At 62.3% G+C, this 53,214-nt stretch carries 59 protein-coding genes and 3 pseudogenes; 35 read left to right on the top strand and 27 right to left on the bottom strand.

Annotated features, from left to right (window positions below):
* Window positions 1–158: 158 nt before the first annotated feature.
* The gene (locus tag ACR52_RS25845; RefSeq protein WP_048730781.1) at window positions 159–416 is read right to left on the bottom strand and encodes a hypothetical protein; all 258 of its coding nucleotides are present in this window, start codon (window positions 414–416) and stop codon (window positions 159–161) included.
* Between the two features lie 330 nt (window positions 417–746).
* Here ACR52_RS25845 and ACR52_RS29865 point away from each other — a divergent pair.
* The 3 genes and pseudogenes from ACR52_RS29865 to ACR52_RS25830 all read left to right on the top strand — a co-directional run.
* Window positions 747–860 (top strand): annotated as a pseudogene (locus tag ACR52_RS29865) (transposase); the annotation flags it as partial.
* A gap of 170 nt (window positions 861–1,030) precedes the next feature.
* A complete protein-coding gene (locus ACR52_RS25835; protein WP_053221260.1) occupies window positions 1,031–1,582 on the top strand; it encodes a hypothetical protein in 552 nt (183 codons plus the stop codon).
* An 81-nt stretch (window positions 1,583–1,663) separates the two neighbouring features.
* Window positions 1,664–2,137, top strand: coding sequence for a hypothetical protein (locus ACR52_RS25830; RefSeq protein WP_048730779.1), 474 nt, complete (start codon window positions 1,664–1,666; stop codon window positions 2,135–2,137).
* Window positions 2,138–2,178: 41 nt separating this feature from the next.
* Here ACR52_RS25830 and ACR52_RS25825 read toward each other — a convergent pair whose 3' ends face one another.
* The 3 genes and pseudogenes from ACR52_RS25825 to ACR52_RS25815 form a co-directional block, all read right to left on the bottom strand.
* Window positions 2,179–3,000: a helix-turn-helix transcriptional regulator gene (locus ACR52_RS25825; RefSeq protein WP_048730778.1), complete on the bottom strand. Its 822-nt coding sequence runs from the start codon at window positions 2,998–3,000 to the stop codon at window positions 2,179–2,181.
* A 5-nt stretch (window positions 3,001–3,005) separates the two neighbouring features.
* On the bottom strand, window positions 3,006–3,545 hold the full coding sequence (locus ACR52_RS25820; RefSeq protein WP_048730776.1) for a YbhB/YbcL family Raf kinase inhibitor-like protein: 540 nt from the start codon (window positions 3,543–3,545) through the stop codon (window positions 3,006–3,008).
* Between the two features lie 101 nt (window positions 3,546–3,646).
* Window positions 3,647–4,524, bottom strand: a pseudogene (locus tag ACR52_RS25815) (LysR family transcriptional regulator).
* Window positions 4,525–4,621: 97 nt separating this feature from the next.
* On the opposite strand from ACR52_RS25815, the gene ACR52_RS25810 reads away from it, so the two are divergent.
* The gene (locus tag ACR52_RS25810; protein WP_048730775.1) at window positions 4,622–5,230 is read left to right on the top strand and encodes a LysE family translocator; all 609 of its coding nucleotides are present in this window, start codon (window positions 4,622–4,624) and stop codon (window positions 5,228–5,230) included.
* Window positions 5,231–5,247: 17 nt separating this feature from the next.
* Here ACR52_RS25810 and ACR52_RS25805 read toward each other — a convergent pair whose 3' ends face one another.
* Window positions 5,248–5,829, bottom strand: coding sequence for a helix-turn-helix domain-containing protein (locus ACR52_RS25805; RefSeq protein ID WP_048730774.1), 582 nt, complete (start codon window positions 5,827–5,829; stop codon window positions 5,248–5,250).
* A 93-nt stretch (window positions 5,830–5,922) separates the two neighbouring features.
* Between ACR52_RS25805 and ACR52_RS30820 the strand changes: the two genes are divergently transcribed.
* The gene (locus tag ACR52_RS30820; protein WP_161799321.1) at window positions 5,923–6,072 is read left to right on the top strand and encodes a hypothetical protein; all 150 of its coding nucleotides are present in this window, start codon (window positions 5,923–5,925) and stop codon (window positions 6,070–6,072) included.
* A 66-nt stretch (window positions 6,073–6,138) separates the two neighbouring features.
* A complete protein-coding gene (locus tag ACR52_RS25800) occupies window positions 6,139–7,002 on the top strand; it encodes a sensor domain-containing diguanylate cyclase (RefSeq protein WP_048730772.1) in 864 nt (287 codons plus the stop codon).
* A gap of 36 nt (window positions 7,003–7,038) precedes the next feature.
* Here ACR52_RS25800 and ACR52_RS25795 read toward each other — a convergent pair whose 3' ends face one another.
* From ACR52_RS25795 to ACR52_RS31925, 3 genes are read right to left on the bottom strand one after another with little or no spacing between them, the layout of a single operon-like run.
* Window positions 7,039–7,473: a DUF6678 family protein gene (locus ACR52_RS25795; RefSeq protein WP_048730770.1), complete on the bottom strand. Its 435-nt coding sequence runs from the start codon at window positions 7,471–7,473 to the stop codon at window positions 7,039–7,041.
* Window positions 7,474–7,492: 19 nt separating this feature from the next.
* Window positions 7,493–8,083: a hypothetical protein gene (locus tag ACR52_RS25790; protein WP_048730768.1), complete on the bottom strand. Its 591-nt coding sequence runs from the start codon at window positions 8,081–8,083 to the stop codon at window positions 7,493–7,495.
* 13 nt (window positions 8,084–8,096) lie between these two features.
* Window positions 8,097–8,222: a helix-turn-helix domain-containing protein gene (locus ACR52_RS31925; protein ID WP_406955515.1), complete on the bottom strand. Its 126-nt coding sequence runs from the start codon at window positions 8,220–8,222 to the stop codon at window positions 8,097–8,099.
* Window positions 8,223–9,012: 790 nt separating this feature from the next.
* On the opposite strand from ACR52_RS31925, the gene ACR52_RS25785 reads away from it, so the two are divergent.
* Entirely contained in the window at window positions 9,013–9,447 is a 435-nt protein-coding gene (locus ACR52_RS25785) for a GNAT family N-acetyltransferase (RefSeq protein WP_048730767.1), read from the top strand.
* 12 nt (window positions 9,448–9,459) lie between these two features.
* Window positions 9,460–9,927, top strand: a complete 468-nt coding sequence (locus tag ACR52_RS25780; protein ID WP_048730765.1) for a GNAT family N-acetyltransferase — start codon at window positions 9,460–9,462, stop codon at window positions 9,925–9,927.
* 182 nt (window positions 9,928–10,109) lie between these two features.
* On the opposite strand, the gene ACR52_RS25775 is transcribed toward ACR52_RS25780, so the two are convergent.
* The gene (locus ACR52_RS25775; protein ID WP_048730762.1) at window positions 10,110–10,601 is read right to left on the bottom strand and encodes an HIT family protein; all 492 of its coding nucleotides are present in this window, start codon (window positions 10,599–10,601) and stop codon (window positions 10,110–10,112) included.
* Between the two features lie 140 nt (window positions 10,602–10,741).
* On the opposite strand from ACR52_RS25775, the gene ACR52_RS25770 reads away from it, so the two are divergent.
* The gene (locus ACR52_RS25770; protein WP_048730760.1) at window positions 10,742–11,071 is read left to right on the top strand and encodes a DHCW motif cupin fold protein; all 330 of its coding nucleotides are present in this window, start codon (window positions 10,742–10,744) and stop codon (window positions 11,069–11,071) included.
* Between the two features lie 16 nt (window positions 11,072–11,087).
* Here ACR52_RS25770 and ACR52_RS25765 read toward each other — a convergent pair whose 3' ends face one another.
* Window positions 11,088–11,555, bottom strand: coding sequence for a copper chaperone PCu(A)C (locus tag ACR52_RS25765; protein ID WP_048730758.1), 468 nt, complete (start codon window positions 11,553–11,555; stop codon window positions 11,088–11,090).
* A complete protein-coding gene (locus tag ACR52_RS25760) occupies window positions 11,555–12,160 on the bottom strand; it encodes an SCO family protein (RefSeq protein WP_048730756.1) in 606 nt (201 codons plus the stop codon). Before ACR52_RS25760 ends, ACR52_RS25765 begins: the two co-directional genes overlap by 1 nt.
* Before the next feature lie 194 nt (window positions 12,161–12,354).
* Here ACR52_RS25760 and ACR52_RS25755 point away from each other — a divergent pair, with 194 nt between their 5' ends.
* The 6 genes from ACR52_RS25755 to hemN all read left to right on the top strand — a co-directional run bounded on the left by ACR52_RS25755 (window position 12,355) and on the right by hemN (window position 18,174).
* Window positions 12,355–12,738, top strand: a complete 384-nt coding sequence (locus ACR52_RS25755) for a DUF2946 family protein (RefSeq protein ID WP_048730753.1) — start codon at window positions 12,355–12,357, stop codon at window positions 12,736–12,738.
* Window positions 12,739–12,800: 62 nt separating this feature from the next.
* Complete coding sequence (locus tag ACR52_RS25750) at window positions 12,801–13,346, top strand: putative natural product biosynthesis protein (protein WP_048730751.1); 546 nt, start codon at window positions 12,801–12,803, stop codon at window positions 13,344–13,346.
* A 181-nt stretch (window positions 13,347–13,527) separates the two neighbouring features.
* Entirely contained in the window at window positions 13,528–14,844 is a 1,317-nt protein-coding gene (locus ACR52_RS25745; protein ID WP_048730750.1) for an OprD family outer membrane porin, read from the top strand.
* Window positions 14,845–14,948: 104 nt separating this feature from the next.
* Window positions 14,949–15,392 carry a membrane protein gene (locus ACR52_RS25740; protein ID WP_048730749.1) on the top strand — a complete coding sequence of 148 codons (444 nt, stop codon included), beginning with the start codon at window positions 14,949–14,951 and terminating at the stop codon, window positions 15,390–15,392.
* A gap of 90 nt (window positions 15,393–15,482) precedes the next feature.
* On the top strand, window positions 15,483–16,802 hold the full coding sequence (locus tag ACR52_RS25735; protein WP_048730748.1) for an oxygen-independent coproporphyrinogen III oxidase: 1,320 nt from the start codon (window positions 15,483–15,485) through the stop codon (window positions 16,800–16,802).
* On the top strand, window positions 16,789–18,174 hold the full coding sequence (gene hemN, locus ACR52_RS25730) for an oxygen-independent coproporphyrinogen III oxidase (RefSeq protein WP_048730747.1): 1,386 nt from the start codon (window positions 16,789–16,791) through the stop codon (window positions 18,172–18,174). Before ACR52_RS25735 ends, hemN begins: the two co-directional genes overlap by 14 nt.
* A 915-nt stretch (window positions 18,175–19,089) precedes the next feature.
* Here the strand turns inward: hemN and ACR52_RS25725 are convergent.
* Genes ACR52_RS25725 through nirS form a run of 11 tightly spaced genes read right to left on the bottom strand, consistent with a single transcriptional unit; the run spans window position 19,090 to window position 27,998 of the window.
* The gene (locus ACR52_RS25725; RefSeq protein ID WP_048730745.1) at window positions 19,090–20,544 is read right to left on the bottom strand and encodes a cytochrome D1 domain-containing protein; all 1,455 of its coding nucleotides are present in this window, start codon (window positions 20,542–20,544) and stop codon (window positions 19,090–19,092) included.
* Entirely contained in the window at window positions 20,541–21,365 is an 825-nt protein-coding gene (gene cobA / locus ACR52_RS25720; protein WP_048730742.1) for a uroporphyrinogen-III C-methyltransferase, read from the bottom strand. The genes ACR52_RS25725 and cobA overlap by 4 nt, the downstream gene beginning before the upstream one ends.
* A gap of 44 nt (window positions 21,366–21,409) precedes the next feature.
* A complete protein-coding gene (nirJ, locus tag ACR52_RS25715) occupies window positions 21,410–22,591 on the bottom strand; it encodes a heme d1 biosynthesis radical SAM protein NirJ (RefSeq protein WP_048730740.1) in 1,182 nt (393 codons plus the stop codon).
* 11 nt (window positions 22,592–22,602) lie between these two features.
* On the bottom strand, window positions 22,603–23,103 hold the full coding sequence (gene ahbB, locus ACR52_RS25710) for a siroheme decarboxylase subunit beta (RefSeq protein WP_048730738.1): 501 nt from the start codon (window positions 23,101–23,103) through the stop codon (window positions 22,603–22,605).
* Entirely contained in the window at window positions 23,078–23,521 is a 444-nt protein-coding gene (locus ACR52_RS25705) for an Lrp/AsnC family transcriptional regulator (RefSeq protein ID WP_048730736.1), read from the bottom strand. Before ACR52_RS25705 ends, ahbB (ACR52_RS25710) begins: the two co-directional genes overlap by 26 nt.
* Complete coding sequence (ahbB, locus tag ACR52_RS25700; protein WP_408003355.1) at window positions 23,514–24,029, bottom strand: siroheme decarboxylase subunit beta; 516 nt, start codon at window positions 24,027–24,029, stop codon at window positions 23,514–23,516. The genes ACR52_RS25705 and ahbB (ACR52_RS25700) overlap by 8 nt, the downstream gene beginning before the upstream one ends.
* Window positions 24,026–24,484 carry an Lrp/AsnC family transcriptional regulator gene (locus tag ACR52_RS25695; RefSeq protein ID WP_048730735.1) on the bottom strand — a complete coding sequence of 153 codons (459 nt, stop codon included), beginning with the start codon at window positions 24,482–24,484 and terminating at the stop codon, window positions 24,026–24,028. The genes ahbB (ACR52_RS25700) and ACR52_RS25695 overlap by 4 nt, the downstream gene beginning before the upstream one ends.
* Window position 24,485: 1 nt before the next feature.
* Window positions 24,486–25,655, bottom strand: coding sequence for a cytochrome D1 domain-containing protein (locus tag ACR52_RS25690; RefSeq protein ID WP_048730733.1), 1,170 nt, complete (start codon window positions 25,653–25,655; stop codon window positions 24,486–24,488).
* On the bottom strand, window positions 25,652–25,969 hold the full coding sequence (locus tag ACR52_RS25685) for a c-type cytochrome (RefSeq protein ID WP_173439342.1): 318 nt from the start codon (window positions 25,967–25,969) through the stop codon (window positions 25,652–25,654). The genes ACR52_RS25690 and ACR52_RS25685 overlap by 4 nt, the downstream gene beginning before the upstream one ends.
* Before the next feature lie 16 nt (window positions 25,970–25,985).
* Window positions 25,986–26,300, bottom strand: a complete 315-nt coding sequence (locus ACR52_RS25680) for a c-type cytochrome (protein ID WP_048730731.1) — start codon at window positions 26,298–26,300, stop codon at window positions 25,986–25,988.
* A 24-nt stretch (window positions 26,301–26,324) separates the two neighbouring features.
* Complete coding sequence (nirS, locus tag ACR52_RS25675) at window positions 26,325–27,998, bottom strand: nitrite reductase (RefSeq protein ID WP_048730729.1); 1,674 nt, start codon at window positions 27,996–27,998, stop codon at window positions 26,325–26,327.
* A gap of 195 nt (window positions 27,999–28,193) precedes the next feature.
* On the opposite strand from nirS, the gene ACR52_RS25670 reads away from it, so the two are divergent.
* From ACR52_RS25670 to ACR52_RS25645, 6 genes are all read left to right on the top strand, one after another.
* Entirely contained in the window at window positions 28,194–28,970 is a 777-nt protein-coding gene (locus ACR52_RS25670; protein WP_048730727.1) for a CbbQ/NirQ/NorQ/GpvN family protein, read from the top strand.
* The gene (locus ACR52_RS25665; RefSeq protein WP_048730725.1) at window positions 28,954–29,526 is read left to right on the top strand and encodes a cytochrome c oxidase subunit 3; all 573 of its coding nucleotides are present in this window, start codon (window positions 28,954–28,956) and stop codon (window positions 29,524–29,526) included. The genes ACR52_RS25670 and ACR52_RS25665 overlap by 17 nt, the downstream gene beginning before the upstream one ends.
* 7 nt (window positions 29,527–29,533) lie before the next feature.
* Entirely contained in the window at window positions 29,534–29,779 is a 246-nt protein-coding gene (locus ACR52_RS25660; protein WP_048730724.1) for a cytochrome C oxidase subunit IV family protein, read from the top strand.
* Between the two features lie 776 nt (window positions 29,780–30,555).
* Window positions 30,556–30,996, top strand: a complete 441-nt coding sequence (locus tag ACR52_RS25655; RefSeq protein WP_048730723.1) for a c-type cytochrome — start codon at window positions 30,556–30,558, stop codon at window positions 30,994–30,996.
* A gap of 3 nt (window positions 30,997–30,999) precedes the next feature.
* Window positions 31,000–32,421: a cbb3-type cytochrome c oxidase subunit I gene (locus tag ACR52_RS25650; RefSeq protein WP_048730721.1), complete on the top strand. Its 1,422-nt coding sequence runs from the start codon at window positions 31,000–31,002 to the stop codon at window positions 32,419–32,421.
* A 159-nt stretch (window positions 32,422–32,580) separates the two neighbouring features.
* Window positions 32,581–34,422, top strand: coding sequence for a nitric oxide reductase activation protein NorD (locus tag ACR52_RS25645; RefSeq protein ID WP_048730719.1), 1,842 nt, complete (start codon window positions 32,581–32,583; stop codon window positions 34,420–34,422).
* Here the strand turns inward: ACR52_RS25645 and ACR52_RS25640 are convergent.
* Together ACR52_RS25640 and ACR52_RS25635 are read right to left on the bottom strand one after the other, a co-directional pair.
* Window positions 34,416–34,607: a hypothetical protein gene (locus ACR52_RS25640; protein ID WP_048730717.1), complete on the bottom strand. Its 192-nt coding sequence runs from the start codon at window positions 34,605–34,607 to the stop codon at window positions 34,416–34,418. The genes ACR52_RS25645 and ACR52_RS25640 overlap by 7 nt on opposite strands.
* Window positions 34,604–35,287 carry a Crp/Fnr family transcriptional regulator gene (locus ACR52_RS25635; RefSeq protein WP_048730715.1) on the bottom strand — a complete coding sequence of 228 codons (684 nt, stop codon included), beginning with the start codon at window positions 35,285–35,287 and terminating at the stop codon, window positions 34,604–34,606. Before ACR52_RS25635 ends, ACR52_RS25640 begins: the two co-directional genes overlap by 4 nt.
* A gap of 476 nt (window positions 35,288–35,763) precedes the next feature.
* Here ACR52_RS25635 and ACR52_RS25630 point away from each other — a divergent pair, with 476 nt between their 5' ends.
* The 9 genes from ACR52_RS25630 to ACR52_RS25590 all read left to right on the top strand — a co-directional run bounded on the left by ACR52_RS25630 (window position 35,764) and on the right by ACR52_RS25590 (window position 43,130).
* Window positions 35,764–36,954 (top strand): NnrS family protein, encoded by a 1,191-nt coding sequence (locus ACR52_RS25630; RefSeq protein WP_048730714.1) that lies wholly within the window; start codon window positions 35,764–35,766, stop codon window positions 36,952–36,954.
* Window positions 36,955–36,963: 9 nt separating this feature from the next.
* A complete protein-coding gene (locus tag ACR52_RS25625) occupies window positions 36,964–37,395 on the top strand; it encodes a membrane protein (RefSeq protein ID WP_048730713.1) in 432 nt (143 codons plus the stop codon).
* 97 nt (window positions 37,396–37,492) lie between these two features.
* A complete protein-coding gene (gene pdxH, locus ACR52_RS25620) occupies window positions 37,493–38,140 on the top strand; it encodes a pyridoxamine 5'-phosphate oxidase (protein ID WP_048730712.1) in 648 nt (215 codons plus the stop codon).
* A gap of 85 nt (window positions 38,141–38,225) precedes the next feature.
* A complete protein-coding gene (moaB, locus tag ACR52_RS25615; protein ID WP_048730711.1) occupies window positions 38,226–38,780 on the top strand; it encodes a molybdenum cofactor biosynthesis protein B in 555 nt (184 codons plus the stop codon).
* A complete protein-coding gene (locus ACR52_RS25610) occupies window positions 38,777–40,009 on the top strand; it encodes a molybdopterin molybdotransferase MoeA (RefSeq protein ID WP_048730709.1) in 1,233 nt (410 codons plus the stop codon). Before moaB ends, ACR52_RS25610 begins: the two co-directional genes overlap by 4 nt.
* A 9-nt stretch (window positions 40,010–40,018) precedes the next feature.
* On the top strand, window positions 40,019–41,014 hold the full coding sequence (gene ubiU / locus ACR52_RS25605) for a ubiquinone anaerobic biosynthesis protein UbiU (RefSeq protein ID WP_048730708.1): 996 nt from the start codon (window positions 40,019–40,021) through the stop codon (window positions 41,012–41,014).
* Between the two features lie 10 nt (window positions 41,015–41,024).
* Complete coding sequence (locus ACR52_RS25600; RefSeq protein ID WP_048730706.1) at window positions 41,025–41,915, top strand: U32 family peptidase; 891 nt, start codon at window positions 41,025–41,027, stop codon at window positions 41,913–41,915.
* On the top strand, window positions 41,909–42,379 hold the full coding sequence (gene ubiT, locus ACR52_RS25595; RefSeq protein WP_048730705.1) for a ubiquinone anaerobic biosynthesis accessory factor UbiT: 471 nt from the start codon (window positions 41,909–41,911) through the stop codon (window positions 42,377–42,379). Before ACR52_RS25600 ends, ubiT begins: the two co-directional genes overlap by 7 nt.
* Window positions 42,380–42,692: 313 nt before the next feature.
* The gene (locus ACR52_RS25590) at window positions 42,693–43,130 is read left to right on the top strand and encodes a carboxymuconolactone decarboxylase family protein (RefSeq protein WP_048730703.1); all 438 of its coding nucleotides are present in this window, start codon (window positions 42,693–42,695) and stop codon (window positions 43,128–43,130) included.
* A gap of 4 nt (window positions 43,131–43,134) precedes the next feature.
* Here the strand turns inward: ACR52_RS25590 and ACR52_RS25585 are convergent, their stop codons facing one another.
* Window positions 43,135–43,905, bottom strand: coding sequence for an AraC family transcriptional regulator (locus ACR52_RS25585; RefSeq protein WP_048730701.1), 771 nt, complete (start codon window positions 43,903–43,905; stop codon window positions 43,135–43,137).
* A gap of 99 nt (window positions 43,906–44,004) precedes the next feature.
* Here ACR52_RS25585 and ACR52_RS25580 point away from each other — a divergent pair, with 99 nt between their 5' ends.
* The gene (locus tag ACR52_RS25580) at window positions 44,005–45,120 is read left to right on the top strand and encodes an MFS transporter (RefSeq protein ID WP_048730700.1); all 1,116 of its coding nucleotides are present in this window, start codon (window positions 44,005–44,007) and stop codon (window positions 45,118–45,120) included.
* Here ACR52_RS25580 and ACR52_RS25575 read toward each other — a convergent pair.
* Window positions 45,110–47,269 (bottom strand): TonB-dependent siderophore receptor, encoded by a 2,160-nt coding sequence (locus tag ACR52_RS25575; protein WP_048730699.1) that lies wholly within the window; start codon window positions 47,267–47,269, stop codon window positions 45,110–45,112. The two genes, ACR52_RS25580 and ACR52_RS25575, sit on opposite strands and share 11 nt — an antisense overlap.
* Window positions 47,270–47,480: 211 nt before the next feature.
* Here ACR52_RS25575 and ACR52_RS25570 point away from each other — a divergent pair.
* Window positions 47,481–47,675 (top strand): annotated as a pseudogene (locus ACR52_RS25570) (SDR family oxidoreductase); the annotation flags it as partial.
* Window positions 47,676–47,695: 20 nt separating this feature from the next.
* Here the strand turns inward: ACR52_RS25570 and ACR52_RS25565 are convergent.
* Window positions 47,696–49,555: a sigma-54-dependent Fis family transcriptional regulator gene (locus ACR52_RS25565; RefSeq protein WP_048730697.1), complete on the bottom strand. Its 1,860-nt coding sequence runs from the start codon at window positions 49,553–49,555 to the stop codon at window positions 47,696–47,698.
* Window positions 49,556–49,864: 309 nt separating this feature from the next.
* On the opposite strand from ACR52_RS25565, the gene ACR52_RS25560 reads away from it, so the two are divergent.
* From ACR52_RS25560 to ACR52_RS25550, 3 genes are read left to right on the top strand one after another with little or no spacing between them, the layout of a single operon-like run.
* Entirely contained in the window at window positions 49,865–50,842 is a 978-nt protein-coding gene (locus tag ACR52_RS25560) for a thiamine pyrophosphate-dependent dehydrogenase E1 component subunit alpha (protein ID WP_048730696.1), read from the top strand.
* 39 nt (window positions 50,843–50,881) lie between these two features.
* Window positions 50,882–51,901, top strand: a complete 1,020-nt coding sequence (locus ACR52_RS25555) for an alpha-ketoacid dehydrogenase subunit beta (protein WP_048730695.1) — start codon at window positions 50,882–50,884, stop codon at window positions 51,899–51,901.
* Complete coding sequence (locus ACR52_RS25550) at window positions 51,898–52,992, top strand: acetoin dehydrogenase dihydrolipoyllysine-residue acetyltransferase subunit (protein WP_048730694.1); 1,095 nt, start codon at window positions 51,898–51,900, stop codon at window positions 52,990–52,992. Before ACR52_RS25555 ends, ACR52_RS25550 begins: the two co-directional genes overlap by 4 nt.
* Window positions 52,993–53,214: the final 222 nt, after the last annotated feature.

The raw sequence follows: 53,214 nt of genomic DNA, 5'->3' as shown, positions 1-53,214 counted from the left end.
CTGCAACTGCGGTGTGCCTGACACACTGCGGCGGTCATACGGGGGCGGCTTCCCCGCCCAACGCGGGCAAGCCCGCTCGCCACAAAAAGCGGGTCTCCCAACCCTTCACAAAAACTAGAAAACCCGCCAAAGCGGGTTTCCTCACAGCTCAAATCACATCACCCCACAGCAGGCGAATCAAACCCCCGCCGCTCCATCACCGTAAACACATCCGCCACATCCTGGACCATGATCCGGGCGGTATTGGCGACGGTATTGATATCGTGCTCGGCATAGTCGGACACATTGGAACAGGCCATCAGATGCAGGTAGGCGAGCGCGGCATTCAGGCGCTCGCTGGCGCAGGCGTGCAACTCGCCGAGCGGGGCGTCGCTGTCGATGAGCAGGACAGGGTAGTCGGTTGCGGTTTGGGGCATGGGGGTGAAGCGGCGGGGCGGGTGTTGAATTTTCAAGGTGGAAATCCCTAAGAAAGAAAAAGTATCGAACAGCCGTAAAACGAGACATCACCGAAAATCGGATCTGTCGGGCTCAACGGTTTTTGGTGGTAATTCTTTTTTAGGGCTGCGAATCCCATCGCCGATCAAGCTGGCGACGGAGCGGACTATAGATGGCTGACTTTCGCGGGGCAACGGGGGCCGTTGCGGTTACAGGGCTGGTTTGCGGAAATAGTGACTATTTTGGGAATGAATCGCCCCGGGTTTCGTAGACACCTCTTTGCCTTAAACTGAGGCCAATTAGGAGGTGCCATTAGCAACCCGCGTTACCCCGAAGAATTCAAAATCCAAGCGGTCAATCAAGTGACCGAAAAGAAGCTGCCTGTCGCTGATGTGGCGGCGCGTCTTGGCGTGTCGACGCATAGCCAGCAAGGTAAGTGGCTGGACCACGGGTGTGAAATTCGGATGAAAGCAAAAAGGGGCGAAGTTTAAAGTATCAGTATCATCGATGTGATCCACGTGATGCTGCAAATGGACAGTGATAACGCCCTTCAGTAGCATCACGCACTCGTTTTCGTGTTTCAAGGATGAACCCCATGCCGTTTTTCCCGCGTCGTTTGCCTCGCGCTATTGTCTTCGCTGCGTTGTTTTCCTCTTTGCTGGCAGGGTGTGCGGCCAAAAATAACTACGTCGACGCCACCGAGCCCGACGCTGCCAAGCTGCGATTCGTGTCCAACTCCTCAAACGCCAAGCTTTATTACCTCGACGACCAGCACTGCGCGGGGCGAGAGGCAGGGGCGCTCAACAACCTTTACGTGCCGGACACTCCTCGCCGTGCGGGCATGATTGTTCCGCCGCCGGCCAAGGCCCGGGGCTTTCTGGAAATCAAGGTCAAGCCGGGCACTGAGGGTTATGTCTTTGTCAGCACTGACGGCTATAACTGGATGTGCGGCTTCCAGGTGGGACTGACCCCGGAAGCCAACGCTGAATATGAAGTTACGTTGAACGTGCGAGGCAACAAGTGCGGCGTGGAGTTGAGTCGCTTGGGGCGGGTAGATGGGAAAGACGTACGGGTGCCGATGCCAGCCATCCAAAACGGCATCCCGGCATGTTTGGGTATGAAACCCGCGGGATCAGTTGCTAAATAGTCATCACCCGCAACAGCTCCAAAAGGGATAGATCGAAAATGGATTCGTCCCCGTCTTCACCACAGGTTCGGAGGGTTAGACATGCTTGATTGGCCAACGCTATGTAAGTTAAGGGTTGGGAGTTATGTCGATTTGCCGGAGGGCGGAATTGCTCTGGAAGACGGCGTATATAAAATCTCAGACTCGAAGTATTTTTTAGCGGATAGCGTTTTTGAGGAGGGTAAGGAAAGGATCAAGCTGGGTTCACTTTTTTGGGCATCCAGTGAGCCTGCCTTTCGTCGAGCCTATTTTCGAGAGATTGAAAGCGATGATATGGCCGAATGTTTTCCACCGGTGGAGTTGCTTCCATCTGAAGCGGGAATGAGCTACGGCAGTATACGCGGTGCTTTGAGGTCTCTGGACCCACAGCATTTTTTGGAGTACGCCTCTTATCGCGTCATATCTGACGGCGCGTTCGTTCATAAGAGCCTGGAAGGCCAGAGGGCAATTTATTACTTCCGCTCACCTGAAATTATTGAGAGTGAGTTGCCATACGCAATTTTGTTGCGCAGTTAAAGGGGGCTGATTTATTTAGGCCTCACTGCGTCATGACAACCTCACATCGACGCCCGCAACGACCGTGGTGAAAGCCCATAGTGCGACTTAAACCTCACTGCAAACCGTGAAGCCGAGGCATACCCGCACGCGATGGAAATCTCCCCGATGGAATCCCTGGAGGTTTGCAGCTGTTGCAAGGCCGCCCCCAGGCGAACATTTTCCAGAATGGACCTGAAGCTCGCGTCCTCGTTGGCCAGCTGTCGGCGCAGGGTGGATTCACCCAGGTTCAATTGCTGCGCGACGCTGGCAACGGTCCAGTCCCTGGACAGGTTGCTGCCGATCAGCCGCTGTACCCGCTCGCTCAATGGATCGTTGCGATCCATCAGCAACGGCCCCGCCTGGCCGGCTAGGCACAGGCAGAGCAGCACGGCTTCGCCATAGTGGGTGCACAAGGTCGCCGGGGCGCCGGTGCTCAGTGCGATCAGCAATTGGTCCCAGGCTTGTCGGGTCTGTTTATCCAGGCGTATGCACAGGTCTGTACTGACGCTGCCCGAGGTCGCGCGGGTGAACTGCGCGCCATAGCGGGCGACGAAATTACGCAACACCACCACCGGAAAAGCCACCACATCAGCGATGTAGTCACCCTGGGCACCGGGAAAGTTTGTCACGCCGACCTCGCGGCCCGCGGGCAGTAAAATCAAATGCTGTGGGCCTGCGCGCATTTCCCGCTCGTCCCACTGCATCAGCTTTTGCCCTTGGCGCACGCGGCACAGGGCCGTCATGAAGATCGGCACGCGTTGCAGGGTGTGATGTTGCCGGGCCCTGATCACGCAGCTTTCGATGATGCTTTCCCGGTGCCGCAAACCTTCATGAACATCCATCGTGACTAGCGTCCGTAAGAGGCCGTAATTGTGGCCTTGGCCAGGCTGTTGGCATTGAGCATGTAGCCGACCAGGGCGCCGCTGGACTGATTGTTGATCGGCAGCTTGTCGACTTTCAACGCCCACACGGTGAATTGATAGCGATGCGGTGCGTCACCAACTGGCGGGCATGCGCCGCCAAAGCCGGGCTGGCCGTAATCCGTGCGCCCTTGCACCGCTCCGGCAGGCAGGTTGGCTCCCACATTGGCAGGCACGCTGTTGACGGTGGTGGGCAGGTTGACCAGGGTCCAGTGCCACCAGCCGCTACCGGTCGGGGCGTCGGGGTCGTAAACGGTAATGGCATAGCTTTTGGTGCCCGCCGGGGCGTTGGTCCAGGCCAGGGCAGGGGAGGTGTTGCCGCCGTTGCAGCCGAAGCTGTTGAATTCTTGCAGGTGAGTCAGCGGCCTTTGGTCCGCAATGTCCGGGCTGCTGAGTGAGAGGCTGGCGGCGTGCCCGCTGGCGGCCATGATCAGGGTGATCGCAGGTGCAAGTGCTTTGAGTTTCATCGCGGTGGTGTCCAGGCGTGGGTTTAGCGTTAAGCCTAAACAGCGCCGGAACGCAGGACTGCGCCGAAGCGCTCGATGATTGTGCCGAAATGCTCTGTCCACTAAGCCTGAGTTCTCAGCGCCCTGATGATAAACGCATTCAGGCTATTGACCGCTTTAGAGCTGCGAGACGCCCGGGTACGCAGAATCGAAACTTCCATGGGTTCAATGTTTCCCAAGCCGTGCTCGTCACCCAATACCTGAAGCGAATCCTGTACGGTGCACTGAGTGATCGCGGCAATCGCGAGCCCGCCCTCAACGGCAGCCACCTGGCCGGTAAGGCTGGAGCTGTTGTAGACCACCTTGAATTCGCGGCCCTGTTGGGTCAGTGAATTCACCGCATAACGCCGAGCCAGGCTTGCGCTTTCGTAGACGGCGATAGGTATCGGGTCTCGCCGCCACAGTTCGAACTGCGGTGAGCCCACCCAACCATGGGCTCCTTGAACAGAAATGTACCGCTCTGAGGCGAGTCCCTGGACACCAGCGCCAGATCAAGGTCGCCGCTGCGCACACGCGGGATAAGCGCGGTCGACTGTTCACACGTCAGTTCTATTTCTACGCCTGCGTAGCGCGGCGAAAAACGCTTCAGAAGCGGCGTGAGATACCTGGCCGCATAGTCTTCCGCGACGCCCAGGCGGATGCGCCCGGTTAACTCTTCACCGTGAAACGCCGCTTGGGTCTCGGCGTGAAGCGCGAGCATGCGACGGGCATAGCTCAGCAGCGTCTGGCCGTCTGCGGTCAGTTGAAGGTGCCGGGGGCCACGGCTCAACAACTGCCGCCCAAGCGCGGCCTCCAGCTTTTTCATCTGCATACTGACGGCGGATTGCGACCGGTTGACCTCGTGGGCAGCGCCAGACAGCGAACCGGCATCCACTACCGCCACGAAGCATTTGAGCCAATCGAGTTGCAGATCACTGGCTGGCGTCGCGGTTACCTCTATTCGTTAATCGAATGGCTGTGACGTGAATTATGTGCTTTTCATGATCGTTTGGTCACCCGCAAGATCCTGGCTCAACCAACACCTACTGGATCGGATCATGCCATTTGAGACCTGGTTGCTTTACCTGGTTACCTGCTGCGGCATCGCGGTAGTACCAGGGCCCAATGCGTTATTGGTGCTTACCCATGGAGCCCTTCACGGGATTCGCAAAACGCTGTTTACGATTACCGGCGGCGTGCTCGGTTTTGCAATCGTGCTTTCATTTTGCGCCTTGGGGTTGGGTGCATTGATCCAGGCGTCGGCCAGTTGGTTCACGGCGTTGAAGGTGGTTGGCGGGCTGTATCTGATCTGGCTGGGCTTCGGGCTTTGGCGGGCAGCACCGGTCAGTCTTGAGGCGACCGGCGCTACCCGTTCGCGGCGTTGGTCGCTGTTCCGTCAGGGCCTGGTATCGGCTATTTCGAACCCCAAAGCCTTGCTGCTTTTTACCGCGTTTATTCCACCGTTCCTGGATCCGCACAGAAGCATCATCGCGCAGACGGTTACCATCGCGTTGACCTACGCCGTCGTGGAGTTCGTCGTGGAGTATTTGGTGGCCAGCGCAGCGCACCGGGTCAGGCCCTGGTTGGCCCGAACCGGGCGCCGGTTCAATAAAGTCTGTGGCGGTTTTTTTGTACTGTTTGGGTTGGCGCTGCCTATCCATGCCTGAGGGCACATAGCCACGCCTCAAGGGTGCTCGATCACCATCACCGCCGTGGTATCCGCCTCAAGTGCCTCGAACACATGCGGCGCATTCGCCAGATAGCTGATGTAGTCACCGGCCTGCAGCAGCACGGGCTCATTGGCCGGGCCGATATTCGCGCTGCCGCTGCACAGCACCACATGCTCTACGGTGCCGGGCGGGTGGGGCTGGGACAGGCGCACTTCGCCGGGCTGCACCTTGAGCCGATAGATATCGCGCCGCACGCCCGCCGGGCAATCCGCAAGCAGTGTCGCCGCGTAGTGGGCATTTTCGGAATAGGTCGTCAGCCCCTCATTGGCGCGAATCACTCTCAGGTTCTGCTGGGGTTGTTCGAAGAACCGGGTCACCTGTAAGCCCATCGCCGTGGCCAGCGACCACAGGGTTTCAATGCTCGGGTTGCCGATCCCTGACTCCAGCTGCGACAAGGTTGACTTCGCCACCCCGGCGCGCTTCGCTAGTTCGGTCAACGAAAGCCCGGCGGACTGGCGTTCGCGTTTGATCGACAGGGCCAGCAGGTCGATTCGGCTCGGTGTGTTGCTGATCGAATTGTTCGCTATATCGGTCATTTGTTTCTTAAATCATCCTGGATTGGATTGACGCACTGCTGCCTATTGTTCAGCATAGCAATCATTCGTTCATTATAAAATCCGAGTCGCCGAATGATCTGGTTCGTGTTCCACCTCTACTACCACTGGTTGTGGCTGCTCTGGCGGGCGCTGTTCTACGACCTCGAAGGGTGGCGCAGCCTGCTGGTGGCGGCTCAGTTGGGGCAGCAACATTGCTTGCGGCTATTTTGCGGGCCGTTATGATTCCTTTCCGCCTCTCTTCATGATCGGGCTATGATCGGTCCATATGAACCGGACGCCCGATGACCTATGCCCGTTGACCTGCAAGCTCTCTATCCCAAACTGATCCACCTGATGCTGGATACAGTGTTTGTTGTCGACAGTGGAAACCAGATTGTATTTGTGAGTGATGCCTGCGAAGCGTTGCTGGGTTACCGCGCCGACGAGCTGACCGGCACGCTGATCACCCACTACATGCACCCTGAGGACCTGGCGCGCACCCGGGCCTCGATTGTGCGGGTCATGAATGGCAAACCTCACGTCGACTTCCGCAACCGTTATATCCGCAAGGATGGCAGCGTCGTGCACATCCTGTGGGCGGCCTTCTGGTCTGAAGAGGTAGGCGCGCGGATCGGCGTTGCGCGGGACATCACGGCCCTTACGCAAGCTGAGGAGGAGTTACGTTTTCTTGCTCATCACGATCCGCTGACGGCCCTCACCAACCGGTCGCTGTTCAATGACCGACTGGACGCGGCCCTGCAAGCAGCAGAGCATCACAACACCACGCTGGCGTTGCTCTTTCTGGACGTCAATGACTTCAAGGGCATCAACGACGTGCATGGCCATGCCGTAGGCGATCGTGTGCTCTGCGTGATAGCACGACGGCTGGAAGGCTGCGTGCGTGAGAGCGACCTGGTGGCCCGGATGGGCGGTGATGAGTTCACGGTGCTGCTGACGGATATCCAGTCGCAGGGCGCCGTTTCCGGGAAGGTGGCGCAGATACTCGCGGTCATGGCCGAGCCGCTGGGCGCTGAGTTTGGCGGGCTGAAGATGCCATCCTGCAGTATCGGCGTGGCCTTTTATCCGGCGGATGGGGAGGATGCCGATACGCTGCTCAGCCATGCGGATGGTGATATGTACCGGATAAAAAGGCATCGGTTTGCAGCGGAGTGACGTGGGTAACTGAAGTCAGCAGTTGCTATCACCCTGTCATGCGGGTGGAAAGTCTTCATACGATTTTGGGAGGTATCCCCAAATTCTCAGAACGTCGGCGCGCACCTCAAACTCGAACCCGATGTGTGCGATGACCTTTGAAATTTCTTCTGTATGGTCAATGGTTGTACGTGCAAGTAGCGTTCCTTGCGAGGGCGCGGCTTCCCACAGACCAATGTCGAACCATTCGACGCCCGCAAATGGAAATGGCAGGTGGTAAAACCACTCGACGTCCCACTCTGATATGTACCCTGTGACCCACTTGGATCGGTAAGACGGACGCCAACCCTCAAGCTGGCGGAAATGGCTGATCAGCTCATCCCACTTGGTATTGTTCGCTACACTTGCGAGGTTTCTCGACGCGACGGCTGCATGGATTTTCTTGCGTGTTGCATCGTCGCGGCCGGCGCCGGAGCTCGGTAGTTCGCTCATATTCAGTCCTGTCGAGTGTTCACGGTAGCAACATTGTTTGGGCTGTACCGATCGGTGGCAACTTCAACAGCCGTTCGGCACGATTCAAACTGCGCGCCACACCAATGCAGGCAAGCAGGAGCAGGCCAGCTAATACTGATAGCCATATGGCGCTTGGGTAACCACTGACATTCACCAGATAGGAGGAAGTGAATAGCAAGGTGGCATATAAGGTCAGCCCTATTGCGTAAACACGAGTGGGCCAACCTTTATAGCTTCGTCTACTGCCGAATACTTTCGCCCCTTGGAAGCGAAGGCCATCGTCGGACACGCGTATGAACTCGCGGTTTTTCAAATAGCCTTGCAACGCTTCAAACGCTTGATCTTCGTACTCAAGCGCCAGGCGCAGGGCCCGGGCATCAAGGTTGACTCGTAAGCCGAACGCTTCACGCACGCTCATCACCAATACCAGCGGATGAGTCGTCCGCCAGGCGCCGGACTGCACCAGTTCCATCAAGCGCTGGGTGCGCTGATGGGAAATGCTCGCGGAGTTATGGAGCCAGGTGACGATCAAGGTAAAAAAGGTGATGACCAATGGAACGATCACTGCCGCCAAAAGCTGAGTGTCCAATTAAAGCTCCTTTTCAAACGAGACGATGTTGCTTGGGCGACCGCCCAAACGCTCTCTTACAGGCATTGCCGAACGCACTTTCAGAGGCATAACCAAGGTCTACCGCAATCCTGGCAACCGATCCCGATTTGCGCCGCAGCGCATCCGCCAGCGCCGAAGGTATTCCAGCGGCGCCACTCCCAGCATCGACTTGAAGCGCAGGGCGAACCCCGAGTGTGACATCGCCACCGCCGAGATGCAGCCGTACACGACTGACCGTTTTCGGCCGAGGCTGTGTAAAAACAGTTTTGAGCGCGACCGCTACTCAAAACCGGACTGAAAATCGCGTTTCTACGCGAAATCCACATCTGCTGACGTGCCGATAAATTTCAGATTTAACGTAGACGCGCACACTTCAATTTTGGCGAAGCGTTTTTACACACTCTGGGACCAAAACAGACCGACTCGGCCTCCGCTTCGCAACTGCTATCCACTAACCCAGACTAAACCTCCCTCGGATCGAGCCTGTGTAATCGCTGGCCATAACACCTCAATTGGCTAATCAGACACAAGGCAAACAATCGCTCGCACAGCATCCAATTACACCGCAGCAATCGCGCAGGCCGCGAGCACGATGGTTGAGATCACTGCGTGGCTTTTGGCTGTAGAAATCCTGCGGTACGCAAAGGTCTGCACCAGGGTGATGATCGACAGCTCCGCGCCTTACAGGTTGATGGCGCCGATCATGATGCCAACCGGCACAGGGCACGGCATCCACCATGCCATACAGTGCCTTCCTGTAGGACCCGACTTGCCAGTGAAAAACCTGAGAGCGCCGCGTACATCCAGCTTGCCAGCGTCATCGTTGACGATTTTTGCCGGCAAGCCAGCGCCTACAATAAATCAGCGTTAGTATGCTGAGCTTCGGCCCGGCACTCAGGTACAAAACAATGTATTCGATCCGCGAAATGACACCGTCCGACTACGACGCCATCCTCGCGCTCATGCAAAGCACTCCCGGCATCTCCCTGCGTGACGCCGACTCCCGCGAAGCCACCGAGCGCTACCTGGCGCGCAATCCCGGGCTGAGTTTCGTCGCTGAAACCGAAGGCCGGCTGATCGCCTGCGTCATGTGCGGCCACGATGGGCGACGCGGTTACCTGCAACACGCGCTGGTGCTGGCGGACTTTCGTCGCCAGGGTATCGCGCAAGCCTTGACCCAGCGCTGCCTCGACGCGCTGGCGCAATTGGGCATCCACAAATGCCACCTCGATGTCTTCAAGACCAACACCCGCGCCGCCGAGTACTGGCAAGGCCAGGGCTGGACATTGCGCACGGATATCGACCGCTATTCATTCACCCAACCGGGCAACGAAAACGCATGAAGGAAGGACCCCATGCTGGAAATAAAACGCGCCACCCCGAACGATGCCAACACCGCCTTTGACATCCGCCGTGAAGCCATTCGCAGCCAATGCATCGGCGCCTACACCGCTGAACAAATGGCGCTGTGGACCCGAGGCAAAGCCGAGGACGGCTACAGCGCGCTGATGGACAAGCCGTTTTACCTGGGCTGGGTGAACGGCGAGCCGGTCGCCACCGGAATGCTCGATCTGGCCAATAACGAAGTGGGCGCGTTGTTTGTGCTGCCCGCATTCACCGGGCGCGGGTATGGCAAGGCGATGCTTGATTTTCTTGAAGACCTTGCGCGGGAGTTGGAGATTCAGGAAGTGGTGCTGGATGCGACGTTGAACGCCGCAAGCTTTTACCAACAGCGCGGGTATGTGGGGAGCGAGCAGGCGATTTATCACTCCCCGTCGGGGTTGCAGTTGGCGTGTATTCCGATGACGAAGCGCATAGTCTGAGGGGCACAAGGAACAGCTTCGATTGTCAATTACGAACAAAACTGATCTCAAGACGAATCAGATCAAATGTGGGAGTTGTCGAGCTTTAGCGAGGCTGCGATGGGGCCGGCATTGCTGACATTTTCGTCGCCTGACCCACCGCTATCGCAGCCTCGCTAAAGCTCGACAACTCCCACATTTGTTCATCGCTCCGCCCCGAAAGCTGCGCGCAACCGGGTGATGACCAGATCGAATGAATCCTCTTGAACGGCCGGCGGCGTGAGGCTCTCGCCAAACTCGCGCCACACAAATAGCGTCAACTCCGCCCCATCCGTCAGCGTCTGCGCCAAATCCTGCGAGCCAAAATGTTGCAGCACTCGATAACGCTCATCCTGCCAGAACGCATCCTCCACCCAGTCGTACACCGGGATGAAATGAAAGTGCAGCGGGAAACCCGGCATATGTCCATAACGGCTGATGTACAGCCACTTGGGCTTGAGCTGTGTCTCCATCACGCGCTGGGTTTTTGCGAGCAATCCGCCCAGCTCCGCCAGTGCAGCATCTGGCATATCGGCCAGCGAATCGATCGGCGCCTTGGCACCCAGCATCAGGTAGCCCGGCAGTTTCGATGCCAGGTGATGGTTGAGCCGCCAGTGTTCGGTTTCGTGGAGGATGAAAGCGGGGTCGATCTGCATTGGCATGCATCCAGGAAAGCAGGCCAGGCAGGATACCAAGCGCGGGTGCCTGTATCCCAAAAAAGCCCGCGATCTGTGTCTATCGCACCCCGTGCCGGGCGGATAGGGTCGAGCCACGTTAACTGACGACCGAGCACACCATGGAACTCACCGCTGTCCCCTTCGGCACTACCGACTGGTCCACCGTCGAACCCGAGCATCACCCCGGCGTTACCGGCAGTGCTTCGTGGCGCACCTGCCATTTCGGCACCACCCGCGTGCGCAGGGTCGAATACACCCCCGGCTACCTGGCCGATCACTGGTGCTGGCGCGGGCATGTGCTGTTGTGTCTCGAAGGGGAGTTGCATACGGAGCTGGAAGACGGCCGCCAGTTCACGCTGACGGCCGGGATGAGTTACCAGGTGGGCAATGACATGGAAGGGCATCGTTCATCCACACGAGTGGGGGCAAAGCTGTTTATTGTGGATTGAGGCCTGCAAGCGCCTGTCAATGCATCTTGCTATGGTCCATCCCATCAATCCCGCGAGCCGGTGCCTTCACTTCAATCGCCTGCTTCTCGCCCTTGGCGTTTTGCACCGTCAGGGTCAGCGGCACCTGGTCGCCTTCCTTGATCTGGCCGGTCAGGCCCATCAGCATCACGTGATAACCGTTGGGGTCGAGCTTGACCGCCTTGCCCGCCGGCAGCGCCACCGAGTCCACCGGGCCCATGCGCATCACGTCGTCCTTCATGCTCATCTCATGGATCTGCACGTCCTTGGCGACCGGCGACGACACGCTCAGCAGTTTGCTGTCGCTGTCGGCGGTCACGGTCATGAATGCGCCGCTGGACGGCTGGCCTGCTACAGAGGCGCGCACCCAGGCGTCGGTTACCAGCACCTGGGCGCTGGCGTGGGCGGCGAGGCCCAGCAGGGACAGGCCGATGAGGGTGCGTTTGAGGTGTTGAACGGCAGTCATTAGCAGACCTCCATGACGGTGAGCAGGTCTTCTGCGCACTCTTTAGCGGTAAGGGATGCCGACAGGCCCAGGCGCAGGTTGCCGCGCGTGTCGAAGACAAAACTGGTGGCCGTGTGGGACAAGGTGTAGGTGTCGCCGGCGGGGATCTTTTCATAAAAGATCCCGAATTCCTTGGCGGCCACGGCGATTTCTTCCGGGGTGCCATACAGCGCTTCGAAACTCGGGTCGAAGGCCTTGACGTACTTGTCGAGAATCTCGGGCGTGTCGCGTTCGGGGTCGAGGGTGATAAAGATCACCTGCATGATCTCACCGTCGCGGCCCATCAGCTTCTTGGCCTGGGCGGCGCGGGCCAGGGTGGTCGGGCACACCGCCGGGCACTGGGTGAAACCGAAGAACACCACCGGCATCAGGCCACGGAACGAGCTGAGGGTGACGGTTTCGCCCTCAGTGTTCTTGAGCTTGAAGGTGCGGCCCATGATCTTGTCGCTCAGGTCCTTGCCGTACTTGAAGTTCAGTCTGGGGCTGTTGTCACAACCGGCCAGCAGGCCCAGGCCCAGCAAGCTCATGCCGGTCAGGACCTTGCGGCGGGTGAATAACGTACTCATCAACTGTGCATCCTGTGAAGCGCCTGCATTGCGTTGGATCTACACGTCAGGCTTTGAAAAGCAGGCATTGAAAAGAAGAAACGAGGAGGGCGCCAAGTCTACCAACCCTGGCCAGCCGGCGTAATCTGCGACGTTCTGCCACAGGGGCGCGCCGTATTTCATCCTGATCGGGCTTCGGTGGTAGAGTCGCCGCCATGAAATTGAGCCCCTCCGACCGTTCGCTGATCGCCTGGACCCTGTACTTCTGCGTCCTGATGAACGTGTTCGTGTGCGGTTTGGGGCATGGGCAGATGATGGGCCAGCAGCTCAACGGGATCGGTGGGGCGTTCTGTTCGGTGGACGGTACCCAGGCGCCACTTTCCGATAAAGGGTCTGGCAGCCCGTCCTCCAGCAACATCTCGAACTACTTTGCCTGCCCGGTTTGCGCCGCTGTGACCGTGGCCCTCGTGTTCATGATCGGCCTGGCCTGGCTGCTGGGCCTCGGGCAAACCCCGCGTCCGGCCCATCAGCTGCGCAACAAGGCGCCTCCGCGTTATTCCTGGCCCTCGGCCAACCCCCGCGCATCCCCCGCATTCTGACGTGTGCCCTGGGCCTCCCGTGACCGGGAGGCGTTCTATCGTCACGACTGTGAGTGCGCTTCATGAATCATCTATTGCCTGCCGGCGCCAGCCGCCTGGTCAGCAAGGCGTCCCGTCGCCTGCGCGCGGAGCCATTGCGGCCTGAATACCCGAGCAATTCCCGCAACTTCGTACACCTGGACGCACGCCTGTTGCCGTATTGGCACAGCGTGTTCGACATCTGCCCGGCGCTGCTCAAGCTCGACCCGCCCGACGGGCTGAATTTGTTCCGCAGCTTCATGACTTGGGCGTATCGCAACCAGCCAGCCGAGGATTGGACGTATCACCTGAATGTCTGCCGCTGGCTGCTGGGCTCCCCGTATCGCACGAAGATTGATGATGAGCCAATCGAAGCGTTCATGGCGGCTGCGGCTGCGAGTTGGATCAATACCGATGAAAGCCAGGCCCAAGGGGTGGTCCTGGCCTGGCAGGGCACGCATGTGTTCGATTGGAAGGGCGCTCGCTTCCCGGCTGCCGAACAGGAGGTACTCCCCGCGACGGAGTGGGACATCGCCTGGTGTCCGCTCACGCCCCGGGGTGCATTCAACGGTTGGTTGCCGGTGCCCTGAACACCACACCGTCGACCTGGATTGTTACGAAAACTGAAAAAGTGATTGGCGGTTTTAGCGGCTGTTTCCCGGCAGCCCAACGCTATACCGTGCGCGCACCCGTTGAATGCAGCACCACCCGGCCGATAAATAACAGGGTTGGGCTGTGACGGGGTCGCCTCAATGACTTCCTGGAGCCTTCATGAAACACACCACTTGCCTGGCGCTCGCCGTCTCCCTCGGCGCGGCGCAACAGGCTGCTGCATCGGGTTTTATCGATGACAGCAAAGCCACCCTCGACCTGCGCAATTTCTATTACAACCAGGACACCCGTAACGCCAAGGCTGCTTCGGATAAGGAGTGGGGCCAGGCGTTCATGTTCAATTACCAGTCCGGTTTTACCGAGGGGCCTGTAGGCCTGGGCCTGGACCTGCAAGCGATGTATGGCCTGCGTCTGGACGCCTCGGGGCGCGCGGGCAAGGCCGGTGAGGACAACACCCCCGGCAGTGTTTTCCCGCTGTCCGATGGCAAGGCCGCCAACGACTTCAGCAAGACCGGCGCCACCGGCAAGATGCGCCTCTCCCAGACTCAGTTCAAAGCCGGCACGCTGGTGCCCAAGATGCCGGTGCTGATGTCCGAAGACGGTCGATTATTGCCGCAGACGTTCCGTGGCTATCAGGTGGACTCCAAGGAGCTCAAGGACTTCAACCTGATCGCCGGTAAGATGGAGCAGGTGTTGGACCGCAATTCCAGCAACGGCCAGGGCATGTCCATCGCCGGTGCCAATGACCCAACCAAAGGCAAGTTCAGCAATCAGTTCTACTACGGTGGGGTGGATTACGCCGTCAGCAAGCAGCTGCAAGTGCAGTACTACTACGCCAGCCTGGAGAACTTTTACCAGCAGCACTTCCTTGGCCTGGTGCACAACTGGCAGTTGCCGTTAGGGCAGCTCAAGACCGACCTGCGTTATTTCTACAGCACCGCCGACGGCAAGAATGCCAGCGCCGCCGGGCGGGGCGAAGGCTATGTCAGCTCGGGTTACTACGGGGCGGGCGTCAATTCGGGCAAGGTCGACAACCGCCTGTGGAGCGCAATGTTCACGTATGGGTTACACGGGCATTCCGTGGGCCTGGGGTACCAGAAGACCACCGGCGAAAGTGACTTTCCTCATATCAACCAGGGCCAGGGCCGCTCGCTGTACCTGATCACCAACTCGCAGTCGCTGAAGTTCGTCAATGCCGGCGAACAGGCCACGGTGGGCAACTACACCTACGACTTTACCGGCCTGGGCATTCCGGGCCTGAAGTCGAGCGTGACCTATATCCATGGCACCAACATTCGCGCGGCGCGTCGCGACAACAGCGAGTGGGAGCGCGATTTGCGGGTCGACTACGTGGTCCCCACGGGCACGTTCAAGGGCCTGGGCCTGACCTGGCGCAGTGCGGTGCTGCGCGGTAATGACACGCCCGATAAGGATGAGACGCGGCTGATCGTCAGCTACAGCATCCCGCTGATGTAAGCCAGGCCGGGGAGGCAGCCGCAACGCTTGATCAGTATCAAGGCCGCGCCCTGCGCCAGCCTGCACACTGAACACCCACCGGCCGGTCCCCCTGCGAGGCCACCATGCTCTACCTCCTGTTTCTGTTGGCCCATCTGTTCGCTGCGCTGATCTTCATCGGCACGGTGTTTTTCGAGGTGCTGATCCTGGGGCACCTGCACCAGCACCTGCCGATTCGGGTGATGGTGCTGGTGGAGCAGGGCGTCGGCCGGCGTGCGCGGGTGTTGATGCCGTGGGTGTTGCTGGTGCTGTTCGGCGCAGGGATCGGCATGGTCTGGTTGCGCTACCTGCCGGTGCTGGCTGCGCCGTCGGCGTCTGCGTTTGGCACGTTGCTCACGCTTAAGTTGGTCCTGGCCTTCAGCGTGCTCCTGCATTTTCTCGTGACCATGGTGCGCATGCGCCTGGGGCGGCCGAGTGCGCGGTATTTGCGTTTTATCCACCTGAGCCTGTTTGCGCACATGGTCGCGATTGTGCTGTTGGCCAAGAGCATGTTTTACCTGAGCTGGTAGATGCCCAGGCCTGGGATCTTGATGCATATCAAGGTGCGCGTTCGGGTCGCACGGGACAATGCACCACCGCCGCCCGCTCCGGAGTCCGCCATGCGCACCCATCTTTATCCCGCCCGCTTTCGTCAGGACCAGGGCGTGCTGGACCTGGCCTGCCCAACGGATACGCGTCGCTTCCATGCCGGTGTCGGCTCCCTCGACCTGTTGCGCGCCTTGCGCGACAGCCGCCAGCGCCAGCGCCCCCTGGCGTTGAACTTGCACTGGCCGTGCAGCGACGGCGGCGATGACTACTTGCGCAGTCTCACCCAGGAAATCCAGCTGATCGGCTGCCAGCTCGGCCCCCGCCAGCCGGTCGAACACTTTTACTTGCGCGGCACCCCGCCGGCGATGGAGGTGTTACAGCTGTTGATGGAGCAACTGCGCGAGCGCTTCCATTTCCTCGACCACGACCGTGGCGACTACCGCATCGACCTTGACCCCTGGCACATGGACTGGGCCACCATGGGCCTGCTGCGCGAGCAAGGCTTTAACCACGCGAGCATCGGTGTGCCGGACGCCCACAGCGACGGGCCGTTGTCCCAGGCCCGTTATCAGGACCCGGCACCCATCGAATCCCTGGTTGATGCCGCGCGTACCTTCGGCTTTCGCTCGGTGAATATCGACCTCGGCTATGGCCATGCCTGGCAGACGCCGGCCAGTTTCGACGTGAAACTGGCCAGCCTGATTGCCCTGGAACCCGACCGCGTGCAGGTATTCGATTACGCTCAGGCGCCCGCGCGCTATCAAGCCCGGCCACCCCAAGCGTTCTGCAGCGAGGCGGACAAGAGCGCCATGCGCCGCAGCAGTTTTCAGCACCTGACGGCGGCGGGGTATCACTACCTCGGCCTGGGGCAGTTTGCCCGCGCCGACGATGACCTCAAGCAGGCCCAGGAACGCGGGCGCCTGAGCCGCAATTGCGAAGGCTTCACCCTGCACGGTTACTGTGACCACGTCGGCTTCGGCCTGGGTGCCATCAGCCAGATCGACACGCTGTGCGCCCAAAACACCACCGATGCCCGCCAGTACCGTGAACAGCTGGGCAATGGTCAGCTCGCCACGGGCCGAGGCTGGCTGCGCGAAGCCGCTGACCCGGTGCGCCTGCACGTGGCCGAGCGCCTGGCCTGTGACCTGGAGCTGGATATCCAGGCGGTGGAGCGGCGTTATGGGCTGGTGTTCCCGCGCTATTTCGCCAACCTCTGGCCGCTGCTGGAAGCGTTGCACCGCGACGGCCTGATCGAGCTGACCCCGACGTTCATCTGGCTGCTGCCGGCCGGCCTGCCGCAGGTGGATGGCATCTGCGCATTGTTTGAACGGGCGGCGCTCGGCACCCCCGTTAGCGCCAACGACGAGGTGATCGACCATGAGTGCTTTTGAATTCGACCGCGCCCTGGTGCACAAATATGACCGACCAGGGCCACGCTACACCTCGTACCCGACGGCGCCGCAGTTCAACAGCGCCTTTGCCCTGGATGACTATCACCAGGCGGTCCGCGCGAGCCAACAGGTTGCGGCGCCCAAGGCGTTGTCGGTGTACATCCATATCCCGTTTTGCCAGAGCCTTTGCTACTACTGCGGCTGCCACAAGATCATCACCCGCAAGACCCATCGGGCCGTGGAGTACATGGGGTACCTCAAGCGCGAGATCCAGATGCAGGCGGCGTTGTTCGACCGCTCCCGGCGCTTGACCCAACTGCATTTGGGCGGCGGTACACCGACCTATCTGGACGACGCGCAACTGGCCGAGCTGATGGCCTGCCTGGCTGATAGCTTTACCCTGGATGACAGCGACGCGCATGAATTTTCCATCGAGGTCGACCCGCGCACCATCAGCGTCGACCGGATCAATACGCTGCGCCGGTTGGGCTTCAATCGCCTGAGTTTTGGTGTGCAGGACTTTGACCCGGACGTGCAGGCTGCGGTCAATCGCGTGCAGAGCGAAGCGCAGATTCTGCAACTGGTGGCGGCCGCCCGTGAGGCGCGGTTCAAGTCGGTGAGTGTCGACCTGATCTACGGCTTGCCGCTGCAAACCGTGGCGAGCTTCGATGTGACCTTGAACAAGCTGATCGCCCTGCGTCCCGACCGGGTGGCGGCCTACAGCTATGCCCACCTGCCGAGCCAGATCCGCGCCCAGCGCATGATTCGCCCCGAAGACATGCCTCCACCGGCGCGCAAGCTGGAGCTGCTGGAGCTGACCATCCGCCGCCTCACCGACGCCGGTTACGTCTACATCGGCATGGACCACTTCGCCTTGCCCGACGATGAACTGGCGCTGGCCCGGGCCAATGGCAGCCTGCAGCGCAACTTCCAGGGCTACTCGACCCACGCCGATTGCGACCTGATCGGCCTTGGCGTCTCGGCCATCGGCAAGGTCGGAGACAGCTACAGCCAGAGCGTCAAGGAGCTGTCCCAGTATTACGCACGGCTCGACGCGGGGATGCTGCCGGTGCAACGCGGTTATCGGCTCAACCCCGATGACGTGCTGCGCCGCGAGGTGATCAACGGCCTGATGTGCGATGGCCGGGTGGATTTCGCGCGAGTCGAGGCGGCCCATGGGATTCGCTTCAACGACTATTTCGCCGAGGCGTTGGCGCAGTTGGATGAGCAGGTGGCCGACGGCTTGTTGCTGATCCAGCCCGATGCGCTGCAACTGTTGCCCAAAGGCCAACTGATGGTGCGCAGCGTGGCGATGGCCTTTGATGCCTACTTGGGCGGCGCGCACAAAGGCCAGTTTTCCCGCACCGTATGACCTCGTACGGCCAAACACCGTCCCTGTGGCGAGGGAGCTTGCTCCCGTTGGGCCGCGTAGCGGCCCCAAAGCCTGCCAACGCGGTCTGCCTGAATTACCTCGTTCATCCGACTGGGGCCGCTGCGCAGCCCAACGGGAGCAAGCTACCTCGCCACAATAAGCAGTGTGTCAGCCACAATTAAGCCCAAACACCGTCCCTGTGGCGAGGGAGCTTGCTCCCGTTGGGCCGCGCAGCGGCCCCAAAACCTGCCTACTCGGTCTGCCTGAATTACCTCGTTTATCCGACTGGGGCCGCTTCGCACCCCAACGGGAGCAAGCTCCCTCGCCACAATAAGCAGTGTGTCAGCCACAATTAAGCCCAGACACCGTCCCTGTGGCGAGGGAGCTTGCTCCCGTTGGGCCGCGCAGCGGCCCCAAAACCTGCCAACGCGGTCTGCCTGAAATACCTTCGTTCATCCGACTGGGGCTGCTGCGCAGCCCAACGGGAGCAAGCTCCCTCGCCACAATAAGCAGTGTGTCAGCCACAATTAGGCCAAACACCGTACCTGTGGCGAGGGAGCTTGCTCCCGTTGGGCCGCGCAGCGGCCCCAAAACCTGCCTACTCGGTCTGCCTGAATTACCTCGTTCATCCGACTGGGGCTGCTTCGCACCCCAACGGGAGCAAGCTCCCTCGCCACAATAAGCAGTGTGTCAGCCACTATTAAGGCCAAACACCGTCACTGTGGCGAGGGAGCTTGCTCCCGTTGGGCCGCGCAGCGGCCCCAAAACCTGCCTACTCGGTCTGCCTGAATTACCTTCGTTCATCCGACTGGGGCCGCTGCGCAGCCCAACGGGAGCAAGCTCCCTCGCCACAATAAGCAGTGTGTCAGCCACAGGGGGATTCTTCAGTCTTGGAAGAGTGCTCGGCGCGATGGCTCAGTGCGATGTCCCCTCCGCAAATTCCACCTTATTCCCCACGTTGTACTTGCCCGACGGTTTGTTCATGGGCAGGCGCTTGATCTCCTTGAGCGTCTGGCTGTCGTAGACGATGAGCGCACCGTCAGTGGCCCAGATACTCAGCAACAGGTAGCGGCCGTCGCGGGTGAATTCCACGTGGGCGGCGGTCTTGCCCGGCATTGGCCGCAGGGTGTGGGCGATCTCCAGGGTCTGCTTGTCGATCAGGTGAATCGCGTCGTTGTCCGGCCCGAAAAACACATCGCTCCACACATAGCGCGAGTTCACATGGCTGCGCATGAAAAAGCCCGGGCCGAGGGTGGGGATCTGTTTGATCAGCTTCCAGGTCTTGAGGTCGATCACCGAGATCTGCCCCTTGCTGATATTGGGCGTGGCAAATACCCATTGCCCGTTGCGTTGCCAGTAAGTCCCCGAGCCCAGGTGCGGCATGCCGGACAGCGGGATGTCGGTGACGACCTGGCCGGTGTCCAGGTCGATCACCTGGCCGCCACCGGCCTTGCGTGAGGTGGCCACCAGTTGCCGGTAATCGGGCGAGAATGAAAAGTCATCGAGCACGTCCTGGGCCTGGATGCGCCGGGGTTCGAAGCTGGGCTGGGCGGCGGCATAGGACAACTCCCACACCTCGTTCACGTCTTTGAGCGCCACGATAAAGCTGTTGCGCGGCGGTGCGGTGTACACCGCGCTGACCCGCGAGGCCGTGTCCAGGGTCTTGACCAGTGACAGGTCGCGCGCATTCAGCAGCACCAGGTTGCCCGGCAGGTAATTGCCCGCCAGCACCCAGCGCCCGTCCTTGCTCACCGCCAGGTTGCGGGTGTTGAGGCCCACGCGGGTTTCAGCGATCAGCTTGAGGTTGTGCAGGTCGTACTGGCTGATCCAGCCGTCCCGCGAGGCGAAGTACACAAAGCGCCCGTCGGGGGAGAATTTCGGCCCGCCGTGCACCGCGAAGTGGGTGGGGAAACGGTCCAGCACGGCAAAGGTGTTGCCGTCGAGAATGTCGATGTGATGGTCACCCGATTCCACCACCACAAACAGGTTGAGCGGGTCGGCGTGGTGTTGAGGGGTGGTGGGCAGTTGGTTTACATCGGCCAGCAGCCTGTGGCTGTTACGGATGTCGCGCTCATCCCAGGTGGCCGGTGAGGCCGGCGGTTGTTGCAGGAAACTCGCCAGGCCATCGATTTGCGCGGCGCTCAGTTGCGGCGCGAAGGCCGCCATCTGGCTGGCGGGGCGGCCTTGTTCGATGACCTTGCGTACCTCCTCTGGCTTGATCCGCCCGAGGCTTTCCGGAAGCAGCGCCGGGCCGGTGGCGCCGATGCGGTTGAGGCCATGGCAGCTTTCGCAGTGGAGGTGATAGTCCTCCGCCGGCGTGCTGTGCGCGGCGCCGGCCCACAGCAACGGCACCAGCAGCAGGCGTTTCATACCGCCACCGATTCACGGGCCGGCGACAGGCTGGCCGGGTAGTGCAGGGCGGCCCCGGCAAACAGGTTCACCACCTGGCCGATCACCGTCAACGTGGGCACGCCGGGTTCGCAGTCGGCGGCCAGGGTCGGTAATTGGCGCAGGGTGCCACGGGCCACACGCTGGTCGGCGCGGGCGCCGTTGCTGATCAACGCCGCCGGCGTATCCCCCGGCAGCCCCGCTGCCACCAGGTGCTCGGCGATCAGCGCCAGGTTCGACAGGCCCATGTAGAACACCAGCGTCTGGCTCGGCTCCGCGAGGCTTGCCCACGGCAGCTTCAACGCGCCGTCGCGCTGCAGGTGCCCGGTGACGAACCGACAGGAGTTGACCAGGTCGCGGTGGGTCAGCGGGATACCGGCATAGGCGCTGCACCCGGACGCGGCGGTGATGCCCGGCACCACCTGGCAGGGAATGCCGCGTGCCAACAGGTACTCCAATTCCTCGGCGCCGCGCCCGAAGATGAACGGGTCGCCGCCCTTGAGGCGCACCACGCGCAGGCCCTGGTCGGCCAGTTCGGCCAGCAGTTCGTTGAGTTGACCCTGGGGCAGGCTATGGCAGCCGCTGGCCTTGCCCACGTAGTGGCGGGCGCACGTCAGGGGGATCAGGGTCAGCAACTCGGCGCTGACCAGTCGGTCGAAGACCACGGCATCGGCCTGCATCAACAGGCTCCAGGCACGCAGCGTCAACAGGCATGGGTCGCCGGGGCCGGCACCGACTAACGCGACTTCGCCGGGTTGGAACGCGCTGTGCAAACTGGCAGGTAGGGCGGTTGAAGTGTGCATGAGACGTCCTTGGTTCATCATCAGGTAGGCGGCCCCCGGTTGTGTCACCGGGTGGTCGAGCAAGGGATCTGGGCAGAAGGTTGCGAGGTGATCTCGGCGTCGCTGAAGTAGCAACCGGGGTCCGGGCCCCAGAGGTCGCCATCGGCCCAGGCACGGGTGCGCGTATTGCCGTTGCAGATCGGCAGCCAGCGGCACTCGGCACAACGCCCGCCGATGCTGCGCGGGTGTTCGCGCAGGCGCAGCAGCAGCGGGTCGGGTTGGTCCAGCCACAGCTGGCGGAAGGTGGTGTTGCGCACGTTGCCCACCGAGTGCTGCCACCAGTAGGTGTCGGGGTGCACCTCGCCGGTGTTGTCGATATTCGCGATGCCGCTGCCCGAGGCGTTGCCGCCCCAGTCGTGCAGCAGCTGTTCCAGCTGCGGGTAGTGCTCGGGCAGATGAGCGTGCACCCATTGCAGCAACAGCACCGCGTCGGCGTCGTTGTTGCCGCTGACGAAGTCGCTGTCGATGCCGTGCTCGATGTCGTGCCAGGCCTGCTGGAAGATCAGCGACATCGCATCGCGGCTCATCTGGCGGTGGGCATCGAGCTGGCGGCTGCGCTTGCCGCGCCCGCTGTAGTTGAGGTGCGACAGGTAGAACTTCTGCACATCGTAAGTGCGCATCAGCGCCAGCAGTTGCGGCAACTGTGCGTGGTTTTCCTGGGTCAGGGTGGTGCGCAGGCCCACGCGAATCCCGGCCTCGCGGCACAGGCGGATGGCGTGCATCGAGCGTTGGAAACTGCCGTGCAACTGGCGAAACGCGTCGTGGGTCGCCTCCAGGCCGTCGATGCTGATGCCCACGTAGTCGAAATGTGCGTCGGCGATCTGCTGGATATTCTGCTCGTCGATCAGCGTGCCGTTAGTCGACAGCGCGACGAAAAAACCTTTGTCGCGGGCATAGGCGCTGAGCTGGAACAGGTCCTCGCGCAGCAGCGGTTCGCCCCCGGACAGGATCAACACGCGCACGCCGGCCGCGTGCAAATCATCGATCACCTGGAGGGCCGCCGGGGTGTCCAGCTCATTGCGGAACACGCTGTCGGCGCTGGTGGCGTAACAGTGTTTGCAGGTGAGGTTGCAGCGCCGCAGCAGGTTCCATATCACCACGGGCGGCCGGTCGCTGCCGGGAGCCGAGGCACGGGGTGGCGGGCATTGGCCGGCCAGGGTGCGCAAGTATTGACTGATCCGCAGCATGGAGCGTTCCTCTAATGCGCCGGCGCCAGGCGCAGGCCGGTTTTTTTCAGGATGCGGCTGCTCACCAGCATCTCTTCGGCGCGGCAGGCATCGCCCAGCAGGAACCGCAGGTGCTCGCGGTAGCTGTCGATTTCTTCGCGGCTGCGGCCATGCACCATGGCGAACAGGTTGTAGGGCCAGTCGGGACGGCGCGGGCGGCGATAGCAATGGCTGACAAACGGCTGCGCGCCGATCAGTTCCCCCAGGCGGGGCATCTGCACATCGGCCACGTCCCACACCGTCATGCCGTTATGGCGATAACCCAGGCGGTAATGGTTGGGCACGGCGGCGATCCGCCGAATGGCGCCTTCGGCTTGCAGGCGCTTGAGCAGGTCGAGGGTCGATTCGACGCTGATGCCCAATTGTTCGGCGAGCCAGGCCCACGGGTCTTCCACCAGCGGCAATCCGCTTTGGGTGAGGGCGACCAGGCTCAGCGCCAGGGTGTCGTCAGACCGGGAAATACAGACCGACATGGTAGGTTTGCTCCTTCGGCAAGTTGAGCACCGCCAACCCCGTCAGGGCCTCGATGCGGGACAGGGTGGCGGCCAGCTCCGCCTCGGTGGCGCAGGCCAGCACGAACCACATGTTCCAGCGGTGGTCGCGGCGGTAGTTGTGGGCCACCTGGGGCAGGGCGTTGAGCTGTTCGGCGACGGCATCAAAACGTGCCTCGGGCACCGCCAACGCCGCGAGGGTGAAGGCGCCGCCGAGACGCTCGATATCGAACATCGGTCCGAAACGTGTGAGCACGCCGTCTTCGAGCAAGTCGTGCAGGCGGTCGAGTACTTCACACGGACGGCTATGCAGCTCCTGCGCTATCTGCTGCCAGGGCTCGCGCACCAGTGGCAGGCCAAGTTGCAGGCGGTTGATCAGGCGCCGGTCAAGATCATCCATGGGCCCACACCTGTGACGGCGGCGGCGCGAAACGCCCGCCGCATTGCTTGAAGGCGCGGGTGCTGAACAGCAGTTGATAGGGCAGGTCGCTGAGCATGTGCTGGTCGAGCAGGGCCTGGATCTGCGCCTCGACCGCACTGCGCTCGCGGCCGTGCACCATGCAAAACAGGTTGTAGCGCCACTGCGGCAGACGCCTTGGCCGCTGATAACACAGGTTCACGCCCGGCGCGCGGCCCAGGCGCTGACCCACTTCGTCGACCAGGGCATCGGGCACATCCAGCACCAGCATCGCGTTGGCCACATACCCCAGGGCACGGTGGTTGAGCACCAGGCCGACGCGGCGAAACAGGCCCTGGTCGTGCCATTGCTGCATCTGTTGCAGCACTTGATCGTGATGGGCGCCAATGCGCTCGGCGAGGTCGTCGTAGGGCCGTGCCACAATCGGCAGACCGCTCTCCAGGCACTGGCGCAGGTCGAGCATCTGTTCATGGCTGAGGGGCGTGATCACGGGTGCACTCCCAGGGAAAAGCCGAGGTCGATGCGGTAGGCGGTGAGCATCGGCAAGTCCAGCGGCGTGAGGCCGGTGTCTTTCTCCAGCTCATCGAGGATTTGCTGCAGGTGCTCGCGATGGGGGCCGGTCAGCACAAACCACAGGTTGTAGTGATGTTCGCGGGCATAGTTGTGATTGACTTCCGGGTACTGGCTGACCCGCCGGGCCACCTGTTCCAGGCGCTCAAGTGGCACGGCCAGGGCGGCCAGGGTGCTGGCCCCGGCGCGGGTATGCTCGAACACCGGCCCGATGCGCGACAGGGCACCGGCCAGTTCCAGGCGTTGCAGGCACGCCATGACGTCGGCCTCGTAGCACCCCAACACCTGGGCCATTTCCCGGTAGGGCTCGGCGCACAGCGGCATGCCGTGCTGGAAGCGTTCGATCAATTGCTGGCTGAGTCGATCAAGGTCCATCTCAATACCCCATTTTTTGCGCGCGAATGCTGAAGAAAATGCCGCTGGGGCTCTGGGCCGGCAGGGTTTTGAGCAAGGTCAGACGGTACGGGTCCCACACCTGCAGCTGCTCGCCGTCGCGCACCGACAGCCACAGTTGCTCGCCACGGCCGGTGAACTCCATATGCAGCACGCCGGGGCCGGGCTTGAGGTTGGCGACTACCTGGTGGGTTTGCGTGTCGATCACCTGCACCCGGTCGTTGTCGGGGTAGGCGAAGTTCACCCAGAGCTGACGCCCGTCGGGGCGTGCGGTGACAAAAATCGGTTGCCCGGCCACTGCGATCACTGCGGTTTGCTGCCAGCTGCGCGCGTCCATCACCAGCACTTGATGGCGGCCCACGGCTGGCACGAAGGCCTGGTTGTCGGCCACAGCCCAGCCCTCGAGGTGGGGCATCTTGTACACCGGCAGCTTGGCCTGGCCGCGCCCGTAATCCTTCAGCACACGCTGCACGCCGCGTTCCGGGTGCCACAGGTCGAGCTGGGCCATGCCGTCTTCACCGAACAGCCCGGCCATGTAGTAGCGGCCATCGGCGGTGATCAGTGCGTCATAGGGTTGCTCGCCGACCTTCGTGAAGCGGGTGATCTGCGGCGTGTTGCCGTGGCTGAAGTCGGCGCTCCAGATTTCGCCGCTGTCGAACAGGCTGAACACGAAGCGCTGCCCCGGCGCATCCACCAGGCCGACCACCCGCGAGCGTTTGCCGTCGGCCAGGGCGGTGGCGGGAATGTCCGCGACCTGTTGCAGGGTGCTGGCGTCGAACACCTTGACCCCGCCCGGCACGTAGTTGGACACGGCAATCAGGCGCCCATCCTGGCTGATGGCGCCGCCGATGCTGTTGCCGCCCTGCACGATGCGCCGCTCGATGCGTTGGGTCAGCAGGTCGACCTTGGTCAGCCCGCCATCGCGGGCGAACACATAGGCGTAACGCTGGTCGCGGGAAAATACCGCCGAGGCATGGGACAAATCCCCCAAACCCTCGATGCGCGCCAATGCAGTCATGCCGGTGCTTTCGATGATCTGCACGCTGCCATTGGCGCGCTCGATCACCAGGCCAAGATCACCACTGCCGCGCAGTGCCGGTTGAGTACAGGCGCCCAGCAACAGGCAGAGGGATAACAGTGCGGGACGCATCATGGTGCGGGGCTTCCTTGCAAGAGGCGGTCGACCAGCCAGGCGATATCGCCGGTGCTGAGCAGTGGGCCCCAGCCGGGCATGGCGCGGGCAGGGCGGCCGTAGGTCACGGTGGCAATCAGGCTGTCGCGGCTGTGGTTGGCGAGGGCCTGGGGTGTGAGGGCCGGGCCCAGGCCGCCGGTCAAGTGCAGGCCATGGCAGGCGCCACAATCCTGGGTCAGCAGGTGTTCCAGGCGGGCAGCGTCCGGAGTGGCCGCAGCCCGCGCGGGGATCAGCAGGAACAGCGCCACGGCCGAACCGATCATCGATGCTTTCATGGCGTGCTCCTTGTGCTTATTTCAAGGTCAGAACCCACTCGGCCAACACCTTGGCCTCGTCATCCGTGACCTGATTCGGCGGCATCGGGATCGGCCCCCAGTTGCCTTGGGTGCCATTCTTGATACGGCCAGCCAGGGTGGTGGCGGCGTCTTTTACACCGGCGTTCTTGGCCGCAACATCTTTCAAAGCGGGCCCCACTACCTTGCTGTCGATGGCATGGCAGGCGGCGCAGGGTTTGCTCTTGAACAGCGTCGGGCCGTCTTGCGCCAGGGCCGGTTGCAGGCTGACCGCAGCCGTACAGGCCAGCAGTGCGAGGAGAATATTTTTCATTGGGATACCTCGTGTTGATGGGGCTCAATAAATGTCGTGTTGGGTGTTGTAGACGTTGAATTTTCCGGTCGGCGTGATCAGGCGCTTGTCCTTGATCACCTGCTTGAGCTTGAGGGTCTTGTCATCGATCACCACCAGCGCCGATTCTTCGGTCTGGCCGTTCCAGACCGAGAACCACACTTCATCGCCGGCCTTGTTGTATTCCGGTTGCACCACGCGCAGGGCGCCTTGCTTGATGCCGGAATACTCGGCAATCGGCAGCACGGTGTAGCCCTTGTCCAGCTTGTCGAGGTCGAACACGGCCACCGACTGACTGAGCTTGGCGTCAGGGTTGAGGGTGGTGTCCACATACAGATGCCGCGAGTTGGGGTGGGTCTTGATAAACAGCGAACCGCCGCCCTGGCCCTTGAGGGATTCCACTTGCTTCCAGGCATATTGCGGGTGCTTGACCGGGTCGGTGCCGATCACTGAAATGCCGCCGTCACCCAGGTGACTGGTGGCCCACACCGGCCCGAATTTGGGGTGAATAAAGTTGGCGCCGCGCCCTGGGTGCGGGGTTTTGCCCACGTCCACCAGCGCGGTGAGCTTGCGCTCCCTGGAGTCGATCACCGCAACCTTGTTGGAGTTGTTCGCCGCCGTCATGAAGTAGCGGTGCGTGCTGTCCCAGCCGCCGTCATGCAGGAACGGCGCGGCGTCGATGGTGGTGATGGTGAGGTTCTTGATGTCCTGGTAATTGACCAGCATCACCTTGCCGGTTTCCTTGACGTTGACGATGAACTCCGGCCATTCATGGGACGCGATGATCGCCGCCACGCGCGGTTCCGGGTGGTACTCCTGCTTGTCGACGGTCATGCCCCGGGTGGACACGATCTGCTTGGGCTCCAGGGTCTCGCCATCCATGATGGTGAACTGCGGCGGCCAGTAGGAACCGGCAATCGTGTATTTGTCTTCATAGCCTTTGAACTTGGAGGTCTCCACCGAACGGGCCTCGATGCCCACCTTGATCTCGGCGACTTTGGTCGGCTCCAGAGGCCACAGGTCGATCATGTCGATCTTGGCATCGCGGCCGATCACCAGCAGGTAACGCCCGGAGGCCGAGATGCGCGAGATGTGCACGGCGTAGCCGGTGTCGATCAGCTTGATGATCTGCTTGGTGTCGCCGTCGACCAGGGCGATCTTGCCGTCGTCGCGCAGGGTGACTGAAAAGATGTTTTGCAGGTTGAGTGTGTTCAGCTGTTTTTTCGGCCGGTCTTCGGGCTTGACCAGCACTTTCCAGGTCTTCAGCGTTTCGGCCATGCCCCATTCCGGCGGGGTGGGCGCGGTGTGCTGGATAAACGTGGCCATGGTGGTGATCTGCGCTTTGGTCAGCGCGTTGGACGTGCCCCAGTTCGGCATCCCGGCGGGTGAGCCGTACGTGATCAACGCCTCCAGATAGGCCTGGCCGCGCGCCTGGGTGATGTCCGGTGTCAGCGGCTTGCCGGTTGCGCCTTTGCGCAATACGCCATGGCAACCGGCGCAGCGCTCGAAGTAAATCTGCTTGGAGGCGTCGAAGTCAGCCTGGCTGATATCCGGCGCGCCGGTGGTTTTCACGATACCGGGCGGCGTGTCGCCGTGGGCGGTGATGGGCAGTGCCAGGGCCAGGGCGCAGCTCAAACTGGCGAGACTCAAGACCCAGGGTTTTCTGTTACGAGTCAGCATTCCATTTCTCCTCAGGCAAGACCTTTGCGATGCCCGGCGAAGGCTGGGTAGAGCGCAGGTTCTTAGTGCCGGCCAAGACTATGTTGCAGTAGCGGAATGCTCGCTTGACGGCGATCAAGTTTGCCGATGTGCGTGCTTGCCAGGTTGTCGCAGGGAGCCTTAGCGTGGCCACTGAACCCGTTGTGAGTACATGTGATGACCGAGCCCTTCTACCAACCGCTGAATAACGAACAACACCTGTTCGAGCACGCCTGGCGCCATCACATGCCGGTGCTGATCAAAGGCCCCACGGGCTGTGGCAAGACGCGTTTTGTGCAGCACATGGCGCACCGTCTGAACCTGCCGCTGTACACCGTGGCCTGCCACGACGACCTGAGCGCCGCCGACTTGCTCGGCCGCCACCTGATCGGCACCGACGGTACCTGGTGGCAGGACGGCCCGTTGACCCGCGCCGTGCGCGAGGGCGGTATCTGTTACCTCGACGAAGTGGTCGAGGCGCGCCAGGACACCGCCGTGGTGCTGCACCCGATTGCCGACGAGCGCCGCGAGCTGTTCCTGGAACGCACTGGTGAAGTGCTCAAGGCGCCGTCGTCGTTCATGCTGGTGGTGTCGTATAACCCGGGTTACCAGAACCTGCTCAAGGGTATGAAACCGAGCACGCGCCAGCGCTTTGTCGCCTTGCGGTTCGGTTACCCGCCGACGGCCGACGAGGAACGCATCGTGGCCCGTGAGGCCGGGGTGGATGTTGCGTTGGCCGCACAAGTGGTGCGCCTGGGTCAGGCGTTGCGCCGTCTCGATCAGCATGACCTGGAGGAAGTGGCTTCCACGCGGCTACTGATTTTCACCGCGCGCCTGATCGGCGCCGGGATGAGCCCGCGCGAGGCCTGCATGGCCTGCCTGGCGGAACCGCTGAGCGACGATCCCCTTACCGTGGCGGCGTTGATGGATGTGGTGGATGTTCATTTTGCATGAGCCCCGGCGGGTGCCAGGGGATTTGGCGATGTGGTTTTTTATCCTCGCCGAGTTGACGGTGTTTGCGATTTTGATCCTGGCGTTTGCCGTGACCCAGGTGCTCAAGCCTGAGGTGTTTGCCCAGGGGCGGGCGCAGTTGGATACGTCGACGGGGTTGGCGATGACCTTGAGTCTGCTGACGGCGGGGTTGTTGGCGGCGCTGGCGGTGCAACAGGTGCGTTTGGGGCGCTCGCGTCAGGGGTGTGCCTTGTTGCTTGGGGCGTTGCTGGTGGCGCTGGTCTACGTATGGATCAAGGTCGCTGAATACGCTCACCTCGCCGGTTCAGGGTTGGGGCTTGAGTACAGCACGTTCTTTACGCTGTATTGGGTGCTTACCGGGTTTCACTTTCTGCATGTGTTGCTGGGGATGGTGATTCTGGGTTGGCTTGCCTGGCGGTGTTGGCAGCGGGCTTACCGGGTGCCGGGTTTGAGTGGGTTGGAGTCGGGGGTGTTGTATTGGCATATGGTGGATTTGGTTTGGGTGGTGTTGTTTCCGTTGGTTTATGTGATCCGTTGAGGTGTGTATGGGGGGCTCTCAAACGCTGATCCTGTGTTGGGCACTGTTGGTGGCGCTGAGCGTTGGCACTGTGCTGACCGGAGCGTCCGGGTTGTGGTTGGTGGTTTTGGTGCTGGCGGTGGTTAAGGGGTGGGTGATTGTGGATGGGTTTATGGCGTTGCGTTATGCGCCGCTTTTGTGGCGTTTTGCGATGTTGGGGTGGGTGGGGGTTTTAGTCGTGGCGGCCTTTGGGTCGACCAGGCTGTTGGGGTAGGTTTATCGTGTACATATCCGTTTTTGCGGTAACGGCGGCTTATGGTTCCGCTCTTACAGCGGGTCACTTTTGGAAGAGCGCCAAAAGTAACCAAAAACGCGTCGCCCCACCACTCGGCACCTCGCTTAGGCTCGGTGTGCCCGAACGCAGGCTTTGGAGCGTGGGACGCCGCCATGGGCCATCCATGGCCCAGGGCGGCTAACCCGGCGTCCTGCCGGGTTGCCCACGCTCCAAAGCCTGCGTTCGGCCAGCGTGGTTTTACGGGGCGCCGAAGATCAAAAGCAAAAGCACGGCGGCCTTAGAGCCGACCGGTTTTGTGTGTGCCGAACTCCGTTAGAAGTGTGGGAGGGGGCTTGCTCCCGATGAGGCAGTGTCAGTTGATACATAAGTTGGCTGATCCACTGCCATCGGGAGCAAGCCCCCTCCCACATTTGGATCTCCATAGATCAGATAGACCTTATTCTGGCTTTTGCTCTTGATTTTGATCTCAGGCGCCCCGTTAAACACGCTGGCCTGCGTACGGGCACACCGAGCCTAAGCGAGGTGCCGAGTGGTGGGGCGACGCGTTTTTGGTTACTTTTGGGGCTCTTTTCCAAAAGTGACCCGCTGTAAGAGCGGAACCCATAGCGGCCGTTACCGCAGAAACGGATATGTACACCCCCCCATCCCCCCCAAAAAATACCCCACCAAAACCATCAACATTTCTTGATCGCCATCAAGCAGCTTTCACCCCTCACCTCCCTATCATCACCTGGCCAAGCAATGAGGAAGCGACCATGTCAGAGACCTTCACCAAGGGCATGGCCAGGAATATCTACTTCGGAGGAAGCGTGTTCTTCTTCCTGATTTTCCTGGCCCTGACCTACCACACCGAACAAACCTTTCCCTCCCGCAGCAATCAGGACCAGCTCACCGAATCTGTCGTACGCGGCAAGGGCGTCTGGGAGCGCAACAACTGCGTCGGCTGCCACACCCTGTTGGGCGAAGGCGCGTATTTCGCGCCGGAGCTGGGCAATGTGTTCAACCGGCGGGGCGGTGATGAAGCGTTCAAACCGTTCCTCCACGCCTGGATGAAAATGCAGCCGCTGGGCGTTCCCGGGCGTCGCGCCATGCCGCAGTTCAACCTCAGCGATCAGGAGGTGGACGATATGGCCGAGTTCCTCAAATGGAGCTCGAAGATCAACACCAATGGCTGGCCGCCAAACAAGGAGGGCTGAGCAATGCGTAGTGCCAATCCATACTTGAAATTCCAATCCCAGGCCGTGGCCAAACCGTATTTTGTATTCGCGCTGATCCTGTTCCTGGGCCAGGTGCTGTTCGGTTTGATCATGGGCTTGCAATACGTCATCGGCGACTTTCTGTTCCCGTTGATTCCCTTCAATGTGGCGCGGATGGTCCACACCAACCTGCTGATCGTCTGGCTGTTGTTCGGCTTTATGGGCGCGGCGTATTACCTGATACCCGAGGAAGCCGACCGCGAGCTGCACAGCCCCAAACTGGCGATTGTGCTGTTTTGGGTGTTCGCTGCCGCCGGGGTGTTGACCATCCTCGGCTACCTGCTGGTGCCCTATGCGGCGCTGGCCAAGCTGACGCACAACGAGCTGCTGCCGACCATGGGGCGCGAGTTCCTGGAGCAGCCGACCATTACCAAAATGGGCATCGTCGTGGTGTGCCTGGGCTTTCTCTACAACATCGGCATGACCCTGCTCAAGGGCCGCAAGACCACCGTCAGCATGGTGATGATGACCGGGCTGATCGGCTTGGCGGTGTTCTTCCTGTTTTCCTTCTACAACCCCGGCAACCTCGCGCGGGACAAGTTTTACTGGTGGTGGGTGGTGCATCTTTGGGTTGAAGGTGTGTGGGAACTGATCATGGGTTCCATGCTCGCTTTCGTGCTGATCAAGGTCACCGGTGTCGACCGCGAAGTAGTGGAGAAATGGTTGTACGTGATCATCGCCATGGCCTTGATCACCGGGATTATCGGCACCGGCCACCACTTCTTCTGGATCGGTGCGCCCGAGGTGTGGTTGTGGGTCGGTTCGATCTTCTCGGCGCTGGAGCCGCTGCCGTTCCTGGCGATGGTGATGTTCGCCTTCACCATGGTCAAACAGCGTCGACGCCAGCACCCCAACCGGGCGGCCACGTTGTGGGCCAAGGGCACCACGGTGACGGCGTTTTTCGGCGCAGGCGTCTGGGGTTTCCTGCACACCCTGGCACCGGTCAATTTCTACACCCACGGCACGCAACTTACAGCTGCCCACGGGCACCTGGCGTTCTTCGGCGCCTACGCGATGATTGTGATGACGCTGATCAGCTACGCCATGCCGCGCCTGCGGGGTATCGGTGAAGCACCGGACCCGCGTTCGCAGACCATAGAGATCTGGGGCTTCTGGCTGATGGTGGTGTCGATGGTGATGATCACGCTGTTCCTCACCGCCGCCGGCGCCGTGCAGGTCTGGCTGCAACGCTGGCAAGTGGATGGTGTGGCCTTGCCGTTCATGGCCACGGTGGAGCATTTGCAAGTGCTGTTCTGGGCGCGGTTGGTCAGTGGCGTGGTGTTCCTGCTCGGATTGCTCTGCTACCTGTACAGCTTCCGGCAACGGGCCCGGGTGGTCGGTGCACCGGCTGCGATCGTCTATTAAACGTTAATCCCGCGATTCAAATGTGGGAGGGGGCTTGCTCCCGATGAGGGGGTGTCAGTTGATACATCTATTGGCTGACCCACCCTTATCGGGAGCAAGCCCCCTCCCACATTTGATCGCGGTACACACGTTGAATACCAAACAGTTGGAGCTCGTCACATGGCCTTTACCCTTGAGTTGGAAGAGTGGGTCGGCAGTGCCTGGCACCGCTTTATCACCCGTCACGCCAGTGCCGATTTCCCGGCCGCACGGGTCGAACTCGCCGACCGCCAGCGCAGCCTGGCCCTGTTGTTTCGCGCCTTGGGCGGTGCCAGTGGAATATCCCTGGAAGCCGCCAGCGAGCGCGACCTGCTGTTGCGCCGCAACCTGTTGATGCGCATCGCCGGCACCTGCAAGCACGCGCCCCTGGCCTCGTGCGATGGCAACCGTCTGCGCCTGCCGTCGAGCCTGGCGGTGTACCCCACCGTCTCCCTGAACCTGGAGTTGTACCGCTGGCTGGCGTTGCTGGCGGCCCATGCGGGCCCCATGACCCATTGGGCCCGCGACAACCAGCGCTGGACCTGGCTGCTGCTGCAACGCTACCCCGCGATGTTGCCCAGCTATCAACGGCTGGTGGACGCGCATCTGGCTTTGCGCCCGCACCCGGCCAGCCTCAAGCCCGCTGAAGCCGCCTTGGAAAAAGCCCTGCGCAAGGCCCTGCGCGAACCCGGCAGCGTACGCCGCCTGCCCAGTAGTGAACGGGCCGCCTGGCCGCTGCCGTTGTGGCTGTACCCCGCGCTGCATCTGGATACCCCCCAAACCCAGGACATTGAAGAGGAGGGCGACGACCTGGCCACCCAACCCGGTGAGCAACAGGGCGCGCCCAAACGTGCCAGCCGGGTCGATGACCCCGCGCGCGACGGCGGCCTGCTGGTGGTGCGCCTGGAAAACCTGTTCAGCTGGACCGAGCACGTCGACCTCGACCGCTGGACCGACGACAGCCAGGATCCGGACGCCGCGCGCGTCGCCGAAGACCTGGATCAACTCAGCCTGTCACGCCAGCGAGTACGCAAGAGTGGCGGCTTGAAGCTGCACCTGGACCTGCCGCCCGCCGACGTCGATGACATCCCCCTGGGCGAAGGCATCAAGTTGCCCGAGTGGGATTACCGTCTTCAATGTTTGCAGGCGCGCTTCGTCAACCTGCAACTGATGCAGCCGCGTGCCGATGCGCCGCAACCCTTGCCCGCTCGGTTGCGCGGCCCGGCCCAGCGCCTGCGTCACCAGTTCCAGCAACTGCGCACTGACCGCCAATGGCTGCGCCAGCAACCCCAGGGTGCGGAACTCGACCTGCAAGCCTGGGTGGATTTCCAGGTGCAGCGCCAGCATGGTGCCTGTGTCGAACGCGGCTTGTTCCAGGAGCAGCGCCACACCCGCCGCGACCTGGCGTGCCTGCTGCTGGCGGACCTGTCGATGTCCACCGATGCCCATTTGAATGACGAGCAAAAAGTCATCGACGTGATCCGCGACAGCCTCCTGCTGTTTGGCGAAAGCCTGGCCGGATCGGGCGATGCGTTTGCGCTGTACGGGTTCTCGTCGTTGCGCCGCCATCAGGTGCGCCTGCAACAGCTCAAAAGCTTTGAGCAGCCGTATGACGACCGCACGCGCGGCTGCATCCAGGCGCTCAAGCCGGGTTACTACACGCGCATGGGCGCCGCGATTCGCCAGGCCACCCACCTGTTGGGGGGCTGTAAACAGCGGCGCAAGTTGTTGTTGCTACTGACCGATGGCAAACCCAATGACCTGGACTTGTATGAGGGCCGCTACGGGGTCGAAGACACCCGTCAGGCGGTGGTGGAGGCGCGGCGCCAGGGCCTGATTCCGTTCTGCATCACCATCGATAAAAAGGCCGGGGATTACCTGCCCTACATGTTCGGCGCCCATGGCTACACCCTGATCCGCCAACCGGAACAACTGCCGCTGCGCCTGCCGCAGCTGTATCGGCAATTGACCGAAGGTCAGTAGAAGTCGCGCGGCAGCCAGAAGAACATTGCGACGCAAAACAGCGTCAAGCCCACAAAGAACCACTGGAAACGCCGCAACCGGCGGGCGTGCACGCGGGCGTCCGAGGCGGGCAGAGCCATGCCGCAGTCTGTGCATTCCTGGCGCACATCGGCATGGCGTTGTTGGCAATACAGGCAGGTTTTCACTCGAATTGTTCCAGGCGCAAGCGGTCCAGGATGGCGATCTGGCGACCGTCCTGGGTGATGATTTTTTCGTCGATCAGGCGCCGGATAATCCGCGAGAAGGTTTCCGGCTGGATCGACAAATGCCCGGCGATCAACTGCTTGGCCATGGGCAGTTCAAAACGGCTGTCGATGCTCTGCAGGCGCACCAGTTGCGTCAACAAGTAGCGCACCACGCGGTGGGTGGCGTTTTTCAGCGACAGGGTTTCGATCTCGTTGACCCGCTGGTGCAGGCGCACGCACAAGGTGCCGAGCAGGGCGAAGGTCAGGCGGCTGTTGCTGTGCAGCAGGCGCATGTAGGTGGCGTTGGACAAGCGATACAACTGCGTGGGGCACACCGCTTCGGCGCAGGCCACGTAGTTGGGGGTGTCCATCAGCATCATGGCTTCGGCGAAGGTGTGGCGTTCGCCGATCACCTCGAAGACTTTCTCCTGGCCATCGGGCGTCAGGCGGTAGATTTTCACCGCGCCGGCGATCACGAAGTAAAACGCATCGGCCGGCTCGCCCTGGCGAAACAGCGGCTCGCCCTTGTCGATGCTGAGCAATTGGCTGCTGGCCATCAGTTCGTCGAGCTGCTCCTCGTTCAACGGCTCAAACAGGTGGTGGCTGCGCAAGATCTGGTGGTGCACGCGATGCAGGACCATGGCGGGCTCCTTGAGCAGTGGCGCGTTCACACCAGCACCAGCGACAGGCCGCTGGCCGCCGCCAGCATCGAGCCAAGGATCACAAACCAGGCGAGGGGGACACAGGCGTTTTTCATCATGGCTCCAGGGTGCGTTAAAAGGTGCAGAAGCAAGCTTGCTTTGGCCAGGGGGATTGCTATGGCCGGAGAGCTTTGTGTGGAGAGGGAGCTTTTCGAATCGTCGCACCGTCCCGTTCGACTGCGCAGCAGTCGCAGGCTTTTGGGGGCGCTTCGCACCCCAACGGGAGCAAGCTCCCTCGCCACAGAGCGCGCACTAGCAACAAAAAAGCTCCTTAGCCACACAAAGCTCCCTGGCCACACAAAGCTCGTTCCTCCTGAAAGCGTAATCCTTTGGCTGCGTACCCGACTTGATCCACGACAAGGGCAGTGCACGTTCATCGGCGCAAGATTGCCGCAGTCCTGAAGGGAGGCCGTGTTATGCAAGTGCTCGATCGACGCAAGGCTATGTCGATGACCCCGTTGTTTCGCCTGGCCTTCCGGCCATTTTTCCTCGGCGCGTGCCTGTTGGCGGCGCTGGCGATCCCCTTGTGGCTGTTGGCCCTCGGCGGTCACCTTGGCACCTGGCAGCCCGCCGGCGGCTGGCTGGCCTGGCACCGGCATGAGCTGCTGTTTGGTTTCGGCCTGGCGATCATCGCCGGGTTCCTGCTGACGGCCGTGCAGACCTGGACCGGCCGCCCGGGCATCAGCGGCAACGCCCTGGCGCTGCTCGCGGGGCTGTGGCTGGCGGCGCGCCTGGGCTGGTTGTTGAACCTGCACTGGCCGCTGCTGGCGGTGCTGGAGCTGGCCTTTCCCTTGGCCGTGGCCGGCTTGATGGGCTGGACCCTGTGGCAGGTGCGGCAGAAACGTAACTACCCGATTGTGCTGGTGCTGGCGCTGCTGACGGTGGCCGATGCGCTGTCGCTGTATGGCTTGCTGCGCAATGACACCGGCCTGCAGCGCCAGTCGGTGCTCACCGGCCTGTGGCTGGTGGCGGCGATGATGGGTTTGATCGGCGGGCGGGTGATTCCATTTTTCACCCAGCGTGGCTTGGGGCGGGTCGAGGCTGTCAAGCCTTGGCCGTGGCTGGACCGCGTGTTGCTCGGTGGTTCGCTGTTGGTCGCGGTGTTGTATGCGGTGGGGCCTGCTCTATCCGCCAACCTGTGGATCGGCTTGCTGTTCACCGCCTTGGGGCTGGGGCATCTGCTGCGCCTGGTGCGTTGGCATGACCGTGGCCTGTGGCGGGTGCCGCTGCTCTGGTCGCTGCACCTGGCCTATGCCTGGCTGGCCGTGGCCTGCCTGGGCATGGCGCTGTGGCATTTCGGCGCGCCACTCAACCCCAGCCTGGCAGTGCATGCGCTGACCGTGGGCGCCATGGGCGGTTTGATCCTGGCGATGATCGCCCGCGTTAGCCTGGGCCACACCGGCCGGCCTTTGCAGCCGCCCGCCGGAATGACCCTGGCGTTTGTGCTGCTGAACCTGGCGTGCCTGTGCCGGGTGGTGCTGGTGCTGTTTTTGCCGCTGGCTGCGCTGTGGCTGGCTGGCGTCTGCTGGACGGTCGGGCTCGGGCTGTACCTGTGGCGCTATGGCCCGATGCTGTGGCGCGCGCGGGTCGATGGGCACCCGGGTTAGGAGAACGCAATGCTCTATTCATCGCTACTCGTGGTTCATCTGTTGGCGGCGATCGCCTTTATCGGCACGCTGTTTTTCGAAGTGGTGATCTGGCACAGCGCCCGCGACGAGCTGGCATGGTCGGCACAGTTCACCGCCGACCACGCCATCGCGCGGCGTTCGCGCCAAGTACTGCATGGCGTCGTGGTGCTGCTGTATGGCGCCGGCATCGGCCTGGCCTGGCACTATCGCGGGCTGTTGAGCGTGCCGTGGGGCAGCCATTTCGCAGCGCTGCTGAGCCTGAAAATCGTGCTGGCCCTGAGCATCATCGGCCACTACCTGCTGCTGGCGTACTGGCTGACCCACAAGCGCCTGAGCCCGGTGCGTGCAACGTGGATTCGTCGCAGCATCCTGGGGCACATGGTGCTGATCGTGATCATCGCCAAGCTGATGCTGCGCTGACCCTGCGGCGTCATGTCGCGCGCGTTAGTTGATCGTGATCAAGGGCCAAAGGCGCGGCAGTTCCCACACTGTGGCGAACTATCTGGAGAGCCTCGCCATGCCCCTGTCCCTCGCGCAATTGCGCCGCAACTACACCCTCTACGGCTTGCGCGACGACTTGGTGCAGGACGATCCGCTGGCGCTGTTCGGCCAGTGGCTCGACCAGGCGCGTAAAACCGAAGTGCCGCCGGCCGAGGCCAACAGCATGGCCCTGGCCACCGTCGACAACCACGGGCACGCCCATTGCCGCATCCTGCTGCTCAAGGGCTTCAGTGCCGACGGCTTTTACTTTTTTGGCCATTACCAGAGCGCCAAGGGCCAGGAATTGGCGAGCAACCCCCATGCGGCCATGACGTTTTTCTGGCCGGGCCTGGAGCGCCAGGTGCGGATCGAAGGCCCGGTGGTGCGGGCGGACGCCGAACTGTCGGACGACTATTTCGACGCTCGCCCGGCCGCCAGCCAGTTAGGCGCCTGGGCCTCGCCCCAGAGCCAGCCCCTGGGCCATCGCAGCGAGCTGGAAAGCCGCTTGCGCGAGGTCACAGAGCGTTTTGCCGGCCGCCAACCGCCACGGCCCGAGCACTGGGGCGGCTTCTGCCTGCAGCCGCAGCGTATCGAGTTCTGGCAGGGGCGCCCCGACCGCCTGCACGATCGCCTCGACTACCGCTTGCACGACGGCACCTGGCAGCGCAGTCGCCTTGCGCCCTAAGGAGATACCTCCTCCGAGGAATAGGCCCGGCGCCGTTTGCGGCGCAGGCTGAAAGCCACTTTTTCAAACCGCAGCAGGTTCGATCATGGCCCATTTGAAACAACGCAATTTCGTGCCCCTGAACATCGCTGTCCTGACCATCAGCGACACCCGTACCCTCGACACCGACACCTCCGGCCAGACCCTGGTGGACCGCCTCGAAGGCGCTGGCCACGTGCTCATCGACCGTGGCCTGGTGATTGACGATATCTACCAGATTCGTGCGCAGGTCTCTTTGTGGATTGCCGACCCCCAGGTGCAAGTCATCCTGATGACCGGCGGCACCGGTTTCACCGCCCGCGACAACACGCCCCAGGCGGTGCTGCCGCTGCTGGACAAACACGTCGAAGGCTTCGGCGAGCTGTTCCGCCAGCTGTCCCTGGCCGAGATCGGCACCTCAACCTTGCAATCTCGCGCGTTGGCCGGCATCAGCAACGGCGTGCTGGTGTGCTGCATGCCTGGCTCGCCAGGCGCGTGCCGCACCGGTTGGGACCAGATACTCAAAGGCCAACTGGATAGCCGCACCGGCCCGTGCAACTTTGTCCCGCACCTCAAGCCGCAGACCGAGCAAATCCTGCAAGCCTGCGAGGCGCGTTCGTGAGCGTCTCGGTGTGTGACAGCGGGCACTTGATGCCGGTAGACGAGGCCATCGCCACGCTGCTGGCCCAAGCGCCGCCGCCGCCCGCGACCCAGGTGATTAGCCTGGAACAGGCGCTCGGGCGCGTGGTGGCCGAAGAGCTGTTTTCACCCCTGGATTTACCCGGCTTCGACAACAGCGCCATGGACGGTTATGCCCTGCGTGCGGAGGATGTGCCGGCCGAAGGCGGCTACCTGATGCTCGCCGGGCGGGTGGCGGCCGGGCAGCACAGCACGGTGAGCGTGCAGGCCGGGCAGGCAGTGCGCATCTTCACCGGCGCGCCATTGCCGCCCGGTGCCGATACGGTGATCCCGCAGGAGCGTTGCCGGCTTTACGGCCAGCGCGTCTGGTGCCCGCCGGTGCGTCTCGGTGAGCATGTGCGCAAGCAGGGTGAAGAGTTGCGGCGCGGCCAGACGCTGATCACCGTCGGCAAGCGCCTGCGCGCCCAGGACATCGGGTTGCTCGCGTCGGCCGGAATCCCTCGATTGAAAGTCTATCGCCCACTGCGGGTGTGCCTGCTCAGCAGCGGCAACGAACTGCGCGAACCGGGCGAGCCCCTGGTGCCGGGGCAAATCTACAACAGCAACCGTTATGTGCTGGGCGCGTTGTTGCGCGGCTGGGGTGTGGACGTGCACGACTATGGCGTGATGGCCGACGAACTGGCCGCCAGCCGCGATGCGTTGACCCTGGCATCGTCCGAATGCGACCTGCTGCTGACCTCCGCCGGTGTGTCGGTGGGGGAGGAGGACCACCTCAAACAGGCCATCGAAGAACTCGGCCGCGTGGATTTCTGGCGCCTGGCCATCCAGCCCGGCAAACCCCTGGCCTTTGGCAATGTGGCGGGCAAACCGTGGATAGGCCTGCCCGGAAATCCGTCGGCCGCGCTGATCACCGCACTGGTGGTGGTGCGCCCGTTCCTGCTGCGCGCCCAAGGTGTCGAGCGCGTGTTGTCGGTGCCGGCCACGGTGCCGGCCGCCTTTGAATGGCTCAAACCCAACAAGCGCCGCCAGTACCTGCGCGCGCGTTTGAGCCCCGGTGAAGATGGGCACTTGCGCGCGGTCCTGCACCCCCAGCAAAGCTCGGCCATGCTCACCGCCGCGTGCTGGGCCGATGGCCTGGTGATCATCGAACGCGAGCAACAGGTGCTCAAGGATGAACCGGTGCCCTTTGTGTCTTTCGCTGAATTAATGTGAGGAGCCCCCATGCAACTGGTCTGCCCGGCAGGCAACCTGCCTGCGCTCAAAGCCGCCGTGCGCCAAGGCGCCGATGCGGTGTATGTCGGTTTTCGCGATGACACCAATGCCCGGCACTTCGCCGGGCTGAACATGGACGACAAACAGTTCGACGGTGCCGTCGCCTTTATTCGCCAGCATCAGCGCAAGCTTTACGTGGCCGTCAATACCTACCCGCAACCGAAGATCTGGGCGCGCTGGCAACGGGCGGTGGACCGCGCGGCGGACCATGGCGTGGATGCGCTGATCGCCGCCGACCCCGGCGTGCTCGACTACGCCAGCCGGCACCACCCGCACATGGCGTTGCACCTGTCGGTGCAGGGCTCGGCCACCCACGCGGCGGCTTTGAAGTTCTACGCCGAACGCTACGGCATTCGCCGTGCGGTGCTGCCGCGTGTGTTGTCCCTGGCCCAGGTCAAGCAGGTGGCCGCCAGCAGCCCGGTGCCGATTGAAGTCTTCGGTTTTGGCAGCCTGTGCATCATGGCCGAGGGGCGTTGCCACTTGTCGTCGTATATCACCGGCGAGTCGCCCAACCTGTGCGGCGTGTGTTCACCGGCCAAGGCGGTGCGCTGGAGCGAAGACGCCGAGGGCCTGAGTGCGCGCTTGAGTGAAGTGTTGATCGACCGCTACACCCCGGACGAACCCGCCGGCTACCCGACCCTGTGCAAGGGCCGCTTCCTGGTGGACGGCAAACGCTTTCATGCCCTGGAAGAGCCCACCAGTCTTGACACCCTGGACCTGGTGCCGGAGCTCACCGCCATCGGCGTCGAGGCGGTCAAAATCGAGGGCCGGCAACGCAGCCCGGCCTATGTGGAACAAGTCACCCGAGTCTGGCGCGCCGCGCTGGACGCCCACCGCAGCGCACCCGCCAGCTTTGTGGTCAAGGACCAGTGGCGCCAGGTGCTTGCCGGGTTATCCGAAGGCAGCCAGACCACACTCGGCGCCTACCATCGTTCGTGGCAGTGAGGAGACACAGATGAAACTCAGCCTGGGACCGGTGCTGTTTTATTGGGACAAGGAACACATGGGGCGCTTCTATTCGGACATGGCCGGCTTGCCCCTGGACGTGATTTACCTGGGGGAAACCGTGTGCTCCAAACGCCGCACGTTTTCCCTGGATCAATGGCTGGGCCTGGCGCGCGAGTTGAAGGCCTGCAGCCCGGCGCAGATCGTGTTGTCGAGCCTGACGCTGATCGAAGCCGGCTCGGAACTCTCGAGCCTGCGCCGCCTGTGCGACAACGGCGAGTTGCTGGTGGAAGCCAACGATATGGGCGCGGTGCAATTGCTCATCGAGCGCAAGCTGCCCTTTGTCGGCGGCCCGGCGCTCAACCTCTACAACGGTCACGCCCTGGTGCAATTGCTTGACGCGGGCATGGTGCGCTGGGTGCCGCCGGTTGAGTGCTCGCGAGGCCTGATCGCCGATGTGCTGGAGCAAGTGCGCGAACTGGGCCGGCCGTTGCCCGAAGTGGAAATCTTCGCCTACGGCCATTTGCCTCTCGCCTACTCGGCGCGCTGCTTCACCGCGCGTGCGGAAAACCGGCCCAAGGATGACTGCCAGTTCTGCTGCATCAACTACCCGGATGGCATGGCCTTGACCAGCCAGGAAGGCCAGGCGTTGTTCACCTTGAACGGGATTCAGACGATGTCGGCCGATGTCACCAACTTGCTGGCCGACTACTCCGGTTTGGTTTCCTGTGGCGCGGATCTGCTGCGCCTTAGCCCCAGGGCCGAGGGCATGGTCGAGGTGGTCAAGGCGTTCGATCAAGTGCGCCAGGGCGGCATGCCGCCGCTGTGTGTCGACGGCTGCAACGGTTACTGGCATGGCCAGGCCGGCATGTTGCGGGTCGAGGAGGTGGGCCTGTGCTGAGTCGCAAACAATGGCTGCTCAAGGGCGCCGACCGCTTGCTCCCGTTAATCCGCCGCGTGCCTTTTGGCGTGCAGCGCCTGGCCTTGCAGCAAGCGCTCAATCGCTGCCTGGCCGAGCCGTTGCGCGACGGTGGCTTCGAACTGCTGCGCGGGCGCTGGATGTGCCTGCGCATTCCTGACCTGGGGTTGTGCTGGTATTTGACCTTGGCGCGGGATGGGTTGCGTATCGCTGAAAAGGCCGAGGCGCAGGTGAGCATCAGTGGTAATTGGCGGGAATTTTTGTTGCTGGCCAGTCGGCAGGAGGACCCGGATACGTTGTTCTTTCGGCGAAGGTTGGTGATTGAGGGGGATACGGAGTTGGGGTTGGGGTTGAAGAACCTGATCGACAGTCTTGATCCGGATGTGTTGCCGGTTTGGTTGTGGCGTAATTTGGAGCGGGCAGGGCGGGGGCTTGCGGTTTCTTAGGTCGGTGATTTGATCGTTTTATGTTGATCGTTCCCACGCTCTGCGTGGGAATGCCGCCCCGGACGCTCCGCGTCCCGATGTCGACGCCTATCTCAAGCCTATCTCAAGCCTTGCGCAAGGTGACGCGGAGCGTCACGGGATGCATTCCCACGCGGAGCGTGGGAACGATCAACAAAGCCGGCGCCTACAGTGGGGCGTGCACTCCACCCCCAAAGTCGACATTGGCTACCTGATCTTCCCCCGAATTGGATATTCCTCGCGGCTCCCCTGGTGACTAACCTAGCCACCAATCCCGCCGTTCTGGAGTTCCACCATGCAAACCCGTACCGACTTCTACACCGCCTCCCCAGACGCCATGAAAGCCATGCGTGCCCTGGAAGCCGCCGTCGGCAAACTCTCCATCGAGCTGCCTCTGCTGGAACTGGTGCGCCTGCGCGTTTCGCAAATCAACGGCTGTGCGTTCTGCCTCGACATGCACACTGCCGATGCCCGCAAGGGCGGTGAGACCGAACGTCGTCTGTACACCCTGTCGGCCTGGCGTGAAACGCCGTTCTTCACCCCGCGTGAACGTGCCGCGCTGGCCTGGGCCGAGAGCCTGACGCTGGTCAGCCAGACCCGCGCCGAAGACGAAGACTACAACCCGCTCGCCGCCGAGTTCAGCGCCAGGGAACAGGTTGACCTGAGCGTGGCCATCGCCACCATCAACAGCTGGAACCGCTTGGCCGTCGGCTTTCGCAAGATGCCCAAGTAAGGCCTCAGCCTGATTTGAAATAACCGCGCGGCGTGGTGCCAGTCATGCTCTTGAAGAAGGCGATCAGCGCGCTGTCGCTGGCAAACCCCAGTTCAAAGGCGCAGTAGCCTAGGCTACGTCCGGTGGCGAGCAGTTCGATCACCCGCATCAGTCGCCACTGCTGGCGCCATTGCTGATACCCCAGGCCGGTTTCCCGCAGGAAAATCCGGCCGATGGTTTTGGTGCTGGCGCCGATTTGGTGTTCCAGTTCCTGCAGCGGTGGCGGCAACCTGTCGAGGTTGGCCAGCAGCGGCGCCAGGCGCTTGTCGCGGGGCAAAGGCAAGAGCAGCGGCTGTTCGGCGGACTGGTTGATTTCGCTCAGGCACAACGCCAACAGATGGGCATAACGGCCGCTGTGCCAATCGGTCTCGAACGGTGCCATGGCCATCGCTTCGAGCACCGCCCGCAGCAAGGGACTCACCTCGATTACCCGCACTTGGGTCGGCAACTGTTGCGCCAGCGCCGGGCTCACATACACCGAACGATAATCCACAGTCTTGTGCATCACCGCGCGATGCGGCAGGCCGCAGGGTATCCAGGCTGCGCGCGTGGGCGGCAGCAGGCAAAGCTGATTGTCCAGGGTGATGCGGGTACAACCTTGCTGGGTAAAAAGCAGTTGCCCGCGTTGATGTTGGTGCAGCCCGGAATCGTGGTCGCCGAGCAGGGCCGCGATGCCGATGACCGGGGCAGAAAGCAGGTCGGGATCAAAAGACGCATCGGCAGTGAGCCAAGCCATAGGTTGTCCGATTTCATGGGTAACTTGTCGAAGTTTCGATAATAGCCCAGTTGTGAATCCTTAAAATCCTTCCGTTGTTTACCCGAGAAGGAACTGTCGATGAACGTTGAAAACCTGCTGGTGCTGGCCGTGGCCCTGCTGATGTTCCCGCAATTGGCCCAGACCCTTTACAGCCCGGCCCTCGGCGATATCGGCCAGGCCTTTGCCGTGGGGCCCGAACGGGCAGGGCAGACGCTGTCGGTGTATTTCCTGGCCTTTGCCCTGGGTGTGGTGGTGTGGGGCCGGTTGTGTGATCGGCTGGGCCGGCGCCCCGTCATGCTGGCCGGCCTGGCGATCTGTGCGTGCGCTTCGGCGCTGGCCTTGAACGTGAGCACCTTCAACGGTTTGCTGCTGGCCCAGGCGGTCGCGGCGTTTGGTGCAGCAGTGGGGTCGGTGGTCACGCAGACGGTGCTGCGTGACCGCTTCGAAGGTGCCGAACTGGCCCAGGTGTTTTCCGTGATGGGCATTGCCCTGGCCGCCAGCCCGGCAATCGGCTTGTTCAGCGGTGCGACCCTGGTGCAGCATTTCGGCTATCGCGGCATGCTCGCGGGCTTGTTGTTGCTCGCGTTGGTGCTGTGGGGCTGGTGCCTGTGGGCCTTGCCCGAAACGCGGCCGGCATCCGTGTCGAGCGCATCGCTGGGCGAGACCTTCGGCCTGATGCTCAGGGACATGCAGGTCTGGCGTTCGGTGGGTTTGGTGGCGGCTTTCAATATTGCGCTGTTCAGTTACTACAGCGTGGGGCAGCGCGGGCTGTCCACCGTCGAATTCGGTTACAGCGGCGTGCTGCTGGCGCTGGGGTCCGGGATGGGTGCGTGGCTGAACAAGCTGTTGCTCAAGCGCGGGCTGCGCAGCGAGCAGTTGGTACTGACCGCCGCCGGCATCGCGGTGCTGGGCAGCCTGTTGGTTTTGGCACTGCAAGACAGTTGGCTGTTCGTCTGGCCGATGCTGCTGGTGGTGCTGGCGTTCGGCATGGCGATTCCTAACGTGCTCGGTGCCGCGCTGGTGGCCTATCCCGACCGCCTGGGCACCGCCGCCGCAGTGTTTGGCTTGCTGTATTACCTGGTGATCGGCGGCGGACTGGCCCTCGTCGCCTGGGCCCAGGAGCTCGGCTGGAGCCTGTTGGTGTGCGGGCTGGCGGCGCTGTGGCTGGCAGCGCCGCGGGTGCTCAGAAGTTGACCGATGCACTCAGGCGCGCCGTCAATGGCGCGCCCTGGAACAGGTAATCATCGCCCATGTATTCGCCCGCGTCGCGCCAGTAGCGCTTGTCGAACAGGTTGTCGACGCTCAGGCGAAACACCGTTTCATAGCCGTCGACCCTGGTGGTGTAGCGGCTGCCGACATTCACCACCGCATAGTCCCCCACGTCCACCGTGCCATCGCGATTGGCGGACTTCTTGGCGCTGTATTGCACACCGCCGAGCACCGCCAAACCGTTCACCCACGGCAATGCATAGTCAGCGTACACACTGGCGCGCAGCTTCGGCACGTTGATCGTCTGGTGGCCTTCGTATTCCGGCGTGCCGCTGCCGCTGACCCGTGCGCGAATCGCCGCCACGCTGGTTGAGATCTGCAGGCGGTCGGTTGCCCAGCCGTTGGCCGACAGTTCCAGGCCGGTGTTTTTCTGCTCGCCCTGTTGCACGTAGGTGAACTTGCCTGCGCCATCCGGCTTGGCGTACTGGTAAGCCTGGCGAGTCTGGAACACGGCGGCAGCGAAGCTGATGCGGCGCCAGTCGTATTTCACCCCGGCTTCGATTTGCCGAGATACGGTGGGGGCCAAGGTTTCATCCGGGTTGCTCGCAAACCAAGGGGCCGTTCCACCCAGGGACAAGCCCTTGCTGTAGCTGGTGTACAGCGAGACATTTTCAATCGGCTTGTAGATCAACGATGCCTGGGGCAGGAACACGTACTGCTGGGTGTGGCGTGCCGGGTTGCCGTTCTGATCGAAAGCCTTCTCGTCCAGGCGCACTTCGCGGCCGCCGAGGATGGTTTGCCATTGCTCGTTGAAGCGGATGCGGTCGGTGACGAACAGGCCGTATTGGCGGCTGTCGAGGGTGCGGTGGCTGTCGTTCAGTGGTACATCGGTTGGCGGGAAGGTCGGTGCGTCGACGTCGATATTAGTGGTGCCGATGTATTCGTTGACCGACTTGCGTTTGTCGATCACCCGGCGGAATGCGCTGGTGCCGAAGGTCAGCTCATGGCCCAGCCCGCCGGTGTCGAACAGCCCGGTCATGGCGGCCTGGACTTCATCATCGCGGCGGGTGTCGTCGGGGCTGCGGTAGTCGTAGACGTCGTAATTGCCTTCGGGGCTGAAGTAGTTCGGCACACTCGAGGTGCAACTGGTCGAGCCATAACAACCCCAGGCAAACGAACTGTAATCATCGATCACCACCTTGCTGCGCGCCGCGCTGACGCTGCCTTTCCATTGATCACTGAAGCGGTATTCGAACTTGCCGTTGAGGTTCAGCGAATCGATGCCGACCTGCTTCGAACCGGTCTGATGGCCCAGCAGTTTTTTCGGCGATGCGTCGTGGGGCACTTCGGTACCGCCCAGCAACTGATAACCCGGCACTGAACGCTGTTGTTTGTTCTGGTATTCCGCATCGAGTTGCAGCACGGCGTCGGGGCTGATGTTCCAGTCAAAGGCCAGCGACAGGAAATCCCGTTGCCCATTGGCGTGTTCCACATAGGAGTTGAGGTCTTCATGGGCCACGTTGGCGCGCAGGCCGAATTGCTGCTCGCTGCCAAACCAGCCGCCGACATCGGTAGCGATATAGCCGCTGCCGCGATCATCGGTGGACACCGTTACCGAGCGCACGTCTTCCGGGCGCTTGGTCACGTAGTTGATCACGCCGCTGGGCTCGGAAATCCCGCTTTGCAAACCGGCCAGGCCCTTGAGCACTTCCACCTGCTGCTTGTTTTCCAGGGCGACGTTCTGCTCGCCGGTGATGGTGCGCCCATTGATCTTGTAGCTGCTCGCCGCATTCAGCGAGAAACCGCGTACCACGAAGTTTTCGTAGTAGCCGATCGGCGCATAGCTGTCGCCTACCGAGGCGTCGTTGCGCAGCACTTCACTGAGCAGGCGCGCTTGCTGGTCCTTGATCAGCGCGGCATTGATCACGGTGATCGAGGCCGGGGTATCGAGCAACGGCGCTTCATTGAAGCCGCCGACCGAGGCGGTCTCGTTGCGATAACCGGACTCGTCCTGCCCCTGGATGTTCACCACGGGCAGTTCTATTTCAGCCGCCAGGCTGCTGCCGATTCCGCCGCTGAGCAGCAGGCCGAGGGCGAAACGTGAAGTGACAACGGGACGAAAACGCAAAACCATGGGGCAAGGCCTTAAAGCGCAGGGCGGGGGGCGCATAAGCTAGGCATAACGGCGAGGTTTTACAAGGTTTCGAGCGCGATTGGCGCGGTGAGACAACCCGTCTCAGACCCCACGCCAATCCCGCTGCGCCTCGACAGCGCCAGCGTGCACCTGCGATAGACAAGGCTTCTCTCATTGTTGCAGGAGATTGTCATGGGTATCGCTGGAAAAGATTAATAAGCGCATGGCCGAAATTACTGGCGCTGAAGTCGGGGCGACGTACAAGAAGTACGTGGACGGAATCGCCCTGGGCCGCGCGCAAACGCCTGAGGATGTGGCAGGGTTGGTGTCTTACCTCGCGGGGCCGGACTCGGACTACATGACCGGGCAGGCCCCCTTGATTGATGGAGGCCTCGTCTACCGCTGACACCGATCGTTCCCAAAGGGTCAGTGTTTGCCGGGCATATCGATACCCAGTTGGTTGACCCTGCGATAAAGCGTCGCCCGCGAAATCCCCAACGCCTGTGCCGTCGGCGACGGCTTCCAGCGATGCCGAATCAGCGCATCCAGCACCACTTGCCGCTCGGGGCTGACGCTCTGTTCGGGCTGCGTGCCCAGCTGTTCGCCACGCACCTGCGCCGGTAAATCCGCCAACTGGATCGTCCCGCCGTCACACACCGCACAGGCATACGCCAGCACATGGCGCAGTTGCCGCACATTGCCCGGCCAGGCATAGCCCAGCAGCACCTCCAGCGCGGCAGGGCCGATCCCTACTGCCATCGCGCTATTGCGTGCTTCCTGCTCGACTAGCCGGTTGATCAACGCCAGCTTGTCCGTACGCTCGCGCAAGGGCGGCAGGCAGAAGCGCGCGCAGCCGAGGCGAAAGTACAGGTCTTCACGAAAGCGCCCGTCGCTCACCAACGCTGCGAGGTCGCGGTGGCTGGCGCAGATCACCTGGATGTCCACTGCGCGGGTTTTTGCTGCACCCAACGGCGCCACTTCACCTTCGGCCATCACCCGCAGCAAGCGGGTCTGCAAGGCCAGCGGCATGTCGCCGATCTCATCGAGAAACAGCGTGCCGCCATCGGCCTGCAATAACAGCCCGGTCACGCCCTTGCTGGAGGCGCCGGTAAAGGCCCCGGCCACATAGCCGAACAGCTCGCTCTCGATCAGGTTTTCCGGAATCGCCGCGCAGTTCACCGCCACAAATGGCCCATCGCGACGGGCGCTGCGCTCATGCAATTGGCGGGCGAAGACTTCCTTGCCCGCGCCGGTTTCACCTTGCACCAGCACCGGCAGGTTGCGGTCCTTGACCCGTACGGCCAGGCGCAGATGTTCTTCCACGCGCTCGTCGGTCTGGGTAGTCGGAGTTGCCCGCGCGGTTTTGCGTCGCGGCGCGTTGACGCGCACATGCAACGCGCCAGGCTCGCCGAGCCACCGCAGTTGCTGGGCCGATTGATCGGACACTGCGCGCAAGGCGTCCAGGTCGAACACCTCGCCGATATGCTCCGGTACCTGGCCGAAACGCCGGCGCAGTGCCTGGCGTGCCTTGCTGTTCAAGGCATGCAGGCGCCCGTCGTGGTCCCAGGCCAGCAGCAGGTCGGGTTGGCTGTCGACGTAGCCCGGTGTGCTGTGGGCCTGGAGCACCCAGTGTTGGCGGGCGCTGTGCATGAAGAAGGCGTTTTCGATGGCTTGCGCGCTCTGCGCCACCATCTGCCGCACCAGGTGCTGGCTGCGTCGGTCATCCGGGGATTTGAGTGCCGAAGCGTCCATCACCCCGAGCAGGTTGCCCTGGGGATCGAAGATCGGCGCGGCGGAGCAGGTGAGTCCGATAAACGCCGCGCGAAAGTGATCACGCTTGTGCACCGTGACTGCGGCTTTGCTGGTCAGTACCGTGGCGACGCCACAGGTGCCTTCTTCGGCCTCCGACCAGCAGGTGCCCAGGTACAGGCCGGCTTTGCGGCAGTCGGTACGAATGGCTGCGTCCACGCGGTGATCGATGGTATGGCCCTGGGCGTCGGTGAGCATCACGCAGTAGTCGGCATGGCGCACGCGGTGGTGCAGTTGCCCGACGGCTTCGCTGGCGATGCGCATGAACAGTTCGGCGCGCTCGCGGCATTCCTTGAGCAGGGGTTCGGTGAGGATGCGGGGCCCTTGCAGCGAGCCGGGGTCGAGGTGGTGCTGCTCCATGGAGCGGCGCCACGAATCGAAAATCAGCGACGGCACCGGCGCCTGGGGCAGGCGATCGGCATTACGTACCACGCGGCTGACGCAGTCGACATGGTCCTTGGAGTTCGCGGCGAGCATAAGGCCTCCGGTTCTCGATCTTTGTTGTTATGCCCGCCATTAAGCGCGTATGTGCGCTGTGGGACAAGCGCGGCCTGACCAACCGCCCCGCGTGAGACGCAGCGTCTCATCCGGCCTGAGACGCCACGGGCAGGTTGCAATGGCGCGTCTCATTTTGCGGTGGCCGATCCCCATTGCACAACCGCACGGCACTGCTCTGGGTCAAGCCTTTGCCAGGTTTTTCCGTGCATTGGCACAGGCTGTGCTGAAGAGGTTATAGCTGGCCGCAGCCAGCCTTCTGTGTGTCGAGACAACCTGGAGAACAACAAGATGTCCACTCACCTGTCCACCGATCAATTGCTCCATGCCTACACCGTGATGCGCACCATCCGTGATTTCGAAGAACGCCTGCACGTGGAATTCGCCACCGGCGAGATCCCCGGTTTCGTGCACTTGTATGCCGGCCAGGAAGCCTGCGCCGCCGGGGTCATGGCCCACCTCAACGATGAAGACTGCATTGCCTCCAACCACCGTGGCCATGGCCACTGTATCGCCAAGGGCGTGGATGTGTTCGGCATGATGGCCGAGATCTACGGCAAGAAAACCGGCGTGTGCGGCGGCAAGGGCGGCTCCATGCACATCGCTGACCAGGAGAAGGGCATGCTCGGCGCCAACGGCATTGTCGGGGCCGGCGCGCCGTTGGCGGCTGGTGCGGCGTTGGCCTCAAAACTCAAAGGTACTCAGGGCGTGGCCGTGGCGTTTTTTGGCGACGGCGGCTCCAACGAAGGCGCGGTGTTCGAGGCGATGAACCTGGCGTCGATCATGAAACTGCCGTGCCTGTTCGTCGCCGAAAACAACGGTTATGCCGAAGCCACCGGCTCCGGCTGGTCGGTGGCGTGCAAGGACATCGCCGAGCGCGCCGTGGGGTTTGGCATGCCGGGGGTGATCGTCGATGGCAATGATTTCTTCGCGGTGCACGCGGCGCTCGGAGTGGCCGTGGAACGCGCGCGCAGCGGCCAGGGGCCGACGCTGGTGGAAGTGAAATTGAGCCGCTTCTACGGCCACTTCGAAGGCGATGCGCAAACTTATCGTGGCCCGGACGAAGTGAAAAACCTGCGCGAGTCTCACGATTGCCTGGTGCTGTTTTGCCAGCGCTGCACGGCCGAAGGCTGGCTCGATGCGGCGCAGTTCGAGCGCATCAACGGGGAGGTGGCGCAACTGATCGACGACGCCGTACGCCTGGCCAAATCCGATCCCAAGCCCCAGGCCGCCGACCTGCTCAGTGATGTGTACGTCGCTTACCGCTAACCGCCACCCACTACAAAAACAATCCGTGGAGAAGCCCTTATGGCTCGCAAAATCAGTTATCAGCAGGCTATCAACGAAGCACTCGCCCAGGAAATGCGCCGTGACCCGAGCGTGTTCATCATCGGCCAGGACGTCTGCGGCGGCACCGGCGCCCCCGGCGAGCAGGATGCCTGGGGCGGCGTGCTCGGCGTGACCAAAGGCCTGTACCCGGAATTTCCCGACCGCGTGCTGGATGCGCCGTTGTCCGAAGTCGGTTACGTGGGCATGGCTGTCGGCGCGGCCACTCGTGGTATGCGTCCGGTGTGCGAATTGATGTTCGTCGACTTTATCGGCTGCTGCCTCGACCAGTTGCTCAACCAGGCCGCGAAGTTTCGCTACATGTTCGGCGGCAAGACCACCACGCCGCTGGTGGTGCGCGCCATGTATGGCGCCGGCCTGCGCGCCGCCGCCCAGCATTCGCAGATGCTCACCTCGATGTGGACGCACATTCCCGGCCTCAAGGTGGTGTGCCCGGCCACGCCGTATGACGCCAAGGGCATGCTGATCCAGGCGATTCGCGACAACGATCCGGTGATTTTCCTCGAGCACAAAATGCTCTACAGCCTTCAAGGCGAAGTGCCCGAAGAGCTGTACACCGTGCCCTTCGGCGAAGCCAACTTTGTGCGTGAAGGCACTGACGTGACCCTGGTGACCTACGGGCGCATGGTGCACATCGCGATGGAAGCCGCCGCCAACCTGGCGCGCCAGGGCATCGATTGCGAAGTGTTGGACCTGCGCACCACCAGCCCGCTGGATGAAGACAGCATCCTTGAAAGCGTAGAGAAAACCGGGCGCCTGGTGGTGATCGACGAATCCAACCCACGCTGTTCCATCGCCACTGACATCAGCGCGCTGGTGGCGCAGCAGGGCTTTTCCTTCTTGCGCGCGCCCATCGAGATGGTCACCGCGCCGCACACGCCGGTGCCGTTCTCCGATGCGCTGGAAGACTTGTACATCCCCAATGCCGCGAAGATCGAAGCTGCCGTGCTGAAGATCGCCGACAAGAGGACTGCCGCATGATCCATACCTTGACCATGCCCAAGTGGGGCCTGTCGATGACCGAAGGCCGCGTGGATGTCTGGCTAAAGCAGCCAGGCGAGCGGGTGGAGAAGGGCGAGGAAGTGCTCGACGTCGAGACTGACAAAATCTCCAGCAGCGTCGAGGCACCGTTCAGTGGCGTGCTGCGCCGGGTGTTGGCCCTCACCGATGAAACCCTGCCGGTCGGAGCGTTGTTGGCGGTAGTGGTGGAGGGTGAGGCCACGGAGGACGAGATCGATGCGGTAATCGAGCGCTTCCAGGCCGGGTTCGTTTCCAGCGCAGCCGAGGCTGAGGCGTCGGGGCCGAGTGCGCAGAAAGTCGAGGTGGGCGGGCGGCTATTGCGCTATCTCGACCTCGGCGAGGGCGGCACGCCGTTGGTGCTGGTGCACGGTTTTGGTGGTGACCTGAACAACTGGCTGTTCAACCATCCGGCGCTGGCGGTGGACCGCCGAGTGATTGCCCTCGACTTGCCGGGGCATGGCGAGTCGGGCAAGCACCTGCAAACGGGCGAAGCCGATGAGCTGAGCGGGGCCGTATTGGCGCTGCTGGATCATCTCAACCTCAGCCGTGTGCACCTGGCCGGGCATTCCATGGGTGGCCTGGTTGCGTTGAGTATTGCGCGCCAGGCGCCCGAGCGTGTGGCTTCGCTGGTGCTGATCGCCAGTGCAGCGCTGGGTGTGGATATCAACGGTGACTACCTGCAAGGTTTCACCGAGGCCAACAACCGCAATGCACTCAAGCCTCAGTTGGTCCAACTGTTCAGCGACCCGGCGCTGGTCACCCGGCAAATGCTGGAGGACATGCTCAAGTTCAAGCGCCTGGAAGGGGTGGACCAAGCGTTGCGCCAGCTCAATGCCAAACTGTTTGACGGCGGACGGCAAAGGCTCGATTTGCGCAACGTGGTCGGCCAGCAGCCGAGCCTGGTGATCTGGGGCAGCGACGATGCAATCATCCCGGCGAGCCATGCGCAGGGGTTGGCGGCTCAGGTGGAAATCCTGCCGGGGCAGGGGCATATGGTGCAGTTGGAGGCGGCGGAGCGGGTTAACCAGTTGATCAGCACATTCCTGAAATAACCCCCGACCCTATAGAAACCGGAAAGCCGGCTCCTACAGGCAATGCTGTTCAGTTAAGGGCAATGACTGTAACTGTGGCGAGGGAGACCCCACCCCGTCTTCGACGCCGCGCTGTCGCGCAGCAAACTGGGACCTCTGTGGCGAGCGGGCTTGTCCCGCGTTGGGGTGCGAAGCGCCCCTGATGAAGACGAATGCGGTGTATCGGGCACTCCTCTGCGCCTG

The organism is Pseudomonas fildesensis, assembly GCF_001050345.1.
GTDB lineage: Bacteria > Pseudomonadota > Gammaproteobacteria > Pseudomonadales > Pseudomonadaceae > Aquipseudomonas > Aquipseudomonas fildesensis.
This window is presented reverse-complemented; position numbering and strand designations above follow the sequence as displayed.

What these genes read in the sequence shown, in the direction of transcription:
- ACR52_RS25845 (WP_048730781.1), bottom strand. Translation starts at nt 416, where the DNA reads ATGCCCCAAACCGCAACCGACTACCCTGTCCTGCTCATCGACAGCGAC.
- ACR52_RS25835 (WP_053221260.1), top strand. Translation starts at nt 1,031, where the DNA reads ATGCCGTTTTTCCCGCGTCGTTTGCCTCGCGCTATTGTCTTCGCTGCG.
- ACR52_RS25830 (WP_048730779.1), top strand. Translation starts at nt 1,664, where the DNA reads ATGCTTGATTGGCCAACGCTATGTAAGTTAAGGGTTGGGAGTTATGTC.
- ACR52_RS25825 (WP_048730778.1), bottom strand. Translation starts at nt 3,000, where the DNA reads ATGGATGTTCATGAAGGTTTGCGGCACCGGGAAAGCATCATCGAAAGC.
- ACR52_RS25820 (WP_048730776.1), bottom strand. Translation starts at nt 3,545, where the DNA reads ATGAAACTCAAAGCACTTGCACCTGCGATCACCCTGATCATGGCCGCC.
- ACR52_RS25810 (WP_048730775.1), top strand. Translation starts at nt 4,622, where the DNA reads ATGCCATTTGAGACCTGGTTGCTTTACCTGGTTACCTGCTGCGGCATC.
- ACR52_RS25805 (WP_048730774.1), bottom strand. Translation starts at nt 5,829, where the DNA reads ATGACCGATATAGCGAACAATTCGATCAGCAACACACCGAGCCGAATC.
- ACR52_RS30820 (WP_161799321.1), top strand. Translation starts at nt 5,923, where the DNA reads ATGATCTGGTTCGTGTTCCACCTCTACTACCACTGGTTGTGGCTGCTC.
- ACR52_RS25800 (WP_048730772.1), top strand. Translation starts at nt 6,139, where the DNA reads ATGCCCGTTGACCTGCAAGCTCTCTATCCCAAACTGATCCACCTGATG.
- ACR52_RS25795 (WP_048730770.1), bottom strand. Translation starts at nt 7,473, where the DNA reads ATGAGCGAACTACCGAGCTCCGGCGCCGGCCGCGACGATGCAACACGC.
- ACR52_RS25785 (WP_048730767.1), top strand. Translation starts at nt 9,013, where the DNA reads ATGTATTCGATCCGCGAAATGACACCGTCCGACTACGACGCCATCCTC.
- ACR52_RS25780 (WP_048730765.1), top strand. Translation starts at nt 9,460, where the DNA reads ATGCTGGAAATAAAACGCGCCACCCCGAACGATGCCAACACCGCCTTT.
- ACR52_RS25775 (WP_048730762.1), bottom strand. Translation starts at nt 10,601, where the DNA reads ATGCAGATCGACCCCGCTTTCATCCTCCACGAAACCGAACACTGGCGG.
- ACR52_RS25770 (WP_048730760.1), top strand. Translation starts at nt 10,742, where the DNA reads ATGGAACTCACCGCTGTCCCCTTCGGCACTACCGACTGGTCCACCGTC.
- ACR52_RS25765 (WP_048730758.1), bottom strand. Translation starts at nt 11,555, where the DNA reads ATGACTGCCGTTCAACACCTCAAACGCACCCTCATCGGCCTGTCCCTG.
- ACR52_RS25760 (WP_048730756.1), bottom strand. Translation starts at nt 12,160, where the DNA reads ATGAGTACGTTATTCACCCGCCGCAAGGTCCTGACCGGCATGAGCTTG.
- ACR52_RS25755 (WP_048730753.1), top strand. Translation starts at nt 12,355, where the DNA reads ATGAAATTGAGCCCCTCCGACCGTTCGCTGATCGCCTGGACCCTGTAC.
- ACR52_RS25750 (WP_048730751.1), top strand. Translation starts at nt 12,801, where the DNA reads ATGAATCATCTATTGCCTGCCGGCGCCAGCCGCCTGGTCAGCAAGGCG.
- ACR52_RS25745 (WP_048730750.1), top strand. Translation starts at nt 13,528, where the DNA reads ATGAAACACACCACTTGCCTGGCGCTCGCCGTCTCCCTCGGCGCGGCG.
- ACR52_RS25740 (WP_048730749.1), top strand. Translation starts at nt 14,949, where the DNA reads ATGCTCTACCTCCTGTTTCTGTTGGCCCATCTGTTCGCTGCGCTGATC.
- ACR52_RS25735 (WP_048730748.1), top strand. Translation starts at nt 15,483, where the DNA reads ATGCGCACCCATCTTTATCCCGCCCGCTTTCGTCAGGACCAGGGCGTG.
- hemN (WP_048730747.1), top strand. Translation starts at nt 16,789, where the DNA reads ATGAGTGCTTTTGAATTCGACCGCGCCCTGGTGCACAAATATGACCGA.
- ACR52_RS25725 (WP_048730745.1), bottom strand. Translation starts at nt 20,544, where the DNA reads ATGAAACGCCTGCTGCTGGTGCCGTTGCTGTGGGCCGGCGCCGCGCAC.
- cobA (WP_048730742.1), bottom strand. Translation starts at nt 21,365, where the DNA reads ATGCACACTTCAACCGCCCTACCTGCCAGTTTGCACAGCGCGTTCCAA.
- nirJ (WP_048730740.1), bottom strand. Translation starts at nt 22,591, where the DNA reads ATGCTGCGGATCAGTCAATACTTGCGCACCCTGGCCGGCCAATGCCCG.
- ahbB (WP_048730738.1), bottom strand. Translation starts at nt 23,103, where the DNA reads ATGTCGGTCTGTATTTCCCGGTCTGACGACACCCTGGCGCTGAGCCTG.
- ACR52_RS25705 (WP_048730736.1), bottom strand. Translation starts at nt 23,521, where the DNA reads ATGGATGATCTTGACCGGCGCCTGATCAACCGCCTGCAACTTGGCCTG.
- ACR52_RS25695 (WP_048730735.1), bottom strand. Translation starts at nt 24,484, where the DNA reads ATGGACCTTGATCGACTCAGCCAGCAATTGATCGAACGCTTCCAGCAC.
- ACR52_RS25690 (WP_048730733.1), bottom strand. Translation starts at nt 25,655, where the DNA reads ATGATGCGTCCCGCACTGTTATCCCTCTGCCTGTTGCTGGGCGCCTGT.
- ACR52_RS25685 (WP_173439342.1), bottom strand. Translation starts at nt 25,969, where the DNA reads ATGAAAGCATCGATGATCGGTTCGGCCGTGGCGCTGTTCCTGCTGATC.
- ACR52_RS25680 (WP_048730731.1), bottom strand. Translation starts at nt 26,300, where the DNA reads ATGAAAAATATTCTCCTCGCACTGCTGGCCTGTACGGCTGCGGTCAGC.
- nirS (WP_048730729.1), bottom strand. Translation starts at nt 27,998, where the DNA reads ATGCTGACTCGTAACAGAAAACCCTGGGTCTTGAGTCTCGCCAGTTTG.
- ACR52_RS25670 (WP_048730727.1), top strand. Translation starts at nt 28,194, where the DNA reads ATGACCGAGCCCTTCTACCAACCGCTGAATAACGAACAACACCTGTTC.
- ACR52_RS25665 (WP_048730725.1), top strand. Translation starts at nt 28,954, where the DNA reads ATGTTCATTTTGCATGAGCCCCGGCGGGTGCCAGGGGATTTGGCGATG.
- ACR52_RS25660 (WP_048730724.1), top strand. Translation starts at nt 29,534, where the DNA reads ATGGGGGGCTCTCAAACGCTGATCCTGTGTTGGGCACTGTTGGTGGCG.
- ACR52_RS25655 (WP_048730723.1), top strand. Translation starts at nt 30,556, where the DNA reads ATGTCAGAGACCTTCACCAAGGGCATGGCCAGGAATATCTACTTCGGA.
- ACR52_RS25650 (WP_048730721.1), top strand. Translation starts at nt 31,000, where the DNA reads ATGCGTAGTGCCAATCCATACTTGAAATTCCAATCCCAGGCCGTGGCC.
- ACR52_RS25645 (WP_048730719.1), top strand. Translation starts at nt 32,581, where the DNA reads ATGGCCTTTACCCTTGAGTTGGAAGAGTGGGTCGGCAGTGCCTGGCAC.
- ACR52_RS25635 (WP_048730715.1), bottom strand. Translation starts at nt 35,287, where the DNA reads ATGGTCCTGCATCGCGTGCACCACCAGATCTTGCGCAGCCACCACCTG.
- ACR52_RS25630 (WP_048730714.1), top strand. Translation starts at nt 35,764, where the DNA reads ATGCAAGTGCTCGATCGACGCAAGGCTATGTCGATGACCCCGTTGTTT.
- ACR52_RS25625 (WP_048730713.1), top strand. Translation starts at nt 36,964, where the DNA reads ATGCTCTATTCATCGCTACTCGTGGTTCATCTGTTGGCGGCGATCGCC.
- pdxH (WP_048730712.1), top strand. Translation starts at nt 37,493, where the DNA reads ATGCCCCTGTCCCTCGCGCAATTGCGCCGCAACTACACCCTCTACGGC.
- moaB (WP_048730711.1), top strand. Translation starts at nt 38,226, where the DNA reads ATGGCCCATTTGAAACAACGCAATTTCGTGCCCCTGAACATCGCTGTC.
- ubiU (WP_048730708.1), top strand. Translation starts at nt 40,019, where the DNA reads ATGCAACTGGTCTGCCCGGCAGGCAACCTGCCTGCGCTCAAAGCCGCC.
- ACR52_RS25600 (WP_048730706.1), top strand. Translation starts at nt 41,025, where the DNA reads ATGAAACTCAGCCTGGGACCGGTGCTGTTTTATTGGGACAAGGAACAC.
- ACR52_RS25590 (WP_048730703.1), top strand. Translation starts at nt 42,693, where the DNA reads ATGCAAACCCGTACCGACTTCTACACCGCCTCCCCAGACGCCATGAAA.
- ACR52_RS25585 (WP_048730701.1), bottom strand. Translation starts at nt 43,905, where the DNA reads ATGGCTTGGCTCACTGCCGATGCGTCTTTTGATCCCGACCTGCTTTCT.
- ACR52_RS25580 (WP_048730700.1), top strand. Translation starts at nt 44,005, where the DNA reads ATGAACGTTGAAAACCTGCTGGTGCTGGCCGTGGCCCTGCTGATGTTC.
- ACR52_RS25575 (WP_048730699.1), bottom strand. Translation starts at nt 47,269, where the DNA reads ATGGTTTTGCGTTTTCGTCCCGTTGTCACTTCACGTTTCGCCCTCGGC.
- ACR52_RS25565 (WP_048730697.1), bottom strand. Translation starts at nt 49,555, where the DNA reads ATGCTCGCCGCGAACTCCAAGGACCATGTCGACTGCGTCAGCCGCGTG.
- ACR52_RS25560 (WP_048730696.1), top strand. Translation starts at nt 49,865, where the DNA reads ATGTCCACTCACCTGTCCACCGATCAATTGCTCCATGCCTACACCGTG.
- ACR52_RS25555 (WP_048730695.1), top strand. Translation starts at nt 50,882, where the DNA reads ATGGCTCGCAAAATCAGTTATCAGCAGGCTATCAACGAAGCACTCGCC.
- ACR52_RS25550 (WP_048730694.1), top strand. Translation starts at nt 51,898, where the DNA reads ATGATCCATACCTTGACCATGCCCAAGTGGGGCCTGTCGATGACCGAA.